The following is a 56301-nucleotide window of genomic DNA, read 5'->3' on the forward strand; positions in this document are numbered from 1 at the left end:
ACCCCGTTCTTCAAGGGCTACCGTCCGCAGTTCTACTTCCGTACCACCGACGTAACCGGTTCGTGCGAACTGCCGGAAGGCGTTGAGATGGTAATGCCGGGCGACAACATCAAAATGGTTGTCACCCTGATCAAGCCGATCGCCATGGACGACGGCCTGCGTTTCGCAATTCGCGAAGGCGGCCGTACCGTTGGTGCCGGCGTGGTTGCCAAGGTCATCGAGTAATCGGTTGATCTGTCTCGGTAAGGTCGGCATAATGGTCGGCCTTACTTCGATTTTAGGCCAGTAGCTCAATTGGCAGAGCGGCGGTCTCCAAAACCGCAGGTTGGGGGTTCGATTCCCTCCTGGCCTGCCAGATTCCTGGATAAAAGTGGATCTGGCGTTTCTTTCGACAGGGTTTTCTCATGAATGCCAAAGCTGAAGCTAAAGACTCCCGCTTTGACGCCCTGAAGTGGCTCGTAGTGGCTGCTCTGGTCGTCGCAGGTGTTGTCGGCAATCAGTATTTCTCGGCTGAACCGCTTCTGTATCGCGTATTGGCTCTGCTGGCGCTGGCCGTAGTGGTCGGTTTCGTCGCGCTGCAGACTGCGAAAGGTCAGGCGTTCTTTGCTCTGGCAAAAGAAGCGCGTATCGAGATTCGCAAGGTTGTCTGGCCGACCCGCCAGGAAACCACACAAACCACGCTGATCGTGGTCGCTGTGGTTCTGGTGATGTCGTTGGTCCTGTGGGGCTTGGATAGCCTGCTGGGCTGGCTTGTTTCGTTGATTGTCGGTTAAGGGTGTCCCGTGGCTAAGCGTTGGTACGTTGTGCATGCTTACTCGGGTTACGAGAAGCATGTCATGCGCTCGCTGATCGAGCGCGTCAAGCTGGCTGGCATGGAAGACGAGTTCGGCGAAATTCTGGTCCCCACCGAAGAAGTGGTGGAGATGCGTAATGGCCAGAAGCGCAAGAGCGAGCGGAAGTTCTTCCCTGGCTATGTGCTGGTTCAGATGGAAATGAACGAGGCGACTTGGCACCTGATCAAGGACACGCCTCGCGTGATGGGCTTCATTGGTGGCACTGCCGACAAGCCGGCGCCGATCACCGAGAAAGAAGCCGACGCCATCCTGCGTCGTGTTGCCGATAGCGGCGACAAGCCGAAGCCGAAGACTCTGTTCGAGCCGGGCGAGACCGTTCGTGTTATCGATGGTCCGTTTGCCGACTTCAATGGTGTCGTCGAAGAAGTTAACTACGAGAAGAGCCGGATCCAAGTGGCCGTGCTTATTTTCGGTCGCTCCACGCCGGTGGAGCTGGAGTTCAGTCAGGTCGAGAAGGCATAACTGGACAATGCATCCCGAACCCCGCAGCCGCTGGCTGTGGGGTTTTGTCGTCACTGGGATAAATGCGTACTAACCGGGGAGCCTCAGTGAGGCGTCTGACCCGATATTGGAGTAGCTCATGGCTAAGAAGATTCAGGCTTACATCAAGCTGCAAGTAAAGGCCGGCCAGGCCAACCCGTCGCCACCCGTCGGCCCCGCTCTGGGTCAGCACGGCGTGAACATCATGGAATTCTGCAAGGCGTTCAACGCCAAGACCCAGGGCATGGAGCCTGGTCTGCCGACTCCTGTGATCATCACCGTTTACAGCGACCGCAGCTTCACCTTTGAAACCAAAAGCACCCCGGCTTCGGTTCTGCTGAAGAAGGCTGCCGGCCTGACCAGCGGTTCCGCTCGTCCGAACACCGTCAAAGTTGGCACCGTTACCCGTGCTCAGCTGGAAGAGATCGCCAAGACCAAGCAGGCCGATCTGACCGCCGCTGACCTGGATGCGGCCGTGCGTACCATCGCCGGCTCCGCTCGTAGCATGGGCCTGAACGTGGAGGGTGTGTAATGGCTAAGGTAACCAAGCGTCAGAAGGCTATCGCCGAGAAGATCGAAGCCGGCAAGGCTTACAACTTCGAAGAGGCCGCCAAGCTGCTGGCCGAGCTGTCCACCGTCAAGTTCACCGAGTCCTTCGACGTCTCCGTGAACCTGGGCGTAGACCCGCGTAAATCCGACCAGGTCGTGCGTGGCGCCACCGTGCTGCCGAACGGCACTGGCAAGACCGTCCGCGTTGCCGTGTTCACCCAGGGCCCGGGCGCTGAGGCTGCTCTGGCTGCCGGCGCTGACAAGGTCGGTATGGACGAACTGGCTGCCGAAATGAAAGCCGGCGACCTGAACTACGACGTGGTCATCGCTTCCCCGGACGCCATGCGCGTTGTTGGTCAGCTGGGCCAGGTCCTCGGTCCGCGCGGTCTGATGCCGAACCCGAAAGTCGGCACCGTGACTCCGGACGTGGCTACCGCCGTGAAGAACGCCAAGGCCGGTCAGGTGCGTTTCCGTACCGACAAGAACGGCATCATCCACACCTCTGTTGGCAAGGTCGGCTTCGAAGCCGCCGCGCTGAAGCAGAACGTGGAAGCCCTGCTGTCCGACCTGAAGCGTCTGAAGCCGTCCACCTCCAAAGGTGTGTACGTCAAGCGCGTGACCCTGAGCACCACCATGGGTCCGGGTCTGGTCATCGATCAGGCTTCCCTGGAAGCGTAAGTGATTTGGCCGACGGACTTGTCCGTCGGCCTGAAAGATTGGGGTCCCTGCCTGGCGGGGGCTATCCAAGACCGTAGGCGGCGCAAGCCTTAAACCCGGAGAGCGATCTCCACAAGCCTACGCAGATGGTGCTCCCGGTTCCTTACCGAATCAGACACCAAAACGACACCTGGTTTCGATCAGGTGAAACGGTAACAAGCAGGAGTTTTACCCGTGGCAATTAAACTCGAAGACAAGAAGGCCATCGTCGCTGAAGTCAACGAGGCTGCCAAAGTCGCCCTGTCCGCTGTTGTGGCTGATGCCCGCGGTGTGACTGTTGGCGCTATGACCGGACTCCGTAAAGAGGCTCGTGAAGCTGGTGTGTACGTGAAAGTCGTACGTAACACCCTGCTCAAGCGTGCAGTTGCTGATACTGAGTACAGTATCCTCAACGACGTCTTCGCCGGCCCGACCTTGATCGCTTTCTCCAACGAGCACCCGGGCGCTGCTGCCCGTCTGTTCAAAGAGTTCGCTAAAGGTAACGACAAGTTCGAGATCAAGGCAGCTGCGTTCGAGGGCAAGTTCCTCGCAGCAAACCAGATCGACGTACTGGCAACTCTGCCGACCTACGACGAAGCCATTTCGCAGCTGATGAGCGTGATTCAAGGCGCTACCAGCAAGCTGGCTCGTACTCTGGCGGCCGTTCGCGACCAGAAAGAAGCTGCCGCCGCCTGAGGCGCGGAAGTACCTTTCAAATCATATGTTTAATTTGATGGCTGCGTAGGCTGTCACCCCAATACAGGATTTAAGTCATGTCTCTGACTAACGAGCAAATCATCGAAGCCATCGGCCAGAAAACCGTTCTGGAAGTTGTTGAGCTGATCAAGGCAATGGAAGAGAAGTTCGGCGTTACCGCCGCTGCTGCCACCGTTGCTGCTGCTGGCCCGGCTGCTGCCGCTGCTGAAGAGCAGACCGAGTTCAACGTTGTTCTGGCCGAAGCCGGCGACAAGAAAGTCAACGTGATCAAGGCTGTTCGCGAGCTGACCGGTCTGGGTCTGAAAGAAGCCAAAGAGAAAGTCGACACCGCTCCGCAAGTCATCGCCGAAGGCCTGACCAAGGAAGCTGCTGAAGACGCCAAGAAGAAGCTGGAAGAAGCTGGCGCCAAAGTCGAGCTCAAGTAAGCGACGACCTTGCGTCTACAGCCCGAGCGTTAAGCGAAAGGCTGATGGCTGGTGGCTAATGCCACCGGCCTTTTTCCGTTATGGGCGGAGTTCGAATGAGCTCTGTCCATGGCGTGAAAACCCCGCCCGAGGGCGGCGCAAACCAAGGGTTTGCACGATTTTCTGGTCGTTGCCGTCGGCAGCGGCCAAACAAGCAGGTGACCAAGCTGGGGAACGCTGATGGCTTACTCATACACTGAGAAAAAACGTATCCGCAAGGACTTTAGCAAGTTGCCGGATGTGATGGATGTGCCGTATCTCCTGGCCATCCAGCTGGATTCGTATCGCGAATTCCTGCAGCAAGGAGTGAGCAAGGAGCAGTTCCGCGACGTTGGCCTGCATGCGGCCTTCAAGTCCGTATTCCCGATCATCAGCTACTCCGGCAACGCCGCTCTCGAGTACGTTGGCTACCGCCTGGGCGAGCCCGCGTTCGACGTCAAAGAGTGCGTGCTGCGTGGCGTGACCTTCGCCGTGCCGCTGCGGGTCAAAGTCCGTCTGATCATCTTCGACAAAGAATCGTCGAACAAAGCGATCAAGGACATCAAAGAGCAAGAAGTGTACATGGGCGAAATTCCGCTCATGACCGAGAACGGTACCTTCATCATCAACGGTACCGAGCGTGTGATCGTCTCCCAGCTGCACCGCTCCCCGGGTGTGTTCTTCGACCACGACCGTGGCAAGACCCACAGCTCCGGCAAGCTGCTGTACTCCGCGCGTATCATCCCCTACCGCGGTTCCTGGCTGGACTTCGAGTTCGATCCGAAGGACGCCGTGTTCGTCCGTATCGACCGTCGCCGCAAGCTGCCGGCTTCCGTCCTGCTGCGCGCCTTGGGCTACAGCACCGAGGAAGTGCTGGACACCTTCTATGACACCAACGTCTTCCATGTGAAGGGCGAGACCCTGAACCTGGAACTGGTGCCGCAGCGTCTGCGTGGCGAGATCGCCGCGTTCGACATCAAGGACGAGAAGGGCAAGGTCATCGTTGAGCAGGGCCGCCGTATCACCGCGCGCCACATCAACCAGATCGACAAGGCCGGCATCAAAGAGCTGGAAGTTCCGCTCGACTACCTGCTGGGCCGCACCACCGCCAAGGCCATCGTGCACCCGGCCACCGGCGAGATCGTTGCCGAGTGCAACACCGAGATGACCACCGACCTGCTGGCCAAGATCGTCAAGGCCCAGGTGGTCCGCATCGAGACCCTGTACACCAACGACATCGATTGCGGTCCGTTCATCTCCGACACGCTGAAGATCGACTCCACCGGCAACCAGCTGGAAGCCCTGGTCGAGATCTACCGCATGATGCGTCCTGGCGAGCCGCCAACCAAGGATGCCGCCGAGACCCTGTTCAACAACCTGTTCTTCAGCGCCGAGCGTTACGATCTGTCCGCCGTCGGCCGCATGAAGTTCAACCGTCGTATCGGTCGCACCGAGATCGAAGGCTCCGGCGTTCTCTCCAAGGAAGACATCGTCGACGTTCTGAAGACCCTGGTCGACATCCGTAACGGCAAGGGCATCGTCGACGACATCGATCACCTGGGTAACCGTCGCGTACGTTGCGTCGGCGAGATGGCCGAGAACCAGTTCCGCGTTGGCCTGGTCCGCGTCGAGCGCGCGGTCAAAGAGCGTCTGTCGATGGCCGAAAGCGAAGGCCTGATGCCGCAGGACCTGATCAACGCCAAGCCGGTTGCGGCGGCGGTGAAGGAGTTCTTCGGTTCCAGCCAGCTCTCCCAGTTCATGGACCAGAACAACCCGCTCTCCGAGATCACCCACAAGCGCCGCGTCTCCGCACTCGGCCCGGGCGGTCTGACCCGTGAGCGCGCCGGCTTTGAAGTCCGCGACGTACACCCGACCCACTACGGCCGCGTGTGCCCGATCGAGACCCCTGAAGGTCCGAACATCGGTCTGATCAACTCCCTGGCCGCCTATGCCCGCACCAACCAGTACGGCTTCCTGGAAAGCCCGTACCGCGTGGTGAAGGACACCAAGGTCACCGACGAGATCGTGTTCCTGTCCGCCATCGAAGAGGCCGATCACGTGATCGCCCAGGCTTCGGCGACCATGAACGCCAAGGGCCAGTTGGTCGATGAGCTGGTGGCTGTGCGTCACCTCAACGAGTTCACCGTCAAGGCGCCGGAAGACGTGACCCTGATGGACGTTTCGCCGAAGCAGGTTGTTTCCGTCGCTGCCTCGCTGATTCCGTTCCTCGAGCACGACGACGCCAACCGTGCACTCATGGGCTCTAACATGCAGCGTCAGGCTGTACCGACCCTGCGCGCCGACAAGCCGCTGGTAGGTACCGGTATGGAGCGCAACGTCGCCCGTGACTCCGGCGTCTGCGTCGTGGCCCGTCGCGGTGGTGTGATCGACTCCGTCGACGCCAGCCGCATCGTGGTACGTGTTGCCGATGACGAAGTGGAAACCGGTGAAGCCGGTGTCGACATCTACAACCTGACCAAGTACACCCGCTCCAACCAGAACACCTGCATCAACCAGCGTCCGCTGGTCAGCAAGGGTGACGTGGTGGCGCGTGGCGACATCATGGCCGACGGCCCGTCCACCGACATGGGTGAACTGGCGCTGGGTCAGAACATGCGCGTCGCGTTCATGCCGTGGAACGGCTTCAACTTCGAAGACTCCATCTGCCTGTCCGAGCGCGTGGTCCAGGAAGACCGCTTCACCACGATCCACATCCAGGAACTGACCTGCGTGGCGCGTGACACCAAGCTCGGCCCAGAGGAAATCACCGCGGACATCCCGAACGTGGGTGAGGCTGCGCTGAACAAGCTGGACGAAGCCGGTATCGTTTACGTCGGCGCCGAAGTCATGGCCGGCGACATCCTGGTCGGCAAGGTCACCCCGAAAGGCGAGACCCAGCTGACTCCGGAAGAAAAACTGCTGCGTGCGATCTTCGGTGAGAAGGCCAGCGACGTTAAGGACACCTCCCTGCGCGTGCCGACCGGCACCAAGGGCACCGTCATCGACGTCCAGGTCTTCACCCGTGACGGCGTGGAGCGCGACAGCCGCGCCCTGGCCATCGAGAAGCAGCAGCTCGACGAGATCCGCAAGGACCTCAACGAAGAGTTCCGCATCGTCGAAGGCGCCACCTTCGAGCGTCTGCGTTCCGCCCTGGTCGGTGCCAAGGCCGAAGGCGGCGCTGGCCTGAAGAAAGGCACCGCGATCACCGACGAGTACCTCGACGGTCTGGAGCGTGGCCAGTGGTTCAAGCTGCGCATGGCTGACGACGCTCTGAACGAGCAGCTGGAGAAGGCCCAGGCCTACATCAGCGATCGTCGCCAGATGCTCGACGACAAGTTCGAAGACAAGAAGCGCAAGCTGCAGCAGGGCGACGACCTGGCGCCGGGCGTACTGAAGATCGTCAAGGTCTACCTGGCCATCAAGCGCCGCATCCAGCCGGGCGACAAGATGGCCGGTCGTCACGGTAACAAGGGTGTGGTCTCGGTGATCATGCCGGTCGAAGACATGCCGCACGATGCCAATGGCACCCCGGTCGACATCGTCCTCAACCCGCTGGGCGTACCTTCGCGTATGAACGTCGGTCAGATCCTCGAAACCCACCTGGGCTTGGCGGCCAAGGGCCTGGGCGAGAAGATCAACCGCATGCTCGAAGAGCAGCGCAAGATCGCCGAACTGCGCAAGTTCCTCAACGAGATCTACAACGAGATCGGCGGTCGCCAGGAAAGCCTGAACGAGTTCTCGGACACCGAGATCCTCGAGCTGGCGAAGAACCTGAAGGGCGGCGTTCCGATGGCTACCGCCGTGTTCGACGGTGCCAAGGAAACCGAGATCAAGGCCATGCTGAAGCTGGCCGATCTGCCGGAAAGCGGTCAGATGCGTCTGTTCGACGGTCGTACCGGTAACCAGTTCGAGCGTCCGACCACCGTCGGCTACATGTACATGCTCAAGCTGAACCACCTGGTCGACGACAAGATGCACGCTCGTTCCACCGGTTCCTACAGCCTGGTTACCCAGCAGCCGCTGGGTGGTAAGGCGCAGTTCGGTGGTCAGCGCTTCGGTGAGATGGAGGTCTGGGCACTGGAAGCCTACGGCGCCGCCTACACCCTGCAGGAAATGCTGACCGTGAAGTCGGACGACGTGAACGGCCGAACCAAGATGTACAAGAACATCGTGGACGGCGATCACCGCATGGAGGCCGGCATGCCCGAGTCCTTCAACGTGTTGATCAAAGAGATCCGCTCGCTCGGTATCGACATCGAACTGGAAACCGAATAACACGCCTTGCTGCGGCCGCACCGTCGGCCGCAGCAGGTCCGTGAGGAGGAAAGGCCTTGAAAGACTTGCTGAATCTGTTGAAAAACCAGGGTCAGGTTGAAGAGTTCGATGCGATCCGTATCGGTCTGGCTTCGCCTGAGATGATCCGTTCCTGGTCTTTCGGTGAAGTGAAAAAACCGGAAACCATCAACTACCGTACCTTCAAGCCCGAGCGTGACGGCCTGTTCTGCGCCAAGATCTTTGGCCCGGTCAAGGACTACGAGTGCCTGTGCGGTAAGTACAAGCGCCTCAAGCACCGCGGCGTGATCTGCGAGAAGTGCGGCGTGGAAGTGGCCCTGGCCAAGGTCCGTCGTGAGCGCATGGCGCACATCGAACTGGCCTCGCCGGTCGCCCACATCTGGTTCCTGAAGTCCCTGCCGTCCCGTATCGGCCTGCTGCTGGACATGACCCTGCGTGACATCGAACGCGTGCTCTATTTCGAGAGCTACGTGGTGATCGATCCGGGCATGACCACCCTGGAGAAGGGTCAGCTGCTGAACGACGAGCAGTACTTCGAAGCCCTCGAAGAGTTCGGTGACGACTTCGACGCGCGCATGGGCGCCGAGGCCGTTCGCGAGCTGCTCAACGCCATCGACCTGGATCATGAGATCGGCCGCCTGCGCGAAGAGATTCCGCAGACCAACTCCGAGACCAAGATCAAGAAGCTGTCCAAGCGCCTGAAGCTGATGGAAGCCTTCAAGGACTCCGGCAACCACCCGGAGTGGATGGTCCTGACCGTTCTGCCGGTACTGCCGCCGGACCTGCGTCCGCTGGTCCCGCTGGATGGTGGCCGCTTCGCGACTTCCGATCTCAACGATCTGTATCGCCGCGTGATCAACCGTAACAACCGTCTGAAGCGCCTGCTCGACCTGGCCGCTCCGGACATCATCGTGCGCAACGAAAAGCGCATGCTGCAGGAAGCGGTCGACGCCCTGCTGGACAACGGCCGTCGCGGTCGCGCCATCACCGGCTCGAACAAGCGTCCGCTGAAGTCCCTGGCCGACATGATCAAAGGTAAGCAAGGTCGCTTCCGTCAGAACCTGCTCGGTAAGCGCGTGGACTACTCCGGTCGTTCCGTGATCACCGTGGGCCCGACCCTGCGTCTGCACCAGTGCGGTCTGCCGAAGAAGATGGCCCTCGAGCTGTTCAAGCCGTTCATCTTCGGCAAGCTCGAAGCCCGCGGCATGGCCACCACCATCAAGGCGGCCAAGAAGATGGTCGAGCGCGAACTGCCCGAGGTCTGGGACGTTCTCGCCGAAGTCATCCGCGAACATCCCGTGCTGCTCAACCGCGCACCGACCCTGCACCGTCTGGGCATCCAGGCGTTCGAGCCGGTTCTGATCGAAGGTAAAGCCATCCAGCTGCACCCGCTGGTCTGTGCCGCGTACAACGCTGACTTCGACGGTGACCAGATGGCCGTGCACGTTCCGCTGACCCTCGAGGCCCAGCTGGAAGCCCGCGCGCTGATGATGTCCACCAACAACGTGTTGTCGCCCGCCAACGGCGAGCCGATCATCGTGCCGTCCCAGGACGTGGTTCTGGGTCTGTACTACATGACCCGCGAAGCCGTTAACGCCAAAGGCGAAGGTCGCGTATTCGCCGACCTGCAGGAAGTCGACCGCGTGTTCCGCGCCGGCGAGGCCTCCCTGCACGCCAAGGTCAAGGTGCGCATCAACGAGACCGTCAAGCAGAAGGACGGCAGCCTGGTCAAGAACACCCGCATCGTCGACACCACCGTCGGCCGCGCGCTGCTGTTCCAGATCGTACCGGCCGGCCTGTCCTATGACGTGGTCAACCAGTCGATGAAGAAGAAGGCGATCTCCCGTCTGATCAACCAGTGCTACCGCACCGTGGGTCTGAAGGACACCGTGATCTTCGCCGACCAGCTGATGTACACCGGTTTCGCCTACTCGACCATCTCCGGTGTGTCGATCGGCGTGAACGACTTCGTCATCCCGGACGAGAAGGCGCGCATCATCGACGCCGCCACCGAGGAAGTGAAGGAAATCGAATCGCAGTACGCCTCCGGCCTGGTTACCCAGGGCGAGAAGTACAACAAGGTGATCGACCTCTGGTCCAAGGCCAACGACGAAGTGTCCAAGGCGATGATGGCCAACCTCTCGAAAGAGAAGGTCGTCGACCGCGAAGGCAAGGAAGTCGACCAGGAGTCCTTCAACTCCATGTACATGATGGCGGACTCCGGTGCTCGTGGTAGCGCTGCCCAGATCCGTCAGCTGGCCGGTATGCGTGGTCTGATGGCCAAGCCGGACGGCTCCATCATCGAGACCCCGATCACCGCGAACTTCCGTGAAGGCCTGAACGTACTGCAGTACTTCATCTCCACTCACGGTGCTCGTAAAGGTCTGGCGGATACCGCACTGAAGACCGCGAACTCCGGTTACCTGACCCGTCGCCTGGTCGACGTGGCCCAGGACCTGGTGGTGACCGAAGTCGACTGCGGCACCGAACACGGTCTGCTGATGACTCCGCACATCGAAGGCGGCGACGTGGTCGAGCCGCTCGGTGAGCGCGTACTCGGCCGTGTGATCGCCAAGGACGTGCCTAAGCCGGGCAGCGATGAAATCATCGTTCCGGCCGGTACCCTGGTCGACGAGCAGTGGGTCGAGTTCATCGAGCGCAACAGCATCGACGAAGTGATCGTGCGTTCGCCGATCACCTGCGAAACCCGCTATGGCATCTGCGCCAAGTGCTACGGCCGCGATCTGGCCCGTGGTCACCAGGTCAACATCGGTGAAGCGGTCGGCGTCATCGCCGCCCAGTCCATCGGTGAGCCGGGTACCCAGCTGACCATGCGTACGTTCCACATCGGTGGTGCTGCCAGCCGTACTTCGGCTGCCGACAACGTCCAGGTGAAGAACGGTGGTGCGATCCGCCTGCACAACCTGAAGCACGTCGAGCGTGCCGACGGCAACCTGGTGGCCGTGTCCCGTTCCGGCGAGCTGGCCGTGGCCGACGAATTCGGTCGCGAGCGCGAGCGCTACAAGCTGCCGTACGGTGCCGTGATTTCCGTGAAGGAAGGCGACAAGGTCGACGCTGGCGCCATCGTCGCCAAGTGGGACCCGCATACCCACCCGATCGTGACCGAAATGAAGGGTACCGTGACCTTCGTCGGCATGGAGGAAGGCATCACCATCAAGCGCCAGACCGACGAACTGACCGGTCTGACCAACATCGAAGTCCTCGATCCGAAGGATCGTCCGGCTGCTGGCAAGGACATTCGTCCGGCGATCAAGATGGTCGACGCCAATGGCAAGGAACTGCTGCTGCCGGGTACCGACGTACCGGCCCAGTACTTCCTGCCGGCCAACGCCCTGGTCGGCGTGGCTGACGGTGCGCAGATCGGTGTCGGTGACGTTATCGCCCGTATCCCGCAGGAAACCTCGAAGACCCGCGACATCACCGGTGGTCTGCCGCGCGTTGCCGACCTGTTCGAAGCCCGTCGTCCGAAAGAGGCTTCGATCCTTGCGGAAATCAGCGGCACCATCTCGTTCGGCAAGGAGACCAAGGGCAAGCGCCGTCTGGTCATCACCCCGACCGATGGCAGCGATCCGTACGAGGAGCTGATTCCGAAGTGGCGTCACCTGAACGTCTTCGAAGGCGAACAAGTGAACCGCGGCGAAGTCATCTCCGACGGCCCGAGCGATCCGCACGACATCCTGCGTCTGCTGGGTGTCAGCGCGCTGGCCAAGTACATCGTCAACGAGATCCAGGACGTTTACCGTCTGCAGGGCGTGAAGATCAACGACAAGCACATCGAGACCATTCTGCGTCAGATGCTGCGCAAGGTTGAGATCAGCGAATCCGGCGACTCCAGCTTCATCAAGGGCGACCAGATGGAACTGACCCACGTCCTGGGCGAGAACGAAGTGCTGGCCGGCGAAGACAAGTTCATCGCCAAGTTCGAGCGCGTTCTGCTGGGTATCACCAAGGCTTCGCTGTCCACCGAATCGTTCATCTCCGCGGCTTCCTTCCAGGAAACCACCCGCGTGCTGACCGAAGCGGCCGTGACCGGCAAGCGCGACTACCTGCGCGGCCTGAAGGAGAACGTTGTTGTGGGTCGTCTGATCCCGGCCGGTACCGGCCTGGCCTACCACAGCGAGCGTAAGCGTCGTCGTGACGCCGACAAGCCTCAGCGCGTGAGCGCTAGCGAGGTCGAAGCGGCTCTGACCGAAGCGCTGAACTCCAGCGGCAACTGATCGGATAAGGCCCCGGGCGAGCAATCGCCCGGGGCCTTGTCTTGACTGGGGGCGTGTGTCTCTTTAGACTCATGCACCCCTAAATTTGGCAGGGCGACTAGCTCTGCCATTTTGCTTTAGGGCAATAGCGTCGAAAGACAACAGTGGAGCTTATAGATGGCAACTATCAACCAGCTGGTACGCCAGCCGCGCAAGCGTATCGTCGAGAAGAGCGACGTGCCTGCGCTGCAGAACTGCCCGCAGCGCCGTGGCGTGTGCACTCGCGTGTACACCACCACGCCGAAGAAACCGAACTCCGCACTGCGTAAAGTGTGCCGTGTTCGTCTGACCAACGGTTTTGAAGTCACCTCCTACATCGGCGGTGAAGGTCACAACCTGCAAGAGCACAGCGTCGTGCTGATCCGTGGCGGTCGTGTAAAAGACCTTCCGGGTGTGCGCTACCACACTGTTCGCGGTTCGCTGGACACCACCGGTGTCAAAGACCGTAAGCAGGGTCGCTCGAAGTACGGTACCAAGCGTCCGAAGTAATTCGGTCTGCCATTTTTCTATTTATTGAGTCGATAAGAGTAAGGTCGGGCGTAACCCAATGGTTATTGGTCCCGGGCTAACCTGAAGACCGTTTGAGGGCTTATCATGCCAAGACGTCGTGTAGCAGCTAAGCGTGAGATTTTGGACGATCCGAAATACGGAAGCCTGATTCTCGCCAAGTTCATGAACCACGTGATGGAAAGCGGTAAAAAGGCCGTGGCCGAGCGCATCGTTTACGGTGCTCTGGAAACCGTCAAAACCCGCAAGAACAGCGATCCCCTGGAGATCTTCGAGAAAGCTCTCGACGCCATCGCTCCGCTGGTCGAAGTAAAGTCCCGCCGTGTAGGCGGTGCTACCTACCAGGTTCCGGTCGAAGTTCGTCCGTCCCGTCGTAATGCTCTGGCCATGCGTTGGCTGGTAGAAAGCGCGCGCAAGCGTGGTGAGAAGTCCATGGCCCTGCGCCTGGCTGGTGAGCTGCTGGATGCCTTCGAAGGCAAAGGCGCTGCTGTCAAGAAGCGTGAAGACGTGCACCGTATGGCCGAGGCCAACAAAGCGTTCTCGCACTACCGCTTCTAATTACGGCTTCCATTCTTTTGCGAGGGCTTTATGGCTCGTAACACAGCAATTAACCGCTACCGGAACATTGGTATCTGCGCCCACGTTGACGCGGGCAAGACCACCACTACCGAGCGGATCCTGTTCTACACAGGTCTCAGCCACAAGATGGGTGAGGTGCATGACGGCGCTGCCACTACCGACTGGATGGTGCAGGAGCAGGAGCGTGGTATCACCATTACCTCCGCTGCCATCACCACCTTCTGGGAAGGTTCGCGTGGTCAGTACGACAAGTACCGCGTAAACGTCATCGATACCCCCGGCCACGTAGACTTCACCATTGAAGTTGAGCGCTCTCTGCGCGTGCTGGACGGTGCTGTCGTGGTGTTCTGCGGCACTTCTGGCGTTGAGCCGCAGTCCGAAACCGTATGGCGTCAGGCCAACAAGTACGGCGTTCCGCGTATCGTCTACGTAAACAAGATGGACCGCGCCGGTGCCAACTTCCTGCGCGTCGTCGGTCAGATCAAGCAGCGTCTGGGCCACACTCCGGTCCCGGTTCAGCTGGCCATCGGCGCGGAAGACGACTTCCAGGGCCAGATCGACCTGCTGAAGATGAAGGCGATCTACTGGAACGAAGACGACAAGGGCACCAGCTACCGCGAGGAAGAGATTCCTGCCGAGCTGCTTGACCTGGCCAACGAGTGGCGCTCGAACATGGTTGAGGCTGCCGCCGAAGCCAGCGAAGAGCTGATGAACAAGTACCTGGAGGAGGGCGAGCTGTCGATCGAAGAGATCAAGGCCGGCCTGCGTCAGCGTACCATCGCCTGCGAAATCGTTCCGGCCGTTTGCGGTTCCTCGTTCAAGAACAAGGGCGTGCCCCTGGTTCTCGACGCCGTGATCGACTTCCTGCCTGCTCCGACCGAGATCCCGGCGATCAAGGGTATCCACCCTGACCTGGTCGACACTCCGAAGGAAGAGATCACTGACGCGCAGTACGACGAGCGTCATGCTGACGATGCGGAGCCGTTCTCCGCTCTGGCGTTCAAGATCGCTACCGACCCGTTCGTAGGTACTCTGACCTTCGTTCGCGTCTACTCGGGCGTGCTGAACTCCGGTGACTCGGTGATCAACTCGGTCAAGGGCAAGAAAGAGCGCGTTGGTCGTATGGTGCAGATGCACGCCAACCAGCGTGACGAGATCAAAGAAGTGCGCGCTGGTGACATCGCTGCTCTGATCGGCATGAAGGACGTCACCACTGGTGAAACCCTGTGCGATCCGGACAAGCCGATCATCCTCGAGCGTATGGACTTCCCGGAGCCGGTAATCTCGGTAGCTGTAGAGCCGAAGACCAAGGCTGACCAGGAGAAGATGGGTATCGCTCTGGGCAAGCTGGCCCAGGAAGACCCGTCGTTCCGCGTCAAGACCGACGAAGAAACCGGCCAGACCATCATCTCCGGTATGGGTGAACTGCACCTGGACATCCTGGTCGACCGTATGCGTCGCGAATTCAACGTCGAGGCCAACATCGGTAAGCCGCAGGTTTCCTACCGCGAGAAGATCACCAAGAACTGTGAGATCGAAGGCAAGTTCGTTCGCCAGTCCGGTGGTCGCGGTCAGTTCGGTCACTGCTGGATTCGCTTCGCGCCGGCTGACGAAGGTCAGGAAGGTCTGGTATTCGTCAACGAAGTCGTGGGCGGTGTGGTTCCGAAGGAATACATCCCGGCCATCCAGAAGGGCATCGAAGAGCAGATGAAGAACGGCGTTGTTGCCGGCTATCCGCTGATCGGCCTGAAGGCGACCGTGTTCGATGGTTCCTACCATGACGTCGACTCCAACGAGATGGCGTTCAAGGTGGCCGCCTCCATGGCGACCAAGCAGCTCGCTCAGAAGGGCGGCGGTGTTGTGCTTGAGCCGATCATGAAGGTCGAAGTGGTAACCCCTGAGGACTACATGGGTGACGTGATGGGTGACCTGAACCGTCGTCGTGGTCTGATCCAGGGTATGGAAGACACGGTTTCCGGCAAGGTGATCCGTGCTGAGGTTCCGCTGGGCGAGATGTTCGGTTACGCGACCGACGTGCGTTCCATGTCCCAGGGTCGCGCAAGCTACTCCATGGAATTCTCCAAATACTCCGAAGCTCCGTCGAACATCGTCGAAGCACTGGTTAAAAAACAAGGCTGATTCAGCCCTTTAGGCAAGAGGTTCACTGTCGTGGCTAAAGAAAAATTCGAACGTAACAAACCGCACGTCAACGTTGGCACCATCGGTCACGTTGACCACGGTAAAACCACTCTGACCGCTGCTCTGACCCGCGTCTGCTCCGAAGTATTCGGTTCGGCCAAGGTCGACTTCGACAAGATCGACTCCGCTCCGGAAGAGAAAGCTCGCGGTATCACCATCAACACCGCTCACGTTGAGTACGACTCGGCCGTTCGCCACTACGCGCACGTTGACTGCCCGGGCCACGCCGACTACGTGAAGAACATGATCACCGGTGCTGCCCAGATGGACGGCGCGATCCTGGTTTGCTCGGCCGCCGATGGCCCGATGCCGCAGACCCGCGAGCACATCCTGCTGTCCCGTCAGGTGGGTGTTCCTTACATCGTTGTCTTCCTGAACAAGGCTGACATGGTGGACGACGCCGAGCTGCTGGAGCTGGTCGAGATGGAAGTTCGTGACCTGCTGTCCACCTACGACTTCCCGGGCGACGACACTCCGATCATCATCGGTTCCGCTCTGATGGCTCTGAACGGCCAAGACGACAACGAAATGGGTACCAGCGCTGTTAAGAAGCTGGTCGAGACTCTGGATGCCTACATCCCTGAGCCGGTTCGTGCCATCGACATGCCGTTCCTGATGCCGATCGAAGACGTGTTCTCCATCTCCGGCCGCGGTACCGTGGTAACCGGTCGTGTTGAGCGCGGCATCGTCAAGATCCAGGAAGAAATCGAGATCGTTGGTCTGCGTGACACCACCAAGACCACCTGCACCGGCGTTGAAATGTTCCGCAAGCTGCTCGACGAAGGTCGTGCTGGCGAGAACTGCGGCGTTCTGCTGCGCGGCACCAAGCGTGACGACGTAGAGCGTGGTCAGGTTCTGGCCAAGCCGGGCACCATCAAGCCGCACACCAAGTTCGAAGCTGAAGTGTACGTTCTGTCCAAAGAAGAAGGTGGTCGTCACACCCCGTTCTTCAAGGGCTACCGTCCGCAGTTCTACTTCCGTACCACCGACGTAACCGGTTCGTGCGAACTGCCGGAAGGCGTTGAGATGGTAATGCCGGGCGACAACATCAAGATGGTTGTCACCCTGATCAAGCCGATCGCCATGGACGACGGCCTGCGTTTCGCAATTCGCGAAGGCGGCCGTACCGTTGGTGCCGGCGTGGTTGCCAAAGTCATCGAGTAATCGACGGCTGTTGAGGAAAAGGGCCCTTCGGGGCCCTTTTTTCTTTGTGATTGGTTAAAAGTTGACACCCCCAGGGGGCATCCGTACAATCACGCCTCCTTTTAACGGGCGTAGTCCGTCCGTTGGGGAAAGCAGAGATAGAGTCTGAGGTCAAAATGCAAAACCAACAAATCCGTATTCGGTTGAAGGCTTTTGACCATCGCCTGATCGATCAATCCACCCAGGAAATCGTGGAAACCGCGAAACGTACTGGTGCTCAGGTGCGTGGTCCTATTCCGCTGCCCACTCGCAAGGAGCGTTTCACCGTTCTGATCTCCCCGCACGTCAACAAAGACGCGCGTGATCAGTACGAGATTCGCACTCATAAGCGTGTTCTGGACATCGTCCAGCCGACGGATAAAACCGTCGATGCGCTGATGAAGCTTGACCTTGCTGCTGGCGTGGAAGTGCAGATCAGCCTCGGCTAAAACCTGGCGGTTTTAGTCGTGTAACGCTCTGAAATGGGCGGCCATAGCGGGTGAAAGCCCCGTACACTCATGAGGTTTACAACATGACTATTGGTGTAGTCGGTCGAAAGGCGGGTATGACCCGTATTTTCACCGAAGAAGGTGTCTCCATTCCGGTTACGGTCATTGAGATCGAGCCGAATCGTGTCACTCAGTTCAAATCCGAAGATAGCGATGGCTACCGCGCTGTGCAGGTAACCGTGGGTGAGCGTCGTGCTTCCCGCGTGACCAAGGCTCAGGCTGGTCATTTCGCCAAGGCTAATGTCGCTGCTGGTCGTGGCGTCTGGGAATTCCGTCTGCAGGACGGCGAATACCAGGCTGGCGATCAGATCACTGCCGAACTGTTCCAAGCTGGCCAACTGGTAGACGTTACCGGTGAGTCCAAAGGTAAAGGCTACGCCGGTACCATCAAGCGCTGGAACTTCCGCGGTCAGGACAATACCCACGGTAACTCCGTTTCCCACCGTGCTCCGGGCTCCATCGGCCAGTGCCAGACTCCTGGTCGTGTCTTCAAGGGCAAGAAAATGTCCGGTCATATGGGCGCTGAGCGCGTGACCGTGCAGTCCCTGGAAGTGGTCCGTGTCGACGCCGAGCGTAATCTGCTGCTGGTCAAGGGTGCCGTTCCTGGCGCTACCGGTGGCGACGTGCTGGTTCGTCCGGCTGTCAAAGCTCGCGGTTAATAGGGGAAGCTGAGATGCAACTGAATGTAAATGGCGCTCAGGCTATCGAAGTCAGCGAGCGCACGTTCGGCGGTGAGTTCAACGAGACTCTGGTGCACCAGGCAGTCGTCGCCTACATGGCTGGCGGTCGTCAGGGCTCCCGTGCTCAGAAAACTCGCGCTGAAGTCACCGGTGGTGGCAAAAAGCCGTGGCGTCAGAAGGGCACCGGTCGTGCTCGTTCCGGCTCCAGTGTTGGTCCGATCTGGCGTGGCGGTGGTGTGACCTTCGCGGCCAAGCCGCAGGATCACAGCCAAAAGCTGAACAAGAAGATGTACCGCGCTGCTCTGCGCTCCATCCTCTCCGAGCTGGTCCGTCTGGATCGCCTGGTCGTGGTTGAAGACTTCGCCGTCGACGCCCCGAAGACCAAGGCTCTGCTGGGCAAGCTGGATGGCATGGGTCTGACCGATGTGCTGATCGTTACCGAAGCCGTTGACCAGAATCTGTACCTGGCTGCGCGCAACCTGCCGCACGTTGATGTTCGTGACGTTCAAGGCACCGATCCGGTCAGCCTGATCGCCTTCGACAAAGTGCTGGTAACCGTGTCGGCCGTGAAGAAATTCGAGGAGCTGCTGGCATGAACCAGGAACGCGTATTCAAAGTGCTGGTTGGCCCGCACATCTCCGAGAAAGCCTCCGTGCTGGCAGATGGTAAGAGCCAATTCGTTTTCAAGGTTGCCGTTGATGCAACCAAGCTGGAAATCAAGAAGGCCGTTGAAAGCCTGTTCAGCGTGAAAGTGGACGAGGTCCGCACTGTCAATGTACAGGGCAAGACCAAGCGTACCGCTCGCGGTCTGGGCAAGCGCAACGACTGGAAGAAGGCTTATGTCTCCCTCCAGGCTGGCCAAGATCTCGATTTCACCAGCAGTGCTGAGTAAGGTAGGGGCGCATCATGGCAATCGTTAAATGCAAACCGACTTCCGCTGGCCGCCGTTTCGTGGTCAAAGTGGTCAATCAGGAGCTGCACAAAGGCGCTCCTTATGCTCCGCTGCTCGAGAAGAAGTCGAAAACTGGCGGCCGTAACAACAACGGTCGTATCACCACTCGCCACATCGGCGGTGGCCACAAGCAGCACTACCGTCTGGTCGACTTCCGTCGCAACAAGGATGGCATCCCAGCCGTCGTTGAGCGCGTGGAATACGATCCGAACCGTACCGCCCACATCGCTCTGCTGAAATACGCCGACGGTGAGCGTCGCTACATCATCGCTCCGAAAGGTGTGAGTGCTGGCGATCAACTGGTATCCGGTGCTGCTGCTCCGATCAAGGCCGGTAACAGCCTGCCGCTGCGCAATATCCCTGTTGGTTCGACCATTCATGCGATCGAACTGAAGCCGGGTAAAGGCGCACAGCTGGTTCGCTCCGCTGGTGCTTCCGCCCAGCTGGTAGCTCGTGAAGGTGCCTACGTCACCCTGCGTCTGCGCTCCGGCGAGATGCGCAAGGTTCTCTCCGAGTGCCGTGCGACCCTGGGTGAAGTATCCAACTCCGAGCACAGTCTGCGTTCCCTGGGTAAAGCCGGTGCCACTCGCTGGCGCGGTGTTCGCCCGACCGTTCGTGGTGTTGCCATGAACCCGGTCGACCACCCGCATGGTGGTGGTGAGGGTCGTACCTCTGGTGGTCGTCACCCTGTTTCGCCGTGGGGCTTCCCGACCAAGGGTGCGAAGACCCGTGCGAACAAGCGTACCGACAACATGATCGTTCGCCGCCGTAAGTAATTAGAGGGATACGACAGTGCCGCGTTCTCTGAAAAAAGGTCCTTTTATCGATCTTCACCTACTGAAGAAGATCGAAGTGGCGGTGGAAAAGAACGATCGCAAGCCGGTTAAAACCTGGTCGCGTCGCTCCATCATTCTGCCGCAAATGGTCGGTCTGACCATTGCTGTGCATAACGGTCGTCAACATGTCCCGGTCCTCGTGAACGAAGACATGGTCGGCCACAAACTCGGCGAGTTCGCTGGTACCCGCACTTATCGTGGGCACGCTGCGGACAAGAAAGCCAAGCGTTAAGGGGTAAGGAACGATGGAAGTAGCCGCTAAGCTGTCGGGCGCTCGAATCTCCGCCCAGAAAGCCCGCTTGGTCGCCGACCAGATCCGCGGGAAGAAGGTGGGCGAAGCGCTCAACCTGCTGGCTTTCAGCTCGAAGAAAGCCGCCGAGATCATCAAGAAAGTGCTGGAGTCGGCCGTAGCCAACGCCGAGCACAACGAAGGCGCAGACGTTGATGACCTGAAGGTCAGCACCGTTTTCGTCAACGAGGGGCGTTCGCTGAAGCGCATCATGCCGCGTGCCAAAGGCCGTGCTGATCGCATCGTCAAGCGGTCTTGCCATATCACTGTCAAGGTTGCGGACAAGTAACGGAGTCGATCAGATGGGTCAGAAAGTACATCCCGTTGGCATCCGCCTGGGAATCGTCAAGGAGCACACCTCCGTCTGGTACGCAGACAAGCGTCAATACGCTGATTATCTGTTTGCCGACCTGAAGGTTCGTGAGTACCTCCAAGACAAACTAAAAAGCGCGTCCGTAAGCCGTATCGACATCGCTCGTCCGGCTCAAACCGCACGCATCACCATCCACACCGCTCGTCCCGGCATCGTGATCGGCAAGAAAGGTGAAGATGTTGAGAAGCTGCGTCAGGACCTGACCAAGCAAATGGGTGTGCCTGTGCACATCAACATCGAAGAGATCCGCAAGCCGGAGCTCGACGGTATGCTGGTAGCACAAAGCGTTGCTCAGCAGCTGGAGCGTCGTGTGATGTTCCGCCGCGCCATGAAACGTGCCGTACAAAACGCCATGCGTATTGGTGCCAAGGGCATCAAGATCCAGGTGAGCGGTCGTCTTGGCGGTGCAGAAATCGCCCGTACCGAATGGTATCGCGAAGGTCGTGTGCCTCTGCACACCCTGCGTGCCGATATCGACTACGCCACTTACGAAGCGCACACCACCTACGGTGTGATCGGTGTGAAGGTGTGGATCTTCAAAGGCGAGGTCATCGGTGGCCAGCTGGAAGAGTCCAAACCTGCCGCCCCGGCGCCGCGTAAGAAAGCTGCTAAGTAAGGAGTACGCAACATGCTGCAACCCAAGCGTACAAAATTCCGCAAGCAGATGACCGGCCACAACCGTGGTCTGGCCCATCGCGGTAGCAAGGTCAGCTTCGGCGAGTTCGCCCTGAAAGCTGTTTCCCGTGGTCGCCTGACTGCTCGTCAGATCGAATCGGCCCGTCGTGCTCTGACTCGTCACGTTAAGCGTGGCGGTAAGATCTGGATCCGTGTGTTCCCGGACAAGCCAGTTACCAAAAAGCCCCTCGAAGTTCGTATGGGTAAAGGTAAGGGCGGCGTCGAGTACTGGGTAGCCCAGATCCAGCCGGGCAAGGTGCTGTACGAGATTGAAGGTGTTCCAGAAGAGCTGGCGCGTGAGGCATTCGCCCTGGCTGCTGCAAAGCTGCCCCTCGCCACCTCCTTTGTTAAGCGGACGGTGATGTGATGAAAGCGAATGAACTTCGTGAAAAATCGGTTCAGCAGCTGAACGAGCAACTGCTCGGTCTGCTGCGCGACCAGTTCAATCTGCGTATGCAGAAGGCAACTGGTCAGTTGGGGCAGTCTCACCTGCTCTCGCAAGTGAAGCGCGACATTGCTCGCGTGAAGACTGTGCTCAACCAGCAGGCAGGTAAGTAATCATGGCTGAAGCTGAGAAAACCGTCCGCACGCTGACTGGCCGCGTCGTCAGCGACAAAATGGACAAGACCATCACCGTTCTGATCGAGCGTCGCGTTAAGCACCCGATCTACGGTAAGTACGTTAAGCGCTCGACCAAGCTGCACGCTCACGACGAAACCAACCAGTGCAAGATCGGCGACAAGGTCTCCATTCGCGAGACCCGTCCGCTGGCCAAGACCAAGTGCTGGGCCCTGGTGGAAGTCCTCGAACGTGCCGTGGAAGTCTAAGGACTAAGGGTCGGAGAAAGATATGATTCAGACTCAATCCATGCTCGACGTCGCTGACAACAGCGGTGCTCGTCGCGTTATGTGCATCAAGGTCCTTGGTGGTTCGCACCGTCGTTACGCCGGTATCGGCGACATCATCAAGGTCACCGTGAAGGAAGCGATTCCGCGCGGCAAGGTGAAGAAAGGCCAGGTAATGACCGCTGTTGTGGTCCGTACCCGTCACGGCGTACGCCGTGCCGATGGCTCGATCATCCGCTTCGACGGCAACGCTGCTGTTCTGCTGAACAACAAGCAAGAGCCGATCGGCACCCGTATCTTCGGGCCGGTGACTCGTGAACTGCGTTCCGAGAAGTTCATGAAGATCGTCTCGCTCGCCCCCGAAGTGCTGTAAGGAGAAGCCGTCATGCAAAAGATTCGTCGTGACGACGAGATCATCGTCATCGCCGGCAAAGACAAGGGCAAGCGTGGCAAGGTGCTGAAAGTGCTGGCTGACGATCGTCTGATCGTCGGCGGCATCAACCTCGTCAAGCGTCATACCAAACCGAACCCGATGGCTGGTGTTCAGGGCGGTATTGTCGAGAAAGAGGCGCCCCTGCACGTTTCCAACGTCGCCATCTTCAACAGCGAAACCAGCAAGGCTGACCGCGTTGGTTTCAAGGTCGAAGACGGTAAGAAAATTCGTGTCTTCAAGTCCACCCAAAAGCCGGTTGGCGCTTGAGAATCATAGGTAAAACACCATGGCACGACTGAAAGAGATTTACCGGAAGGAAATCGCGCCCAAGCTGAAGGAAGAACTGAAGCTGGCCAACGTGATGGAAGTTCCGCGCGTTACCAAAATCACCCTGAACATGGGTCTTGGCGAAGCGATCGGTGACAAGAAGATCATCGAAAACGCCGTTGCCGACCTGGAAAAGATCACCGGTCAAAAGCCCGTCGTGACCTTCGCCCGCAAATCCATTGCAGGCTTCAAGGTTCGTGAAGGTTGGCCGATCGGTGTCAAGGTGACTCTGCGTCGCGATCGTATGTACGAATTCCTGGATCGCCTGCTCGCGATCTCCCTGCCGCGCGTGCGTGACTTCCGCGGCCTGAATGCCAAGTCCTTCGATGGCCGTGGCAACTACAGCATGGGCGTCAAAGAGCAGATCATCTTCCCGGAAATCGATTACGACAAGATCGATGCGCTGCGTGGTCTGGACATCACCCTGACCACCACTGCCCGTACGGACGATGAAGGCCGCGCTCTGCTGCGTGCTTTCAAGTTCCCGTTCCGCAACTGATTGGAGTTTGGATCATGGCCAAAACGAGCATGAAGAACCGTGAGCTGAAGCGTCAGCAAACGGTAGCCAAGTACGCCAAGAAGCGTGCCGAGCTGAAAGCTGTCATCGCCAACCCGAACTCCACTCCGGAGCAGCGTTGGGAAGCCCAGGTCGCCCTGCAAAAGCAACCGCGTGACGCCAGCGCCAGCCGCCTGCGTAACCGTTGCCGCATCACTGGTCGTCCGCACGGCGTGTACCGCAAGTTCGGCCTCGGCCGTAACAAGCTGCGCGAAGCTGCGATGCGCGGTGATGTACCGGGTCTGGTGAAAGCCAGCTGGTAACAATAGCGAAGCCGGCCTAGCGCCGGCTTTGTTTTATCGATCAAGCCCCTTTTGGGGCTTGATTCATTTTTGATCGATCTCTAGAATGTCCGGCTCTCCTGAGCCTGGCATTTGCCGAGCTCGTGGATGGTTCCAGCCGAAAGGCTGTTCTTTTTGTATCAGGAGCATCTAGCCCATGAGTATGCAGGACCCGTTAGCGGACATGCTAACTCGTATCCGTAATGCCCAGATGGCTGAAAAGTCGGTAGTAAGCATGCCGTCTTCCAAGCTGAAGGTGGCAGTAGCCAACGTTCTGAAGAATGAAGGTTACATCGCGGGATACCAGGTCAGCAGCGACGCCAAGCCGCAGCTGTCCATCGAGCTGAAGTACTTCGAAGGCCGTCCGGTCATCGAGGAGGTGAAACGTATCAGCCGTCCTGGCCTGCGCCAGTACAAGCCTGCTGATCAGCTGCCGAAAGTTCGCGGCGGTCTGGGCGTTTCCATCGTCTCCACCAACAAAGGTGTGATGACTGATCGCGCTGCACGCGCTGCCGGTGTCGGCGGTGAAGTGCTTTGCACCGTGTTCTAAGGGGGGATAAGCATGTCTCGCGTTGCTAAGAACCCCGTTAAGCTGCCGGCTGGTGTCGAGGTCAAACTCGCAGGCCAACAGCTTTCGATCAAGGGCGCCAAGGGCTCCCTCGAACTGAACGTGCACTCGTCCGTGGAGGTCATCCAGGACGCCGGTGAGCTGCGTTTCGCTGCCCGCAATGGCGATCAGCAGAACCGTGCCATGGCCGGTACCACTCGTGCACTGGTCAACAACATGGTCATTGGCGTGAGCCAAGGCTTCGAGCGCAAGCTGCAACTGGTAGGTGTGGGTTACAAAGCCCAGGCCAAAGGCCAGGTGCTGAACCTCGCTCTGGGCTTCTCCCATCCGATCGACTACGAACTGCCGCAGGGCGTTACTGCCGAGACCCCGAGCCAGACCGATATCCTGATCAAGGGCATCGACAAGCAACTGGTTGGTCAGGTAGCTGCGGAGATCCGCGACTTCCGTCGTCCTGAGCCGTACAAAGGCAAAGGTGTGCGTTATTCCGACGAAGTCGTACGTCGCAAAGAAGCTAAGAAGAAGTAGGGCATAGCAAATGAGCGAAAAGAAAGAAACTCGTCTGCGTCGCGCTCGCAAGGCACGCCTGAAAATGCGCGAGCTGGAAACCGTACGCCTCAGCGTGTACCGCTCTTCCCAGCACATCTACGCCCAGGTCATTTCGGCCGACGGCGCCAAGGTTCTGGCCAGCGCCTCGACCCTGGACAAAGAACTGCGTGACGGCGCCACCGGCAACGTCGACGCGGCCAAGAAAGTCGGCCAACTGGTTGCCGAGCGCGCGAAAGCCGCTGGCGTTACCCAGGTAGCGTTCGATCGTTCTGGCTTCAAGTACCACGGCCGCGTGAAAGCGCTGGCTGATGCTGCTCGTGAAGGCGGGCTGGAGTTCTAAGTTATGGCAAATAACGAGCAAAAGCGCGATCGCGGCAACCGTGACGATGCCCAGAGCGATGGCTACACCGAGAAACTGGTCCAGGTTAACCGTGTTGCCAAGACCGTAAAGGGTGGCCGTATCTTCACCTTCACCGCGCTGACCGTGGTGGGTGATGGCAACGGTCGCGTCGGTTTCGGTCGCGGCAAGTCCCGCGAAGTGCCGGCCGCCATCCAGAAGGCGATGGAAGCTGCACGTCGCAACATGATTCAGGTCGACCTGAACGGCACCACTCTGCAATACCCGATGAAGTCCGTGCATGGCGCGTCCCACGTGTTCATGCAGCCCGCTTCCGAAGGTACCGGCATCATCGCCGGCGGCGCCATGCGTGCTGTTCTGGAAGTGGCTGGCGTGCAGAACGTCCTGGCCAAGTGCTACGGCTCTACCAACCCGGTGAACGTGGTGTACGCCACCTTCAAGGGTCTGAAGGCCATGCAGTCCCCGGCTTCCGTGGCTGCCAAGCGTGGCAAGAGCGTCGAGGAGATTCTCTGATCATGGCTACCGTCAAAGTTACTCTGATCAAGAGCACCAACGGCCGTCTGGCCAACCACAAAGCTTGCGTCAAGGGCCTCGGCCTGCGTCGCATTGGTCACTCCGTGGAAGTTCAGGACACTCCTGAAAACCGCGGCATGATCAACAAGGCTTACTACCTGCTGCGTGTAGAGGGTTAATCCATGCAACTGAACGATCTGCGTTCCGCGCCGGGTGCCCGTCGCGAGAAGCACCGTCCGGGCCGTGGCATCGGTAGCGGCCTGGGCAAGACCGGTGGCCGCGGCCACAAAGGTCAGACCTCCCGTACCGGCGGCTCCATCGCCCCCGGCTTCGAGGGTGGCCAACAGCCCCTGCACCGCCGTCTGCCGAAGTTCGGCTTCGTTTCCCTGAAGGCCATGGATCGCGCAGAAGTGCGTACCTCCGAGTTGGCCAAAGTGGAAGGCGATGTCGTCTCCCTGCAGTCGCTGAAGGATGCCAATCTGATTAACCAGCACGTACAGCGCGTAAAAGTCATGCTGTCCGGCGAGGTTACTCGTGCGGTTACCCTGAAAGGTATCGCCGTCACCAAAGGTGCGCGTGCGGCTATCGAAGCAGCTGGCGGCAAGTTCGAGGACTAAATGGCTAAGCAAGGTGCTCTCTCCGCGCTCAGCAATGGCGGGTTGTCCGAGCTGTGGGCTCGGCTGCGTTTTCTGTTCCTGGCGATCATCGTCTATCGGATCGGTGCGCACATTCCGGTTCCCGGAATAAACCCTGACCGGCTGGCCGACCTGTTCCGACAGAACGAGGGGACCATTCTTAGCCTGTTCAACATGTTTTCCGGCGGCGCGCTGGAGCGGATGAGCATCTTTGCACTGGGGATCATGCCGTACATCTCGGCCTCGATCATCATGCAGCTGATGACCGCCGTCAGCCCGCAGCTGGAGCAGTTGAAGAAGGAAGGGGAAGCTGGCCGTCGCAAGATCAGCCAGTACACCCGCTACGGCACTCTCGTCCTGGCAGTGGTTCAAGCCGTCGGCATGTCCGTCGGTCTGGCCAGTCAGGGCGTGGCCTTCTCGGTTGATTTCGGCTTCCACTTCGTGGCGGTGACGACCTTCGTGGCCGGCGCCATGTTCATGATGTGGCTGGGCGAGCAAATCACCGAGCGGGGTGTCGGCAACGGTATTTCGATGCTGATCTTTGCAGGCATCGTGGCCGGTCTGCCGTCGGCAATCGGGCAGTCTTTCGAGTCTGCTCGCCAGGGTGATATCAACATCTTCGCCCTGATTGCCATCGGCCTGCTGGCGGTAGCGATCATCGGTTTCGTGGTGTTCATCGAGCGTGGTCAGCGTCGCATTGCGGTGCACTACGCCAAGCGTCAGCAGGGCCGCAAGGTCTTCGCTGCGCAGACCAGCCACCTGCCGCTGAAGGTGAACATGGCCGGCGTCATTCCGGCTATCTTCGCCAGCAGCATCCTGCTGTTCCCGGCCTCGCTGGGTACCTGGTTCGGCCAGTCTTCTGGCATGAGCTGGCTGCAGGATCTGTCTCAGGCGATCGCTCCCGGTCAGCCGTTGAACATTCTGCTGTTTAGTGCAGGGATCATCTTCTTCTGCTTCTTCTATACGGCGCTGATGTTCAACCCGAAAGACGTAGCGGAAAACCTGAAGAAGTCCGGTGCCTTTATTCCGGGCATCCGTCCGGGCGAGCAGTCCGCGCGCTATATCGATGGCGTGTTGACCCGCTTGACCATGTTCGGTGCTCTGTACATGACGGCCGTATGTCTGCTCCCGCAGTTCCTGCAGGTGGCAGCCAACGTTCCGTTCTACCTTGGCGGGACCTCGTTGCTGATCGTGGTCGTGGTTGTGATGGATTTTATGTCCCAAGTACAATCGCACCTCGTTTCGCACCAGTACGAATCCCTGATGAAGAAAGCCAACCTGAAGGGCTATGGCGGCGGCATGCTCCGCTGACATGGTTTCCGTAAGGTTCTAGGAGTTACTGATGAAAGTTCGTGCATCGGTCAAGAAGCTGTGCCGCAACTGCAAGATCATCCGCCGCGACGGTGTCGTGCGCGTGATCTGCAGCGCGGAGCCGCGTCACAAACAGCGCCAAGGCTGAGTGTGATTCACGCGTAATGAGCCCGGCAGCTAGTGCGCTGCCGGGTTGATTCTTTGTTATTACAGCGCTAATATCGCGCGCCCTATTTCTTGGCTTCCAGGGCGTGGGTAGCTGTCAATTGGAGTTCCACTGAATGGCCCGTATTGCAGGCGTCAACATTCCGGATAACAAGCACACTGTTATCTCGCTGACCTACATCTACGGTGTTGGTCGCACCACTGCGCAGAAAATCTGTGCAACCACCGGTGTCAATCCGGCGGCAAAGATCAAAGATCTCTCTGACGAGCAGATCGAGCAGCTGCGTGGCGAAGTCGCCAAACTCACCACTGAAGGTGACCTGCGCCGCGAAATCAACATGAAGATCAAGCGTCTGATGGACCTGGGCTGCTATCGCGGTCTGCGTCACCGCCGTGGCCTGCCGGTCCGCGGTCAGCGCACCAAGACCAACGCGCGCACCCGTAAGGGCCCGCGTAAGCCGATCCGCAAGTAATTGCGCCCGCGAATCGACAGGAAATAAGTCATGGCTAAGCCTGCTGCTCGTACTCGTAAGAAAGTCAAAAAGACAGTGGTTGATGGGATCGCCCACATTCACGCGTCTTTCAACAACACCATCGTGACCATTACCGACCGTCAAGGTAACGCCCTGTCCTGGGCTACCTCCGGTGGTTCCGGTTTCCGCGGCTCCCGTAAGTCCACCCCGTTCGCTGCCCAGGTGGCTGCCGAGCGTGCTGGTCAAGCAGCCCTGGAATACGGCCTGAAGAACCTCGACGTGAACGTCAAGGGTCCAGGTCCTGGTCGCGAATCCGCTGTGCGCGCTCTGAACGCCTGCGGCTACAAAATCGCCAGCATCACCGACGTGACGCCAATCCCGCACAACGGGTGCCGTCCGCCGAAGAAGCGTCGCGTGTAATAGGAGACAGTGAAGAATGGCTCGTTACATTGGTCCCAAGTGCAAACTGTCTCGCCGTGAAGGCACCGATCTCTTCCTGAAGAGTGGTGCGCGCGCGCTCGAATCCAAGTGCAACATCGAAGCGGCTCCTGGCCAGCACGGCGCTCGCCGTGGTCGTCAGTCCGACTACGGTACCCAGCTGCGTGAGAAGCAGAAAGTCCGTCGTATCTACGGCGTGCTGGAGCGTCAGTTCAGCAGTTACTACAAGGAAGCTGCCCGTCGCAAGGGCGCTACCGGCGAGAACCTGCTGCAGCTGCTGGAATGCCGTCTGGACAACGTGGTTTACCGCATGGGCTTTGGTGCTACCCGCGCCGAATCTCGTCAGCTGGTATCGCACAAAGCCATCACCGTGAACGGTTCGACCGTGAACGTCCCGTCCTACCAGATCAAAGCTGGTGACGTCGTGGCCGTTCGCGAAAAGGCCAAGAACCAGCTGCGCGTTGCCCAGGCTCTTGACCTGTGCGCCCAGCGTGGTCGCGTTGAGTGGGTCGAAGTAGATGCTGAGAAGAAATCCGGCGTGTTCAAAAGCGTTCCGGTTCGCGGCGATCTGTCCTCCGACATCAACGAAAGCCTGATTGTCGAGCTCTACTCCAAGTAAGGGCTAGAAAATAGGTGCATCCATGCAGATTTCGGTAAATGAGTTCCTGACCCCCCGTCATATCGACGTTCAGGCGGTCAGTTCGACCCGCGCCAAGATCACCCTCGAGCCCCTCGAGCGTGGTTTTGGCCATACCCTGGGCAACGCGCTGCGTCGCATCCTGTTGTCCTCCATGCCTGGCTGTGCAGTGGTCGAGGCCGAGATTGACGGCGTACTCCACGAGTACTCCGCCATCGAAGGTGTGCAGGAAGATGTGATTGAGATCCTGCTCAACCTGAAAGGCCTGGCCATCAAGCTGCACGGCCGTGACGAAGTCACCCTGACTCTGGCCAAAAAAGGCTCGGGTGTGGTCACTGCTGCCGATATCCAGCTGGATCACGACGTCGAGATCGTCAACGGCGATCACGTAATCGCCAACCTGGCGGACAACGGCGCTCTGAACATGAAACTCACCGTGCGTCGTGGCCGTGGCTACGAGCCGGCTGATGCCCGTCAGAGCGATGAAGACGAAAGCCGTAGCATCGGCCGTCTGCAACTGGACTCCTCGTTCAGCCCGGTCCGTCGTGTTGCCTACGTGGTGGAAAACGCCCGCGTCGAGCAGCGTACCAACCTGGACAAGCTGGTCATTGACCTGGAAACCAACGGCACCCTGGATCCTGAAGAGGCCATCCGCCGTGCCGCGACTATCCTCCAGCACCAACTGGCGGCCTTCGTTGATCTGAAGGGCGACAGTGAGCCGGTAGTGGTCGAGCAGGAAGACGAGATCGATCCGATCCTCCTGCGTCCAGTCGACGACCTCGAGCTGACCGTACGTTCGGCCAACTGCCTGAAGGCGGAGAACATCTACTACATCGGTGACCTGATTCAGCGCACCGAAGTAGAGCTGCTCAAGACTCCGAACCTGGGCAAGAAGTCCCTGACCGAGATCAAGGACGTTCTGGCCTCCCGCGGTCTGTCCCTCGGTATGCGCCTCGACAACTGGCCGCCGGCAAGTCTGAAGAAGGACGATAAGGCTACTGCCTGATCGTCCGTAATCACCGAACCGAAAGTTTGGTAAGGAATTAATCATGCGTCATCGTAAAAGTGGCCGTCACCTGAGCCGCACCAGCGCACACCGCAAGGCTATGTTCCAGAACATGGCGGTGTCGCTGTTCGAACACGAACTGATCAAAACCACCCTGCCGAAAGCCAAGGAACTGCGCCGCGTTGCCGAGCCGCTGATCACCCTGGCCAAGGTAGACAGCGTTGCCAACCGTCGTCTGGCCTTCGACCGTACTCGTTCGAAAGCCATCGTCGGCAAGCTGTTCAACGACCTGGGCAAGCGCTACGCCACCCGTCAGGGCGGCTACCTGCGCATCCTGAAGTGCGGCTTCCGTGCTGGCGACAACGCTCCTATGGCGTACGTCGAGCTGGTTGACCGTCAGGTCGCTGGCGAAGCCGTAGAAGCTGCCGAATAAGCTGCTTCTGCTGCACAAAGAACCGGGCCTAGGCCCGGTTTTTTGCTTTCTGGGTGAAGGTTTTTGGGCTCTTTTCTCGCCTCGAGGACTTGGCGATCAGCCGTCTCGTTTTAAGAGATAAAAGCTATCGACTCGTTGTCTTTCATAAATTGGTCCGCCAGGCGAAGCGGGTCTAGTCTCCTTCCATCGTCGGCCGCAATCGCAGGGACCGACCTGATGAGGAGAAGGAGAGAACCATGTCTACTCAAGGTAAATGCCCGTTTCATCATGCTGCGGGCGGGACTACCAACAAGGATTGGTGGCCGAACCAGCTACGCGTCGATCTGCTGAACCAGCACTCGGAAAAATCCAACCCGCTCGGCGAGCAGTTCAACTACGCCGAAGAATTCAAGAAGCTCGACTACAAGGCCCTCAAGGCCGACCTGGTCAAGCTCATGACCGACAGCCAGGATTGGTGGCCGGCGGACTTCGGTCACTATGGCCCGCAGATGATCCGCATGGCCTGGCACTCCGCCGGTACCTATCGCACCACCGACGGCCGCGGCGGTGGCGGACGTGGCCAGCAGCGCTTCGCGCCGCTCAACTCCTGGCCGGACAACGTCAACATCGACAAGTCGCGCCGTCTGCTGTGGCCGATCAAACAGAAGTACGGCCAGCAGATCTCCTGGGCCGACCTGTACATTCTGGCCGGCAACGTGGCGCTGGAATCCATGGGCTTCCGTACCTTCGGCTTCGCCGGCGGTCGCGAGGACGTCTGGGAACCGGACATGGACGTGGCCTGGGGCGCCGAGACCAAGTGGCTGGCTGACGACCAGCGCTTCGAAGGCGACCGCGAGCTGATCAATGGCCTGGGCGCCACCCATATGGGGCTGATCTACGTGAACCCGGAAGGCCCGAATGCCAGCGGTGACTATATGGCCGCAGCCAAGGACATCCGTGCCACCTTCAGTCGCATGGCCATGGACGACGAGGAAACCGTCGCCCTGATCGCCGGGGGCCACACCTTCGGCAAGGCCCACGGTGCCGCGCCCGAGTCGCACAAGGGGCCGGAGCCCGAGGGCGGCACCATCGAGGACCAGGGCCTCGGCTGGACCAGCAGCTTCGGCGGTGGGCACGGCAAGGACACCGTCTCCAGCGGCCTGGAGGTGACCTGGACCAAGACCCCGACCCTGTGGAGCAACAACTTCTTCGAGAACCTGTTCAAGTACGAGTGGGTGCTCACCAAGTCGCCCGCCGGCGCCAAGCAGTGGGAGGCCAAGGACGCACCGGAGATCATTCCGGACGCCCATGTGCCGGGCAAGTTCAACAAGCCGACCATGCTGACCACCGACCTGACCCTGCGCTTCGATCCGGAGTTCGGCAAGATCTCCAAGCGCTTCCTCGAAGATCCTCAGGCCTTCGCCGAGGCCTTCGCCCGCGCCTGGTTCAAGCTGACCCACCGCGACATGGGGCCGAAGGCCCGCTATCTCGGCCCTGAAGTGCCGAAGGAAGACCTGATCTGGCAGGACCCTCTGCCGGCTGCCACGCACAACCCCTCGGCGGCGGATATTGCCGATCTCAAGGCCAAGATCGCGGCGTCGGGTTTGCCGGTCGGCGACCTGGTCTCGGTGGCCTGGGCCTCGGCCTCCACCTACCGCGGTGGCGATAAGCGCGGCGGTGCCAACGGCGCCCGTCTGGCCCTGGCGCCGCAGAAGGACTGGGAGGTCAACCAGCGGGCCGTCAAGGCGCTGCCCAAGCTGGTCGAGATCCAGAAGGCTTCCGGCAAGGCATCGCTGGCCGACGTGATAGTCCTGGCCGGTAACGTCGGCATCGAGCTGGCTGCCAAGGCCGCCGGCGTCAGCGTGGAGGTGCCGTTCGCTGCTGGCCGGGTCGACGCGGCGCAAGACCAGACCGATGTGGAATCCTTCGCCGTGCTCGAGCCTACTGCTGATGGCTTCCGCAACTACCGCAAGGGCAAGGTCGGCGCCACCACCGAGGCCTTGCTGGTCGATCGAGCGCAGCTGCTGACCCTTACCGCACCGGAGCTGACCGCGCTGATTGGCGGCTTGCGTGTGCTCGGCGCCAACCACGATGGCAGCAAACAAGGCGTGCTCACCGACAAGGTCGGCGTGCTCAGCAACGACTTCTTCGTCAACCTGCTGGACATGAACACCCAGTGGAAAGCCGTGGATGCCGACGCCGAAGTGTTCGAGGGCAAGGACCGCAAGACCGGCGCCGTGAAGTACAGCGGCACCCGCAGCGATCTGATCTTCGGCTCCAACTCGATCCTGCGAGCCTACGCCGAGGTCTATGCCAGCACCGACGGCAAGGCGAAGTTCATCAAGGACTTCGTCGCCGCCTGGACCAAGGTGATGAACCTGGATCGTTTCGACCTGGCGGCCTGAGTCGCCCGCAACAAGAAAAAGCCCCGCAGTAGCGGGGCTTTTTCATTCAGGCGCGATCTCTTTCCAGCAAGGGTTTGAGGAAGTGCCCGGTGTGCGACGCCTTGTTCGCCGCCACGTCTTCCGGGGTGCCGGTGGCGATGATCATGCCGCCCTTGGAGCCGCCCTCGGGGCCGAGGTCGACCAGCCAGTCGGCGGTCTTGATCACGTCCAGGTTGTGCTCGATCACCACCACGGTGTTGCCGTGGTCGCGTAGGCGGTGCAGCACGTCGAGCAGTTGCTGGATATCGGCGAAGTGCAGGCCGGTGGTTGGTTCGTCCAGGATGTACAGGGTCTTGCCGGTGTCGCGCTTGCTCAGCTCACGGCTCAGCTTGACCCGCTGGGCCTCGCCACCGGACAGCGTCGTCGCACTCTGGCCCAGCTTGATGTAGGACAGGCCGACATCGACCAGGGTCTGCAGCTTGCGCGCCAGGGCCGGTACGGCATCGAAGAACTCACGCGCCTCCTCGATGGTCATGTCGAGCACCTCGGTGATGCTCTTGCCCTTGTACTTCACTTCCAGGGTTTCGCGGTTGTAGCGCTTGCCCTTGCACACGTCGCACGGCACGTAGATGTCTGGCAGGAAGTGCATCTCCACCTTGATCACGCCGTCGCCCTGGCAGGCCTCGCAGCGGCCGCCCTTGACGTTGAAGCTGAAACGGCCCGGGCCGTAGCCGCGCGAGCGGGCCTCCGGCACGCCGGCGAACAGTTCGCGGATCGGGGTGAACAGGCCGGTGTAGGTCGCCGGGTTGGAGCGCGGCGTGCGGCCGATTGGGCTCTGGTCGATGTCGACCACCTTGTCCAGGTGCTGCAGGCCGTCGAACGAGTCGTGGGCGGCGGCTTCCAGGGTGGTGGCGCCGTTCAGCGCGGTGGCGGCCAGGGGGAACAGTGTGTTGTTGATCAGCGTCGACTTGCCCGAGCCGGACACGCCGGTGACGCAGGTGAGCAGACCGACCGGAATCTCCAGGTCGACATTGCGCAGGTTGTTGCCGCGGGCGCCCTTGAGCTTCAGCGATTTCTTCTTGTCGCGGGCGGTGCGCTGCGCCGGGTAGCGGATCTTCTCGCGGCCGGAGAGGTATTTGCCGGTCAGCGAGTCGGGGTGGTTCATCACCTCGTCCGGGGTGCCTTCCGCGACCACGCGGCCACCATGTACCCCTGCTCCTGGGCCGATATCGACCACGTAGTCGGCCAGACGGATGGCGTCCTCGTCGTGCTCGACCACGATCACCGTGTTGCCCAGGTTGCGCAGGTGGGTGAGGGTGCCCAGCAGGCGCTCGTTGTCGCGCTGGTGCAGGCCGATGGAGGGCTCGTCGAGGATGTACATCACACCCACCAGGCCTGCGCCGATCTGGCTGGCCAGGCGGATGCGCTGGGCCTCGCCGCCGGACAGGGTGTCGGCGCTGCGGTCCAGGGTCAGGTAGTCGAGGCCGACGTTGACCAGGAACTGCAGGCGCTCGCGGATCTCCTTGAGGATCTTCTCGGCGATCTCGCCGCGGCGGCCGGTCAGGTGCATGCCGCCGAAGTAGTCGCAGGCCTCGCCGACCGGCAGGCCGGTGACGGCCGGCAGGGTGCGGTCGCCCACCCACACGTGGCGCGACTCGCGCCGCAGGCGGGTGCCGCGGCAGTCCGGGCAGGGCTGGGTGCTGAGGAACTTGGCCAGCTCCTCGCGCACGGCGGCCGACTCGGTCTCGCGGTAGCGCCGCTCCAGGTTGGGAATGATGCCTTCGAACGGGTGCGAGCGTTTGACGATGTCGCCACGGTCGTTGAGGTACTTGAAGTCGACGTTCTGCGAGCCGCTGCCGAACAGGATGAACTTCTGGTGCTCGGCGGCCAGGTCGTCGAACGGCTCGTCCAGGCTGAAGCCGTAGTGCGCGGCCAGCGAGCCGAGCATCTGGAAGTAGTAGACGTTGCGCCGGTCCCAGCCGCGGATGGCGCCCTCGGCCAGGGTCAGCTCGCCGTTGACCAGGCGCTTGCCGTCGAAGAACTGCTTCACGCCCAGGCCGTCGCAGGTTGGGCAGGCGCCGGCCGGGTTGTTGAAGGAGAACAGCTTGGGTTCCAGCTCGCTGATCGAGTGGCCGCAGTGCGGGCAGGCGAAGCGGGCGGAGAAGATGATCTCGTCGCCGACTTCATCGTCCATGGGCGCGACCAGGGCGATGCCGTCGGCCAGGTTGATGGCGGTCTCGAAGGATTCGGCCAGGCGCTGCTGCAGGTCCTCGCGGACCTTGAAGCGGTCCACCACCACGTCGATGGAGTGTTTCTTCTGCTTGTCCAGCTTGGGCAGCTCGTCCATCTCGTAGATGCGACCGTTGACCCGGGCACGCACAAAGCCCTGGGCGCGCAGTTCGTCGAACACCGCCAGGTGCTCGCCCTTGCGCTCGCGGATCACCGGGGCCAGCAGCATCAGCTTGCGGCCCTCGGGCAGGGCCAGCACCTGGTCGACCATCTGGCTGACGGTCTGCGCCTCCAGCGGCACGTCGTGGTCCGGGCAACGCGGGATGCCGACGCGGGCATAGAGCAGGCGCAGGTAGTCGTAGATCTCGGTAATGGTGCCGACGGTCGAGCGCGGGTTGTGCGAGGTCGACTTCTGTTCGATGGAAATGGCCGGGGAGAGGCCCTCGATGGTGTCGACGTCCGGCTTCTCCATCATCGACAGGAACTGCCGGGCGTAGGCCGACAGGGACTCGACGTAGCGGCGCTGACCCTCGGCATAGAGCGTGTCGAAGGCCAGCGACGACTTGCCGGAGCCGGACAGGCCGGTGATCACGATCAGCTTGTCGCGCGGCAGGGTCAGGTCGACGTTTTTCAGGTTATGAGTGCGGGCGCCACGAATCAGAATCTTGTCCACTTAGGGAACCTCTAAAAGCTACCTGCGTTGCCATCGCTGCGTTAAAAGCACGCTCAGAATGCTCATTTACTACTCGTAAACTGCGCTTCTTCGCCTGCTTTGCCTTGCGCTGGCTGCCTCGCCAACGCTTCTAGAGGCTCCCGACTGCAGCCTCGCAGGTGGCGGGCGGAAACGGCAAAGTATACGGCCGCTGGCTGGCACGCGGCAAAGCACAGCGAAGGTGAAATGGCAGGCCCGCTGCGACGTTTTGCACCTGCACGGTGTGCCGACAAAACGTCTACAGGCCCTGTCATGACTGATAGAATCGCCGGCCTCTTTGTTCAGGGTTTTTCCATGCACGATCCGCACAGCGAACGCATGAGCGCCAGGGAAACGCGCGCCGCCGGTGGTCTGGCCCTGGTGTTCGCCTTCCGCATGCTGGGCATGTTCATGGTCCTGCCGGTACTGGCCACCTACGGCACCGATCTGGCCGGCGCCACCCCGGCGCTGATCGGCCTGGCCATCGGCGCCTACGGCCTGACCCAGGCGGTGCTGCAGATTCCCTTCGGCATCATCTCCGACCGCATCGGCCGTTTGCCGGTGATCTATATCGGCCTGCTGATCTTCGCCGCCGGCGCCGCGCTGGCGGCCTCTGCAGACTCCATCTGGGGCGTGATCGCCGGGCGCGTGCTGCAGGGCGCCGGCGCCATCTCGGCGGCGGTGATGGCGCTGCTCTCCGACCTGACCCGCGAACAACACCGCACCAAGGCCATGGCCATGATCGGCATGAGCATCGGCCTGTCGTTTGCCGTGGCCATGGTGGTCGGTCCGCTGCTGACCCGCGCCTTCGGTCTGTCCGGGCTGTTCTGGGCCACCGCCGGCATGGCCCTGGTCGGTATGCTGATCATCGCCGTCTTCGTACCGCGCGCCTCCAGCGCGTTGCAGCATCGCGAGTCCGGGGTGGCGCGCCAGGCGCTGCTGCCGACCCTGCGCAATGGCGAGCTGCTGCGCCTGAACCTGGGCATCGGCGTGCTGCACGCGATCCTCATGGCCAGCTTCGTGGTGCTGCCGCTGGCGCTGGTGGAGCAGGGCGGGCTGGCCAAGGAAGAACACTGGTGGGTCTACCTCAGTGCGTTGCTGATCGGCTTCTTCGGCATGGTGCCGTTCATCATCTATGGCGAGAAGAAACGCCAGATGAAGCGCGTGCTGAGCGGTGCGGTGCTGGTGCTGGTGCTCTGCGAGCTGTACTTCTGGGCCTTTGGCCACGGGCTCAAGGCGCTGGTGTTCGGCTTCATCCTGTTCTTCACCGCCTTCAACCTGCTGGAGGCCTCGCTGCCCTCGCTGGTGAGCAAGGTGGCGCCGGCCGGCGGCAAGGGCACGGCCATGGGTGTTTACTCCACCAGCCAGTTCCTCGGCGCCGCCGTGGGCGGCATTCTCGGTGGCTGGTTGTACCAGCATGGCGGGCTTGGCCTGGTTTTCGTCGGCTGCGCTGTTCTGGGGCTCCTCTGGCTGGCGGCAGCTGCTACTATGCGCGAGCCGCCTTATGTGACCAGCCTGCGCCGGCCGCTCACGGCCCATGCCGTGGCCGATAGCGCACTGGTGGGGCGACTCCTCGCGATACCCGGCGTCAGCGACGCCATCGTGGTGGCCGAGGAGGCCGCGTTGTACATCAAAGTGGACACCCAACAATTGGACCGCGTGTTGCTCGAGCGAGTGCTCGAAGAGGCCGCGGAGACGCATTCAGCTTAGGAGAACGAAATGGCCCGTGGGGTTAACAAAGTCATTCTGATCGGCAACGTCGGCGGCGACCCGGAAACTCGCTATCTGCCCAATGGCAACGCGGTGACCAACATCACCCTCGCCACCACCGACAGCTGGAAGGACAAGCAGACCGGCCAGCAGCAGGACCGTACCGAATGGCACCGCGTGGTGTTCTTCGGCAAGCTCGCCGAGATCGCTGGCGAATACCTGCGCAAGGGCGGACAGTGCTACGTCGAAGGCCGCCTGCAGACCCGCGAGTGGGAGAAGGACGGCGTCAAGCGCTACACCACCGAGATCGTGGTCGACATGAACGGCACTCTGCAACTGCTCGGCGGCCGCGGTAACAACAGCGAAGGCGGCGGTGAATACGCCCCGCGTCAGCAGCAGTCGCGCCCGGCCCCGCAGCAGGCCGCACCGCGTCCGGCACCGCAACCGGCAGCCCAGCAGCCGGCCCCGGACTACGACAGCTTCGACGACGACATCCCGTTCTGATCGAGCTGCGTCAGCAAGAGCCCGCCTTATGGCGGGCTCTTGCATTTCAGGGGAGAAAATAGTCCGAACCGCCGTTGCGGCTGCCGGGTCGATATTTCTGTAGGGCCGGGGATGGCCTGGCTAGATGGGCGTCGCCCGTTGGCGCGCGCATGACCACGACTGCGAGGAAATCGTCATGACCTTGGGAACCATACTGCTGATCGTCCTGATCCTGCTGTTGATCGGTGCCATTCCGGCCTGGCCACACAGCCGCTCCTGGGGCTACGGCCCGTCCGGCGGCCTCGGCCTGGTGGTGGTGATCCTGCTGATATTGCTGTTGCTGGGATACGTCTAGCCCCGGCGGTGAGCGCCGCCCCGCCCGGGGCGGCGCGCCGCGCAGATACTGATGACGTCGAGGATGGCGCCGACCCCGCACTCGGGATTGCGCTAGAAGCTGCTGGAAATCCTGCAAGCGGCGCCGCTGTTCAGCCTGCCGGGCCGACCAGCTCACGGACCTTGGCGATCACGTAATCCACTTCGAAAGGCTTGTCGAACACATCGGCGAACAGGTCGGGCGTGGCCCGGCCGATGCTGCCGTGGGCGCCGCTCATCAGCAGGATCGGCAGATGCGCCGTACCCGGGCGGCTGCGGATGGCCCGGGCGAATTCGACCCCGTCCATCATCGGCATCATGAAATCGGTGATGACCAGTGAAGGGCGTTCGCGATCGAGTACTTCCAGACCGCGCCGGCCATTGGCGGCCTTGACCACCATGTAGCCTTCATCCTCCAGCGCGTAGCCGAGAATATCCGCAATCAGATATTCGTCATCGACTATCAGGATGGTCGTCATGCTCTGCTCATCTAATCGCGTTCGGTATCGCAGTGCCGGACAGCACCGCAGTCGCATTCCTGAAAGTCTTCTCGAGTCGCAGGCCGCGCTCGCTGATCACCGCCTCCAGCAGGGCCGGGTCGTAGGTGCTGTCTCTCATCTTCAGGGTAGAGAGAACCCGTTTAAGTTCGGAATTGATTTCCACGAAGCGCATCAGCATCAGGTTGTCGACCAGACTGGACAGCTCCGACGCCGGCGCGTTGATCTCGGAACCGAACAGGTCGCGCATCTCCCAGGTGGCCATCACGGTCACGCCACGGCCGCGCAGTTCGTTCATCAGCGCGCTGAAGAACTCGACCAGGCGCGCCTGGTTGGTCGCCACGCGAGCCATGCCGCCCAGGCTGTCGAGCAGCACGCGCTTGATACCCAGGCGCTCGACCGTGTCGAGCAGCTTCAGGCCCAGGCCGTCGAGCAGGCCGGACGTGGTCGGCTGCCAGAGGATGTGCAGGGCGCCACTGTCTTCCAGGGCCTGCAGGTCATGGCCCAGCGCCTGGGCCTTCAGGCGCAGGCGCTGCGGTGTCTCGTAGAAGCCGAAATGCAGGCCTGGCTCCTGCGGCGTGCTCTGGGCCAGGAAGCTCAGGCCGGCGCAGGTCTTGCCGACGCCGGACGGCCCTATCAACAGGGTCACCGAGGATTCCGGCAGGCCGCCGCCGATCAGCGGGTCGAAGCCGCCGATGCCGCTGGATATGCGACGCATGTCGGCGCTGTCCGGCTGCGAAGAGCGCGCGTAGAGGCTCTCCAAACGCGGGTAGATGACCATGCCGTCGTTGGTGATCTCGCACTCGTGCAGGCCGGAGAGGGCGCCACTGCCACGCGTCTTGCGCAGCTGGATGCGGCGCACCGAGCGGCTGCCGTGCAGCTCGTCGCCGACTTCGATCACGCCGTCGACCATGGTGTGTTCCGGGCTGCCGTCGTCCAGGCGAGCGCTAGTGATCAGCAGCACGGTGCAGCCGGCAAAGGCCGCGTGGCCCTGCAGCTCGGAGATGAACTTCTTGGTGTCCAGCTGCGATTCGGCGCGCGAGCGGGCATTGAGCACGCCGTCGACGATCAGCAGGGTGGCCTTCTGCCGGTTGATCTCGCGGCGCAGCAGACGCACCACTTCATCGAGGCCCTCGTTCTGCATGGTGTCGAAGGCGCTGACGAACTGGATCTCGCTGCCGATGCGCTGCGGCTCGAAGAAGCTCAGGGTGGAGAGGAACTGGAACAGTCGATCATGGGATTCGGCCAGCAGCGTGGCCACCAGCACGCGGCCGCCTTCGCGCACATGGTTGAAGGCGATCTGATTGGCCAGGATGGTTTTGCCCGAGCCCGGACGACCTTGAACGATGTAGGACGCGCCGGACACCAGGCCTCCTTTCAACAAGACGTCGAGACCGTCGATGCCGGTTTGAAGGCGTTTTAGCTGTTCCAAGATCCGTCCATCTCTCTGCGAGGAGCGGCGCCAGGATGCGCCGCGAATGCCCTGTACTTTACCGCCAAGGCCGGGTGCCGAACAGGCCGGATTAGAGCGCGGCCGGCAGGCAGATGGTCATGCGGGTGCCTTTGCCCGGCGTGCTTTCCACCCGGACCGCGCCGCCGGCGTTGCGGGCGAATCCGTACACCTGACTGAGACCGAGGCCGGTGCCTTTGCCGAATTGCTTGGTAGTGAAGAATGGCTCGAAGATGCGCTCCTGCAACTCGGGTGCAATGCCGGGGCCGTCGTCACTGACCGAGATCAGCACGAAGTCGCCGTGCAGGTCTTCCCACTCGCCCGCCAGCCGCTGATTCTCGGCGCGCAACAGGATGCGCCCGCCCTGTTGCTCCATGGCATCGCGGGCATTGAACACCAGGTTGAGCAGGGCCATTTCCAGCTGGTTGGCGTCCACCCGCGCCGGGTGCAGGGCGGGGGCTATTTCCAGCTCCAGGCTGAGGCCCTTTGGCAGGGCCTGGGCGAACAGGGCCGAGGAGGCCTGCAGGGTGCTGGCCAGGTCGAGCGCCCAGTCCTGCGGCGTTCGGCGACGAGCGAAGGTCAGCAGGTTCTGGGTCAGTTCGCGCCCACGAACACCGGCCTCGTGGATGTTCTCCAGCAGCAGCTGGATGCGTTCCAGATTGTTGCTGCGCCGGGCCAGATCGCTGGAGCCGATGATCACCGTGAGCAGGTTGTTGAAGTCATGCGCCATGCCGCCGGTGAGCTGGCCGAGCGCCTCCATCTTCTGCGCCTGGAACAGCTGCGCGCGCACCTCGTCCAGGTGCAGTTGCGCCTCGTGACGTTCGGTCATATCGCGGGTGATCTTGGCCAGACCGATCAGGCAGCCGGCCTCGTCGTGGATGGCATCGAGCACGGTCAGCGCCCAAAGGCGCGAGCCGTCCTTGCGCACCCGCCAGCCTTCGTCGTGGGCGCGGCCCTCGCGCAGGGCGGTGGCGATCAGCCGTTGCGCCTTGCCCTGGAGGCGATCTTCCTCCGGAAAGAACATCTCCAGATGCTGGCCGATCACTTCGCTGGCCTTGTAGCCCTTGATCCGTTCGGCGCCGACGTTCCAGGTCATTATCCGGCCTTGCGGATCGAGCATGTAGATCGCGTAGTCGACCACTGCCTGAACCAGCAACTCATAGCTGCGCTCGGTCAGGCCGCTGGGAATCAGTGGTGGTTCATCGGCCATGGCGTTTTTCGATCCGATCCCGAGTGAGCTGGTATGGCTATGCAGTGTAGAAGGATGCCCCACCTGCATCCGCTCAGCCACAACTTCCGCGACAAGCTCTACGCCTTTGCCCCGGTGGGAGCCGCCGCGCACCAGTTGCCTTGCTCCGGCGTGTTCTCGCTCAGCGGCGCCTCCCGCATCAGCGCCAATCTCAAGCTCAGCGCCGGCGTCGACAGCCTGTTCGAATGGTGGGCCAAGTCGACTCTCGACTCCTGAATCAACGGCCCGCCGCGGGGGCGGGGTTCTGTTTGCGGTGTCGTGCATTTTGCACGTCGCTAACAGCATGCCGTGCATTCTGCATCGGGCACGGTGCTATCTGGGTTTTTTAACCTGTTGATTTGTATGTGTATTTTAGTTTGGTTCAAGTTGGCACAGGCGCTGCACTGGCTGGGTACCCGGAACACGACAATAGGGAGTAGAGAGATGCAAATCGCGATCAAGGAATTCTTCGACGCCTTTCCCGAGCACAACGTTTCGATCAAGCCGCGCCCGGACGGCATGCTGTTGCTGACTCTGCGCAAGCCGAACGAAGTGCCGCTGAGCAAGGCCATCGACAGCGCCGCGATCTTCAATCCGGCCAGCGTACGTGAGCTGATCTTCGACGTGACCCTGAGCCTCAAGCTGGCCAACGGCCAGGCCATCGACAAGGACGACGGTGACCGCTGGGGCCTGCGCAATCTGCCTACTTTCACCGGCGGGCCGATTCACGTCACCGCTTCGCGCATGCTGGTGCACAAGCGCAAGCTGGAACTGATGAAGAAGCAGCGCCGCGAGGCGATTGCGGTCTAGCTGCGGCAGGGCGGCCGCCGCTATGGACGGCCGCCTTGGCGCAAGCGCGATGCCATTGAACCACTCTGCCAAGTCAACCGATCTGCCGCCGAGCGTAGTGCTGAAGGAAACTGCTCATACGCTGCAAGCAGGCTCAGGATCGTTGCGAGCCTGACGATCAAATGGCGGTTCAGCGGCCGGTGCGCCCACCGCCATGGCTGTGCTGGCCACCGGTACGGGCGCGCTCGGCACGGTCTCGTTTCACATCGATGCCGGTCGTCTGACCGCCACCTTTGCCGCCCGCCTCGGATACTTTCTGCGGATCGTCGGCGAAGCTGTGTTTGCCGTCTTTACGGGCTGTCATGGTCTGTCTCCTCAATGCCGCTGGCCGCGTTGATCGCTGCTTTCCGCGCGCTGCCGGGTGCGGTTGCCAAGCACGTTGCCGCCGCCCTGGCCGGCGTTCTTGATGCCGGACCTGGGCAGGCTCTCGGGGCCGTGGTGGGCTGTCTGTCTGCCGCCTTTGGATGTGTGCATGCTGCCTCTCGCTCTCGTGGCTCTCTTGAAGGTACGAGTGGGCGCTAAGGGGATGGTTCAGTGTTTGGTGCTCAGTGAAGACGTCGATCGAATTGCAATCGGCAATTCGCTGAAAATGATCATTTAGTGGAGCGATTCGCAATTAGATCCACGTAAGCGTGGTTCTCCAAGGCAGGTAATGGTTAAATGCCACTACCAGATGGCAAGGGAATGCCCTCGTTGCACGCTTTAGGTAGCTGTTTCCCTTGCCCGTCACGAAATGGCGTGCAAAGGACTGCAGATGTTGGACAACCCCCAAGGATCGGGTACCTCGCCCGAGGTCGATACGGGCCTGGCGTGCCTGGTGATGCTGGCGCGCTTTCACAATGTGGCCGCTTCGCCTGAGCAGCTGGCTCATGAGTTCGCCGAGGACGGCCGCCGTTTCGGCCGCGCCGAACTCCTCCTCTCCGCCAAGAAGCTGGGCCTCAAGGCCAAGTCCACGCGCAGCTCCCTTAGTCGTTTAGATACCACGCCGCTGCCGGCCATCGCCGCCGATCACGAAGGCCGCTACTTCATCATCGCCCGCCTAGACGACGGCAAGGCGCTGATCCACGACCCGCGCGCACAGCGCCCGGAGGTATTGACCTTCGAGCAGCTGGAGCAGCGCTGGACCGGCGAGCTGCTGCTGATCCGTTCCGAGGCGTCGCTTGCCGGCGAGCTGTCCAAGTTCGACTTCACCTGGTTCATTCCGGCCATCGTCAAGTATCGCAAGCTGCTCGGCGAAGTGCTGCTGGTGTCCTTCGTGCTGCAGATTTTCGCGTTGCTGACACCGCTGTTCTTCCAGGTGGTGATGGACAAGGTGCTGGTGCACCGCGGCCTGTCGACCCTGGACGTGATCGCCATCGGCCTGCTCGGCATCATGCTCTTCGAGACCCTGCTCAGCGGCCTGCGCAGCTATGTGTTCGCCCACACCGCCAGCCGCATCGACGTGGAGCTGGGCTCACGGCTGTTCCGCCATCTGGTGACCTTGCCGCTGGCCTACTTCCAGGCGCGGCGGGTGGGGGACTCGGTGGCGCGGGTGCGCGAGCTGGAGAACATCCGCAGCTTCCTCACCGGCAACGCCATCACGCTGATCCTCGACGTGCTGTTCTCGGTGGTGTTCATCGCCGTGATGTTCTACTACAGCGGCTGGCTGACCCTGGTGGTGATCCTCTCGCTGCCGCTGTACTTCCTGATCTCCCTGCTGATCACCCCGGTGCTGCGCGCGCGGCTCAACGAGAGTTTCGCGCGCGGTGCGGAGAACCAGGCGTTCCTGGTCGAGACGGTCAACGGCATCGACACCCTTAAGGCCATGGCGGTGGAGCCGCAGATCAACCGCAAGTGGGACAACCAGCTGGCCGGCTATGTGGCTGCCAGCTTCAAGACCCAGACCCTGTCGACCATCGCCAACGAAGGCGTGGGCCTGGTCGGCAAGCTGGTCACCGTGGCCACCCTGTGGCTGGGCGCGCGCCTGGTGATCGAGGGCGATCTCAGCGTCGGTCAACTGATCGCCTTCAATATGCTGGCCGGCCGGGTGTCGCAGCCGATCATGCGCCTGGCCCAGCTGTGGACCAACTTCCAACAGACCGGGGTGTCGGTACAGCGCCTGGGCGACATTCTCAACGCCCGCACTGAGCTATCCCAGGCCACCCGCAGCGCCTTGCCGCCGCTCAAGGGACAGATCGAATTCGACCAGGTGCACTTCCGCTACCGCCCGGACGGCTCGGAGGTGCTGCGTGGAGTCAGTCTGCAGATCAACGCTGGCGAAGTGATCGGTGTGGTCGGTCGCTCCGGCTCCGGCAAGAGCACCCTGACCCGTCTGCTGCAGCGCCTGTATACCCCCGAACGGGGCAGGGTGCTGGTGGACGGCATGGACCTGGCCCTGGCCGACGTGTCCTCGCTGCGCCGGCAGATCGGCGTGGTGCTGCAGGACAACATGCTGTTCGCCCGCAGCATCCGCGAGAACATCGCTCTGACCGATCCCGGTGCACCGCTGGAAGCAGTGATCCAGGCGGCCAAGCTGGCCGGCGCCCACGAGTTCATCCTCGAGCTGCCGGAAGGCTATGACACCGTGGTCGGCGAGCACGGCGCCTCGCTTTCCGGTGGCCAGCGCCAGCGCATCGCCATCGCCCGTGCGCTGATCGGCAACCCACGGGTGCTGATCTTCGACGAGGCCACCAGTGCCCTGGACTACGAGTCAGAGCGGGTGATCCAGCAGAACATGCAGGCCATCTGCAAGGGCCGCACGGTGATCATCATCGCTCACCGCCTTTCCGCCGTGCGCGATGCCAACCGCATCGTGGTCATGGACCGCGGGCAGATCGTCGAGCAAGGCAGCCACGCCGAACTCCTTTCCCACCAGGCCGGCCATTATTCGCGCCTGCACCGACTGCAGCAGGGCTGAGCCATGGGCGCGAAACGTGAATTACTCGATCGCTACCGCAGTGCCTGGCGCCATTCCTGGCAACGGCGCAAGGCCATGGACGCCCCCGCGCGGCTGAACCACGAAGTGCAGTTCCTGCCCGCCGCCCTGGCGTTGCAGGAAGCGCCGGTGCACCCGGCGCCGCGGATCATCCAGTGGACCATCATCGCCTTCGCCGTGCTGGCGCTGATCTGGGCCTGCGTCGGCGAGATCGACGTGGTCGCCACCGCCAGCGGCAAGATCGTGCCCAGCGGTAAGAGCAAGATCATCCAGCCCAGCGAAGTGGCGGTGGTGAAGGCCATCCACGTCTACGACGGCCAGACCGTCAAAGCCGGCGAACTGCTGGTGGAGTTGGATGCGCAGATCACTGGCGCCGATGTCGAGCGCCTGAAGAGCGACCTGCTCGCCGCTCAGGTCGACAGCGCGCGCGCCAGCGCCTTGCTCGAAGCCATCCACAGCAACCAGCCACCGGCCTCGTTGGCCAGCCGCATCCCCCAGGCCACCGCACAACAGCAGGCCTCGGCGCAGACCTGGCTGCAAGGCCAGTACCTCGAGCTCAGAGCCGCCCTGGAGCAGGGCGACGCCGAGATCGCCCAGCGCATGGCCGAGATCCAGGCCGCCCAAGCCTGGGTGGCCAAGCTGCAGGAATCCCTACCCATCACCCGCCAACTGGCCGAGGACTATAAGCGGCTGCTGGACAAGGCCATCATCGGCAAGCACGCCTTCCTCGAACGGGAACAGCGGCGCCTGGACCAAGAGCGCGAACTGGCCATCCAGCAGGCCCGCGTCCTTGAACTCAATGCCGCCAAGCTGGAGGCCGAGCGCCGTCGCCAGGGCGTGATCGCCCAGACCCGCCGCACCATGCTCGATTTGCAGCATGAGTCCGAACAGCGCAGCGCCGCCCTGCAACAGGAGCTGGCCAAGGCCGAGCAGCGCGACCGCCTGACCCGCCTCACCGCCCCGGTGGAGGGCACCGTGCAGCAGCTGGCCATCCACACCCCAGGCGGGGTGGTCACCGAAGCCCAGCCGCTGATGGTCATCGTGCCCAAGGACCAGCCGGTGGAAGTGGAGGCGATGCTGGAGAACAAGGACATCGGCTTTGTGCGCGCCGGGCAGGAAGTCGAGATCAAGGTCGAGACCTTCACCTTCACCAAGTACGGCGTGGTGCACGGCACCGTGCTGAACATCTCCAACGACGCCATCGAGGACGAGAAGCTGGGGCTGGTGTACAGCACGCGCATTCAGCTGAAAGAGAACAGCATCCAGGTCGGCGAGAACAGGATCGAACTGTCGCCGGGCATGGCCGTGCGGGCGGAAGTGAAGACGGATAAGAGAAAAGTGATCGATTACTTCCTTAGTCCGCTCAGGGAGTACCAAGATGAAAGTCTGATGGAACGTTAACTCGATAAAAGGAGCATATATGAGTGTCAATGTAGGTGCAGACGGTTCTATTTCTTTTGAAGATGCCAGCGGTGGAACTGTAGAAATAGGTGCAGATGGCCAACTTTCAATGAAGGATGCATCAGGAAGGAGCGTGGAGATTCCTGTAAATGGCCAAGGTAATTACTCCATAGAAATTGAGACAAAGGCTGGTTCGGCGAGTATTTCTGGGAAGATTGATGCCAACGGAAATGCATCTGTGGATAAGCTAAAAATGACCACGCCAGAGGTGGGTGGTAATTTTGGACCTTTCGGGCTGCTCCACCTTGGCGCTAATGGCTATATGCAATGGACTCCTGCTAAGGGAGTGGAGTTTGGGCTGGAAGGTAATGTTGAAATAGCAGGAAAGTCTCTTGAGGATATCGCCGATGACGCATATGGGTTTGTCGAGGACTCTATGGTCGGTCAAATGATGGGGCGACGTGGTGAATATATTGATGCAGTCGTGAATGGTGAAACTAACCTTTCTTACCTGCAGTGGTTAATGCAGCAAAATGCCCAAATTGACGATGATGTTAATAGTGGATTCGATGCTGCTTTTCGGGCTGTGTATGACCCCTTTGTCTTGGATCTGGATGGCGATGGAATTGAAACCTTCGGAGCCGAAGGGCAGGTATTGTTCGATCACGACGGCGATGGCAGTAAAAGTGGTTCCGGCTGGGTGAAGTCCGACGATGGCCTGCTGGTGATGGACCGCAACGGAAATGGCTCTATCGATAACGGTCGAGAGCTATTTGGCGATAGCACTCTGTTGGCGGATGGCAGCAAAGCTAAAGATGGTTTTGAAGCCATACAAGAGTTGGATGTTAATGCCGATGGCAAGTTGGACGCAGGTGATGCTGCATGGGCCGATTTGCGTGTATGGCGAGACTTGAATGGTGATGGTGTTAGCCAGTCTGGAGAGCTCTTTACCCTGCAAGAAATAGGTATAGAGAGCATCGGCACCACCTCCGATGGAAAGATCAAGAATCTTGGCAACGACAACCATATTGAAGGGTTTGGTACCTTCCAATGGGATACAGTCCATGGTGGTGGTGCTGGTGTCACTGGAAATGTGGGGGTAACGGGTGATGTGTATTTCGAAGACAACCCCTTCTATCGCGAATTTGCAGATCGCATAGAGATTCCCGCGGAACTGGCTGGTGTTGCTGATATGCGGGGCTCCGGCGCAGTGCGTGATCTGCGCGAAGCCGCCGTGACAAGCAGTGAGCTACAAGGTTCTTTGGCTGCATATTCCGCTGCCGGGACTCGTTTGGAGCAGCAGGCACTGTTGAACGGGCTGGTTCGCGCCTGGGCTGATAGCGCTAACTTCCGTACCTTCGATGAGCGCGTTTCCGATCTGGCCGAGGGCAAGGTGTATGACATCGAGTTCTCCTATTCTTGGGAGATCGATAGGCGCCCAGAACTTGCGGGGGGCTCTAATGGCGGTGGAGGCGGCACCGGCGGCGGGTACATAGGAATTCCGGAAGGTGGCCAGCAGGACCCCTCGCCCACCGCTGAACAGCTTAAGAAGAAAGAGTTGTTGGAGATGGTCCGCGTACTGGAAGTCTTCAATGGCCGATACTTCTTCGATTTCAAACCCACGACTGACGATGGCGCTGACGGAGAGGTTGGCATTTCCTTTATTGCCGGCTCGCAAAGGCGCACCGGCAGTGCAGGTGGCGGCTCACTTGCCTTGGGCGCGACTTTCTACCTGACGGAGGAAGATTTCACATTTGCTCCGAACCAAGAGCGCTCCATTCGTGCGGCATATCAGAGCCTGATGGATTCAGTTTACAACGCTCTATTGTTGCAAACCCGCCTCAAACCCTACCTTGATGAGGTGTCTCTTGTTTTGGGCTCGGCTGGTGTGACCCTGCAGTTTGACGGTGTGTTAGACAAGCTGGCTCAGGCACATGGCAGTAGCCCCGTTAACTCAGTGGTGGATGCGCTTGAGCTTGGTTCTGCTATGGCAGGCACTACCGGCTGGGCAGCTAATGACTTTGCGTTTATAGGCGATTGGGTTCGCCAGCTTGATGCAGAGCAGCTTCAGGCTCTTAAGCAACAGCTTGGAGCCGCTAGTAGTGTCATTGTCGACTCGGCGGCCAATGGCAGCCTTGTTGGCGGCGCGCTCTCCGATTTCCTGTTCGGCGAGGGAGGTAACGACTCCCTGACAGGCAATGACGGCGCGGACTTCCTGAGTGGCGGTACGGGAACGGACACTCTCTGGGCGGGCAATGGCAATGACATATTGCTGGGGGGAGAGGGTAACGACAACCTGTACGGCGGCAACGGCAACGATGTGCTGGACGGTGGCCTTGGCAACGACATCCTGAGCGGTGATGTCGGTAGCGATGTATATCGTTTTGCTCGTGGCTGGGGTCAGGACACAATCAGCAACTACGACACCAGTACCGGCAAGGTGGATGCGATCGAGTTCGCGGCGGACATTGCCCCGAGCGATATCATCATCACCCGCTCTGGTAGCAATCTGGTTCTGTCGTTGATGGGTTCGACCGACAAGGTGACGGTGAACAACTACTTCCATCTCGACGGAATCAGCCCTTACAAACTGGAAGAAATTCGCTTCGTCGATGGCACGAGCTGGAGCGTCGACAAGGTCAAGGAGCTGGCGGTGCGTAGCACTGGCGGCGACGACAACCTGACCGGATATGCCAGCGATGATCAGCTCAATGGTGGTGCCGGCAACGACTATCTGTCTGGTGCGGCAGGCAACGACGTGTTGGGTGGTGATGCCGGCAACGACAACCTGAATGGCGAAGAAGGTGACGACAGCCTCAACGGTGGTGATGGCACCGACAGCCTGAGCGGCGGTAACGGTAACGATGTGCTCAATGGTGGTGCGGGCACTGACAACCTGTACGGCGGCAATGGCAACGATGTGCTGGATGGAGGCGTCGGCAATGACACTCTGAGTGGCGATGCCGGCAACGATGTGTATCGCTTCAGCCGCGGTTTGGGCCAGGACACAATCAGCAACTACGACACCAGCGCCGGCAAGGTGGATGCGATCGAGTTCGCGGCGGACATTGCCCCGAGCGATATCATCATCACCCGCTCGGGTAGCAATCTGATCCTGTCGCTGGTGGGTTCGACCGACAAGGTGACGGTGAACAACTACTTCTACCTTGACGGAACCAGCCCTTACAAACTGGAAGAAATTCGCTTCGTCGATGGCACGAGCTGGAGCGTCGACAAGGTCAAGGAGCTGGCGGTGCGTAGCACTGGCGGCGACGACAACCTGACCGGATATGCCAGCGATGATCAGCTCAATGGTGGTGCCGGCAACGACTATCTGTCTGGTGCGGCAGGCAACGACGTGTTGGGTGGTGATGCCGGCAACGACAATTTGTCCGGCGATGACGGCAACGACAGCCTCAACGGTGGTGATGGCACCGACAGCCTGAGCGGCGGCAACGGCAACGACGCACTCAATGGCGGTGCTGGCACCGACAGTCTCAACGGCGGCAACGGCGATGATGTGCTGGATGGTGGTGTTGGCAATGACAGCCTGAACGGCGATGCCGGCAACGACGTGTATCGCTTCAGCCGCGGTTGGGGCCAGGACACGATCAGCAACTACGACACCAGCACCGGCAAGGTGGATGCGATCGAGTTCGCCGCGGACATCGCGCCGAGCGACATCATCATCACCCGCTCGGGTAGCAATCTGATCCTGTCGCTGGTGGGTTCGACCGACAAGGTGACGGTGAGCAACTACTTCCATCTCGACGGAGTCAGCCCTTACAAACTGGAAGAAATTCGCTTCGTCGATGGCACGAGCTGGAGCGTCGACAAGGTCAAGGAGCTGGCGGTGCGTAGCACTGGCGGCGACGACAACCTGACCGGTTATGCCGGAAACGACCAGCTCAATGGTGGTGCGGGTAATGACACGCTATCCGGTGCAGCGGGTAACGATGTCCTGAACGGCGATGCCGGCAACGACAACCTGAACGGCGAAGAAGGTGACGACAGCCTCAATGGTGGTGAGGGCAACGACAACCTGAGCGGTGGCAATGGCAACGACGTGCTCAATGGTGGCGCTGGCACCGACAGTCTCAACGGCGGCAACGGCAATGATGTGCTGGATGGCGGGATCGGCAATGACAGCCTGAACGGCGATGCCGGCAACGATGTGTATCGTTTCAGCCGCGGTTGGGGCCAGGACACGATCATCAACTACGACACCAGCACCGGCAAGGTGGATGCAATCGAGTTCGCCCCAGACATCGCGCCGAGCGACATCATCATCACCCGCTCGGGTAACAACCTGATCCTGTCGCTGGTGGGTTCGACCGACAAGGTGACGGTGAACAACTACTTCTACCTTGACGGAACCAGCGCTTACAAACTGGAAGAAATTCGCTTCGTCGATGGCACCAGCTGGAGCATCGACAAGGTCAAGGAGCTGGCGGTGCGTAGCACTGGCGGCGACGACAACCTGACGGGTTATGTCGGAAACGATCAGCTCAATGGCGGTGCGGGTAATGACACGCTGTCCGGTGCGGCGGGTAACGATGTCCTGAACGGCGATGCCGGCAACGACAACCTGAACGGCGAAGAAGGTGACGACAGCCTCAATGGTGGTGAGGGCAACGACAACCTGAGCGGCGGCAACGGCAACGACGTGCTCAATGGTGGTGCTGGCACCGACAGTCTCAACGGCGGCAACGGCGATGATGTGCTGGACGGTGGCATCGGCAATGACAGCCTGAACGGCGATGCCGGCAACGATGTGTATCGTTTCAGCCGCGGCTGGGGCCAGGACACGGTCAACAACTACGACACCAGCGCTGGCAAGGTGGATGCGATCGAGTTTGCCGCAGACATCGCGCCGAGTGACATCCAGATCACTCGTTCGGGTGACAACTTGATCTTGTCGCTGGTGGGTTCGACCGACAAGGTGACGGTGAGCAACTACTTCAACAATGGAGGTGTGAGCGCTTACAAGCTGGAGGAAATTCGATTCGCCAACGGCACCAGCTGGAGCATCGACAAGGTCAAGGAGCTGGGGGTACGTAGCACTGGCGGCGACGACAACCTGACCGGTTATGCCAGCGATGATCAGCTCAATGGTGGTGCTGGTAACGACTATCTGTCTGGTGCGGCGGGTAACGATGTCCTGAACGGCGATGCCGGCAACGACAACCTGAACGGCGAAGAAGGTGACGACAGCCTGAACGGCGGTGACGGCAACGACAATCTGAGCGGTGGCAACGGCAACGACGTGCTCAATGGTGGTGCTGGCACCGACAGCCTCAACGGCGGCAACGGCGATGATGTGCTGGATGGTGGCGCTGGTAACGACAGCCTGAGCGGTGATGCCGGCAACGACGTGTATCGCTTCAGCCGCGGCTGGGGCCAGGACACAGTCAGCAGCTACGACACCAGCACTGGCAAGGTGGATGCGATCGAGTTCGCCGCAGACATCGCGCCGAGCGACATCATCATCACCCGCACGGGCGACAACCTGATCCTGTCGCTGGTGGGCTCGACTGACAAGGTAACGGTGAGCAACTACTTCAACAACGATGGAGTAAGTGCCTACAAGCTGGAGGAGATCCGCTTCGCTGACGGTACGACCTGGAGTTACTCCCAAATCAAACAGGTAACTGTCTTCGGTACAGACAAAGATGACACCTTGACGGATTGGGGGAATTTGGACGAGCTGCGCGGTGGTGCCGGCAACGACACTCTCGATGGTGGTCGAGGCAGCAATCGCCTATACGGCGAAGCTGGCGATGACGTGCTGAGAACGGACGTCAACTACTCCGATGCCAACCTGCTGGCCGGTGGCACCGGTAACGACACCCTGTATGGCAGTTACAAGAACGACACCTATCTGTTCAATCTGGGAGATGGTGTAGACACCATCGTCGAGACGAGCAGTGTGGCTGGTGCGGTGGATACTCTGCGCTTCGGCGAGGGCATCAAGCTGGAGGACCTGCAGTTCCAGCGCGCCGGTGCTGATCTGGTGCTGGCCCATGCCAATGGTGTCGACAAGGTGGTGTTCAAGAATGCCTTGTCATCCAGCACTGTCTCTGCCAGCTGGAACAGCTCGATGCTCATCGAGAAAATCGAGTTCGCTGATGGCACGAGCGTGACGTGGGCGCAACTGTTCGCGAACGGCTGGCTGCAACAGGGCGGCTCCGGCAATGACACCCTGCTGGGCCATAACGGTATCGACGACCTTCGTGGTGGTGCCGGCAACGACACCCTCGATGGTGGCAACGGTAGCAACCGTCTGTACGGCGAGGCTGGCGATGACGTGCTGAGAACGGACGTCAACTACTCCGATGCCAACCTGCTGGCCGGTGGCACCGGTAACGACACCCTGTATGGCAGTTACAAGAACGACACCTATCTGTTCAATCTGGGAGATGGTGTGGACACCATCGTCGAGACGAGCAGTGTGGCAGGCGCAGTGGATACTCTTCGTTTCGGTAGCGATATCGATGCAGAAGAGCTCTGGCTGAGCCGCTCGGGGAATGACCTCAAGCTCCAGGTGGTTGGTACTGACGATAGTGTCAGCATCAAGAACTGGTATTCGAGCACTTCCTATCAGGTCGAGCAGCTCCAGGTAGCGGATGGGCGTGCTCTGACTGCTAGCCAGGTGCAAAACCTGGTGAACGCCATGGCCAGCTTTGGCGTACCGGCTGGTGGCGAGGGCAACCTGACTGCCGATCAACGTCAGCAACTGGATGTAGTCATCGCCGCCAACTGGCAGTGATAGCTATCTGGTGAAACAGAAGGCCCGGCATCTGCCGGGCCTTCTGCATTCTTGGCTACTGCCTCAGTTGACAGCGGCTATCCAACCGCCGCTCACACGGCCTGCTGCGGCTGCAGCGGGGCGGTGGGGAAGCCGGCGTGCTTGCGCAGGCCGGCGTAGTAGCCCTCGTCCAACTCGCCCCAACCCATCTGCTGGCGCAGCTTGCGCAGGTGGGTCTTCAGCGCGTGTACCTCCAGGTATACCTCGTGGCGCTGGGACTTAATGAAGTCGATGCCGCCGGACAGGTCTGGGTCATCCGTGGCGATCAGCTGCTCGAACTGCCGCGCCTGCTCCGGGCGCTGCAGCTGGTCGCCCAGGTAGCTGGCGATGGCGTGGGCCTCGTTGTCGAACAGCTTGTAGGCGCTGGAGTTGGTTTCCAGGTAGCCGATGCCGAACAGGTTGTGGTGCTGGCGGCTGAAAATCGACAGGTACAGCTGCGGGCGCCCGCCCTTCCATTCGAAGTAGTCGGCGGCGTATTTGCAGCTCCACCTGTAGCCGGTGGCGTACAGCGCCAGGTCGATCTGCTCGCGGCTGCCGTCCTTGAACACTGCATGGTCGCCGTCGAAGTGGTCGAGGTCGGGCTTGGCCTGGATATCGCCGTGCTGCAGGTAATGCAGCAGCTGGGTGTTCAGCAGCGGGTGGCTCTCGAACAGCTTGTGGTCCGGTTTGGGCAGGCCGAAGCGGGTCAGGTCGCCGTTGATTAGGCGCAGGATCAGGCCGAACACCGGTCGCACCAGCCAGATCGGCAGCTGCGGGCCCTTCTCGCTGACCTCGTCGGCGGGCAGGCCGAACAGGTGCTTGGGGATGAAGTGGTAGCCGCGGCGCAGGCTGATAAAGGCCTTCTCCGCATGCGTCGCGGCATCGCAGGCGATGTCCGCGCCGGAGTTGCCGGCGCCGATGATCAGCACGCGCTTGCCGCTGAATTCGGCGGCCTGCTTGAAGGTCACCGAGTGGCGAATCTCGCCGTTGAACTGGCCCTTGATGGCCGGCATGTTCGGGTCCCAGTTGCAGCCGGTGGCGCAGACCACGGCGCGATAGCTGCGTCGTTCGCCGTTGCCGAGGGTGACCAGCCAGCGCCCGTCGTCACGCTTCTGCACCTTGCTCACCGCAGTGCCCAGGCGGATGCCGGCATACAGGTCGAAGGCCTGGGCGAAGGCGCGCACGTACTCGAGGATCTGCCGATGGCTCGGGTAGTCGGGGAAGTGTTTGGGCATCGGAAAGTCGAGGAAGCCGGAGAGCTCGCGCGAGGAGATGAAGTGCGCGGACTCGTACATCGGCGTGCCCGGATTGCTTATGTCCCAGACGCCGCCGACAGCGCTGTGGCGTTCGAACTGCTCGTAGGCCAGGCCCTGGCGCTTCAGCGCGCGGGCCATGCACAGGCCGCCGGGGCCGGCGCCAATGATGCACACGGCATCGCCGCAATCCTGGATGTCGTTGTTCTCTGTGCTCACGGAGGCTGCGCTCATGTGGGGGCGATGCGTTCACGTTAGCAAGGGCTGCGAAGGTCCGCAGGGGCGCGGCGGCCGCAAAAGGGGGCGGAAACGGACAGCCGAAAGGCGCCTTGCATGGCCGTGGGTTTGGCCGTTCTCGTGTTCCTGGCTGGCCGTTTGAGACCTCATACGCCGCGCGACGCTGCTTTAGTGTGATGGCATTGAGATGAACAGTTTGGAGGTAACTATGCAGGCAGGGCAGGGCGGGAGTCTGAGGGCGGCCAATGGCTGGCGCGGTCGGACCGTTGCGCTGGGGCTGTGCGCACTGCTGGGTGGCTGTGGCGAGGAGGCTGGGCCGCAGGCTCCTGCGGGCGCTGCGCAGGCCGTGCCGGCGGACGCGGCGCTGGCGCAGCTGTACGGCGCCAGCTGCCGGCAGTGCCATGCCAACCCTGCCGCCGGCGCGCCGTTGACTGGCGATGCCGTGGCCTGGGCGCCGCGCCTGGCGAAGGGCATGGATGCCCTGCTGGAGCACAGCATCAATGGCTTCCAGGGCATGCCGCCGATGGGCTTGTGCATGCAGTGCACGGAAGCGGAATTCCAAGCGCTGATCGAGTTCATGTCGGCCACGTCGAAGCCGGCAGAGGATCTCTGACATGGGCCAACCGTTCTCCCGCCGTCAACTACTGCAGCGCGCCAGCCTGCTTGGCGCCTGCCTGGCACTGCCGGCCCGATCGCTCTGGGCCGAACCGGCGCGTACGCCGCGCCCCATGCCCTGGCGCAACTGGTCCGGTGCGCAGAGCTGTCTGCCGCTGGAGCGGCTGGCACCGAAGAGCCTTGACGAGCTGGTGCAGGTCATTCGCCAGGCTCCGGGCAAGATCCGCCCAGTCGGCTCGGGGCATTCCTTCAGCGCGCTGGTGCCCACCGACGGCACCCTGCTGTCGCTCAGCCACTTTTCCGGACTGCTGGAGCATGACGCTCAGACCCTGCAGGCCGAGTTCGCCGGTGGCACGCCGATGTCGCTGATGGGCGCGCCGCTCCAGGAGGCCGGCCAGGCGCTGATCAACATGGCCGACATCGATTACCAGACACTGGCCGGGGCGATCGCCACCTCGACCCATGGCACCGGTATCGGTTTCGGCTCCTATTCCTCCCAGGTCTGCGGCCTGCAACTGGTCAGCGCCGCCGGCGATGTGCTCGACTGTAGCCGCGAGAACAATCCCGAGCTTTTCGCCGCCGCGCGTGTGTCGCTTGGCGCGTT

General features: G+C 60.9%; 58 protein-coding genes, 1 tRNA gene and 1 pseudogene (1 of these 60 only partly in view). 53 read left to right on the plus strand and 7 right to left on the minus strand.

Annotation, left to right across the window (positions count from 1 at the left end; all coding sequences use genetic code 11):
- The 43 genes and pseudogenes from tuf (FFS62_RS22675) to katG all read left to right on the plus strand — a co-directional run.
- A pseudogene (tuf, locus tag FFS62_RS22675) lies at nt 1-225 on the plus strand (elongation factor Tu); the annotation flags it as partial.
- A 54-nt stretch (nt 226-279) separates the two neighbouring features.
- A tRNA-Trp gene (locus FFS62_RS22680) sits at nt 280-355 on the plus strand.
- A gap of 49 nt (nt 356-404) precedes the next feature.
- A complete protein-coding gene (gene secE, locus FFS62_RS22685) occupies nt 405-773 on the plus strand; it encodes a preprotein translocase subunit SecE (RefSeq protein ID WP_137975133.1) in 369 nt (122 codons plus the stop codon).
- Between the two features lie 9 nt (nt 774-782).
- Entirely contained in the window at nt 783-1316 is a 534-nt protein-coding gene (gene nusG, locus FFS62_RS22690; RefSeq protein ID WP_021702718.1) for a transcription termination/antitermination protein NusG, read from the plus strand.
- 118 nt (nt 1317-1434) lie between these two features.
- Complete coding sequence (gene rplK, locus FFS62_RS22695; protein ID WP_004373444.1) at nt 1435-1866, plus strand: 50S ribosomal protein L11; 432 nt, start codon at nt 1435-1437, stop codon at nt 1864-1866.
- Nucleotides 1866-2561 (plus strand): 50S ribosomal protein L1, encoded by a 696-nt coding sequence (rplA, locus tag FFS62_RS22700; protein ID WP_137975134.1) that lies wholly within the window; start codon nt 1866-1868, stop codon nt 2559-2561. Before rplK ends, rplA begins: the two co-directional genes overlap by 1 nt.
- Nucleotides 2562-2774: 213 nt before the next feature.
- Entirely contained in the window at nt 2775-3275 is a 501-nt protein-coding gene (gene rplJ, locus FFS62_RS22705; protein WP_137975135.1) for a 50S ribosomal protein L10, read from the plus strand.
- Between the two features lie 77 nt (nt 3276-3352).
- Nucleotides 3353-3721 carry a 50S ribosomal protein L7/L12 gene (gene rplL, locus FFS62_RS22710; RefSeq protein WP_043310286.1) on the plus strand — a complete coding sequence of 123 codons (369 nt, stop codon included), beginning with the start codon at nt 3353-3355 and terminating at the stop codon, nt 3719-3721.
- Between the two features lie 219 nt (nt 3722-3940).
- Entirely contained in the window at nt 3941-8014 is a 4074-nt protein-coding gene (gene rpoB, locus FFS62_RS22715; RefSeq protein ID WP_137975136.1) for a DNA-directed RNA polymerase subunit beta, read from the plus strand.
- A gap of 56 nt (nt 8015-8070) precedes the next feature.
- On the plus strand, nt 8071-12270 hold the full coding sequence (gene rpoC / locus FFS62_RS22720) for a DNA-directed RNA polymerase subunit beta' (protein WP_137975137.1): 4200 nt from the start codon (nt 8071-8073) through the stop codon (nt 12268-12270).
- Between the two features lie 156 nt (nt 12271-12426).
- Entirely contained in the window at nt 12427-12798 is a 372-nt protein-coding gene (gene rpsL, locus FFS62_RS22725) for a 30S ribosomal protein S12 (RefSeq protein WP_021217014.1), read from the plus strand.
- Between the two features lie 105 nt (nt 12799-12903).
- Nucleotides 12904-13374 carry a 30S ribosomal protein S7 gene (rpsG, locus tag FFS62_RS22730; RefSeq protein WP_021702712.1) on the plus strand — a complete coding sequence of 157 codons (471 nt, stop codon included), beginning with the start codon at nt 12904-12906 and terminating at the stop codon, nt 13372-13374.
- Between the two features lie 30 nt (nt 13375-13404).
- Nucleotides 13405-15534: an elongation factor G gene (gene fusA / locus FFS62_RS22735; RefSeq protein ID WP_137975138.1), complete on the plus strand. Its 2130-nt coding sequence runs from the start codon at nt 13405-13407 to the stop codon at nt 15532-15534.
- A gap of 30 nt (nt 15535-15564) precedes the next feature.
- Nucleotides 15565-16758, plus strand: a complete 1194-nt coding sequence (gene tuf / locus FFS62_RS22740; protein ID WP_137975139.1) for an elongation factor Tu — start codon at nt 15565-15567, stop codon at nt 16756-16758.
- Between the two features lie 155 nt (nt 16759-16913).
- Nucleotides 16914-17225, plus strand: a complete 312-nt coding sequence (gene rpsJ, locus FFS62_RS22745) for a 30S ribosomal protein S10 (protein WP_003103876.1) — start codon at nt 16914-16916, stop codon at nt 17223-17225.
- 83 nt (nt 17226-17308) lie between these two features.
- Nucleotides 17309-17944 (plus strand): 50S ribosomal protein L3, encoded by a 636-nt coding sequence (rplC, locus tag FFS62_RS22750; RefSeq protein ID WP_137975140.1) that lies wholly within the window; start codon nt 17309-17311, stop codon nt 17942-17944.
- A 14-nt stretch (nt 17945-17958) separates the two neighbouring features.
- Nucleotides 17959-18561 carry a 50S ribosomal protein L4 gene (gene rplD, locus FFS62_RS22755; protein ID WP_043310306.1) on the plus strand — a complete coding sequence of 201 codons (603 nt, stop codon included), beginning with the start codon at nt 17959-17961 and terminating at the stop codon, nt 18559-18561.
- The gene (gene rplW, locus FFS62_RS22760) at nt 18558-18857 is read left to right on the plus strand and encodes a 50S ribosomal protein L23 (protein WP_021702707.1); all 300 of its coding nucleotides are present in this window, start codon (nt 18558-18560) and stop codon (nt 18855-18857) included. The genes rplD and rplW overlap by 4 nt, the downstream gene beginning before the upstream one ends.
- Before the next feature lie 14 nt (nt 18858-18871).
- The gene (gene rplB / locus FFS62_RS22765; protein ID WP_137975141.1) at nt 18872-19693 is read left to right on the plus strand and encodes a 50S ribosomal protein L2; all 822 of its coding nucleotides are present in this window, start codon (nt 18872-18874) and stop codon (nt 19691-19693) included.
- A 16-nt stretch (nt 19694-19709) separates the two neighbouring features.
- Nucleotides 19710-19985, plus strand: coding sequence for a 30S ribosomal protein S19 (rpsS, locus tag FFS62_RS22770; RefSeq protein WP_003448728.1), 276 nt, complete (start codon nt 19710-19712; stop codon nt 19983-19985).
- A 13-nt stretch (nt 19986-19998) separates the two neighbouring features.
- Nucleotides 19999-20331 carry a 50S ribosomal protein L22 gene (gene rplV, locus FFS62_RS22775; RefSeq protein ID WP_003210077.1) on the plus strand — a complete coding sequence of 111 codons (333 nt, stop codon included), beginning with the start codon at nt 19999-20001 and terminating at the stop codon, nt 20329-20331.
- Nucleotides 20332-20344: 13 nt separating this feature from the next.
- Nucleotides 20345-21031: a 30S ribosomal protein S3 gene (rpsC, locus tag FFS62_RS22780; RefSeq protein WP_137975142.1), complete on the plus strand. Its 687-nt coding sequence runs from the start codon at nt 20345-20347 to the stop codon at nt 21029-21031.
- 12 nt (nt 21032-21043) lie between these two features.
- A complete protein-coding gene (gene rplP / locus FFS62_RS22785; protein WP_043310310.1) occupies nt 21044-21457 on the plus strand; it encodes a 50S ribosomal protein L16 in 414 nt (137 codons plus the stop codon).
- Nucleotides 21457-21648: a 50S ribosomal protein L29 gene (rpmC, locus tag FFS62_RS22790; protein ID WP_016490538.1), complete on the plus strand. Its 192-nt coding sequence runs from the start codon at nt 21457-21459 to the stop codon at nt 21646-21648. The genes rplP and rpmC overlap by 1 nt, the downstream gene beginning before the upstream one ends.
- Before the next feature lie 2 nt (nt 21649-21650).
- Complete coding sequence (gene rpsQ / locus FFS62_RS22795; protein ID WP_137975143.1) at nt 21651-21917, plus strand: 30S ribosomal protein S17; 267 nt, start codon at nt 21651-21653, stop codon at nt 21915-21917.
- Between the two features lie 22 nt (nt 21918-21939).
- On the plus strand, nt 21940-22308 hold the full coding sequence (gene rplN, locus FFS62_RS22800) for a 50S ribosomal protein L14 (protein ID WP_003243907.1): 369 nt from the start codon (nt 21940-21942) through the stop codon (nt 22306-22308).
- 12 nt (nt 22309-22320) lie between these two features.
- Nucleotides 22321-22635 carry a 50S ribosomal protein L24 gene (gene rplX / locus FFS62_RS22805; protein ID WP_137975144.1) on the plus strand — a complete coding sequence of 105 codons (315 nt, stop codon included), beginning with the start codon at nt 22321-22323 and terminating at the stop codon, nt 22633-22635.
- A 19-nt stretch (nt 22636-22654) separates the two neighbouring features.
- Nucleotides 22655-23194 (plus strand): 50S ribosomal protein L5, encoded by a 540-nt coding sequence (gene rplE / locus FFS62_RS22810; RefSeq protein WP_137975145.1) that lies wholly within the window; start codon nt 22655-22657, stop codon nt 23192-23194.
- A gap of 14 nt (nt 23195-23208) precedes the next feature.
- Nucleotides 23209-23514: a 30S ribosomal protein S14 gene (gene rpsN / locus FFS62_RS22815; RefSeq protein WP_137975146.1), complete on the plus strand. Its 306-nt coding sequence runs from the start codon at nt 23209-23211 to the stop codon at nt 23512-23514.
- A gap of 175 nt (nt 23515-23689) precedes the next feature.
- Nucleotides 23690-24082 (plus strand): 30S ribosomal protein S8, encoded by a 393-nt coding sequence (rpsH, locus tag FFS62_RS22820; RefSeq protein WP_137975147.1) that lies wholly within the window; start codon nt 23690-23692, stop codon nt 24080-24082.
- A 12-nt stretch (nt 24083-24094) separates the two neighbouring features.
- Nucleotides 24095-24628 (plus strand): 50S ribosomal protein L6, encoded by a 534-nt coding sequence (gene rplF, locus FFS62_RS22825; RefSeq protein ID WP_137975148.1) that lies wholly within the window; start codon nt 24095-24097, stop codon nt 24626-24628.
- Nucleotides 24629-24638: 10 nt separating this feature from the next.
- Nucleotides 24639-24989, plus strand: a complete 351-nt coding sequence (rplR, locus tag FFS62_RS22830) for a 50S ribosomal protein L18 (RefSeq protein WP_021702696.1) — start codon at nt 24639-24641, stop codon at nt 24987-24989.
- A 3-nt stretch (nt 24990-24992) separates the two neighbouring features.
- Nucleotides 24993-25520: a 30S ribosomal protein S5 gene (gene rpsE / locus FFS62_RS22835; protein WP_137975149.1), complete on the plus strand. Its 528-nt coding sequence runs from the start codon at nt 24993-24995 to the stop codon at nt 25518-25520.
- Nucleotides 25521-25522: 2 nt separating this feature from the next.
- Nucleotides 25523-25699: a 50S ribosomal protein L30 gene (gene rpmD, locus FFS62_RS22840; protein ID WP_021702694.1), complete on the plus strand. Its 177-nt coding sequence runs from the start codon at nt 25523-25525 to the stop codon at nt 25697-25699.
- Nucleotides 25700-25702: 3 nt separating this feature from the next.
- Nucleotides 25703-26137 carry a 50S ribosomal protein L15 gene (rplO, locus tag FFS62_RS22845; protein ID WP_137975150.1) on the plus strand — a complete coding sequence of 145 codons (435 nt, stop codon included), beginning with the start codon at nt 25703-25705 and terminating at the stop codon, nt 26135-26137.
- Entirely contained in the window at nt 26138-27466 is a 1329-nt protein-coding gene (secY, locus tag FFS62_RS22850) for a preprotein translocase subunit SecY (RefSeq protein WP_137975151.1), read from the plus strand.
- A 31-nt stretch (nt 27467-27497) separates the two neighbouring features.
- The gene (gene rpmJ, locus FFS62_RS22855; RefSeq protein WP_003281814.1) at nt 27498-27614 is read left to right on the plus strand and encodes a 50S ribosomal protein L36; all 117 of its coding nucleotides are present in this window, start codon (nt 27498-27500) and stop codon (nt 27612-27614) included.
- Between the two features lie 133 nt (nt 27615-27747).
- Nucleotides 27748-28104, plus strand: coding sequence for a 30S ribosomal protein S13 (rpsM, locus tag FFS62_RS22860; RefSeq protein WP_021702691.1), 357 nt, complete (start codon nt 27748-27750; stop codon nt 28102-28104).
- Nucleotides 28105-28134: 30 nt separating this feature from the next.
- A complete protein-coding gene (rpsK, locus tag FFS62_RS22865) occupies nt 28135-28524 on the plus strand; it encodes a 30S ribosomal protein S11 (RefSeq protein WP_021702690.1) in 390 nt (129 codons plus the stop codon).
- A 16-nt stretch (nt 28525-28540) separates the two neighbouring features.
- Nucleotides 28541-29161: a 30S ribosomal protein S4 gene (gene rpsD, locus FFS62_RS22870; RefSeq protein ID WP_137975152.1), complete on the plus strand. Its 621-nt coding sequence runs from the start codon at nt 28541-28543 to the stop codon at nt 29159-29161.
- A 22-nt stretch (nt 29162-29183) separates the two neighbouring features.
- On the plus strand, nt 29184-30185 hold the full coding sequence (rpoA, locus tag FFS62_RS22875; protein WP_043310325.1) for a DNA-directed RNA polymerase subunit alpha: 1002 nt from the start codon (nt 29184-29186) through the stop codon (nt 30183-30185).
- A gap of 43 nt (nt 30186-30228) precedes the next feature.
- On the plus strand, nt 30229-30618 hold the full coding sequence (gene rplQ / locus FFS62_RS22880) for a 50S ribosomal protein L17 (RefSeq protein WP_021702687.1): 390 nt from the start codon (nt 30229-30231) through the stop codon (nt 30616-30618).
- Between the two features lie 236 nt (nt 30619-30854).
- On the plus strand, nt 30855-33002 hold the full coding sequence (gene katG / locus FFS62_RS22885) for a catalase/peroxidase HPI (RefSeq protein ID WP_137975153.1): 2148 nt from the start codon (nt 30855-30857) through the stop codon (nt 33000-33002).
- A gap of 46 nt (nt 33003-33048) precedes the next feature.
- On the opposite strand, the gene uvrA is transcribed toward katG, so the two are convergent.
- On the minus strand, nt 33049-35883 hold the full coding sequence (gene uvrA, locus FFS62_RS22890; protein WP_137975154.1) for an excinuclease ABC subunit UvrA: 2835 nt from the start codon (nt 35881-35883) through the stop codon (nt 33049-33051).
- A gap of 333 nt (nt 35884-36216) precedes the next feature.
- Here uvrA and FFS62_RS22895 point away from each other — a divergent pair, with 333 nt between their 5' ends.
- The 3 genes from FFS62_RS22895 (at nt 36217) to FFS62_RS22905 (ending at nt 38449) form a co-directional block, all read left to right on the plus strand.
- Nucleotides 36217-37611, plus strand: coding sequence for an MFS transporter (locus FFS62_RS22895; protein WP_137975155.1), 1395 nt, complete (start codon nt 36217-36219; stop codon nt 37609-37611).
- Between the two features lie 9 nt (nt 37612-37620).
- Nucleotides 37621-38115, plus strand: coding sequence for a single-stranded DNA-binding protein (locus tag FFS62_RS22900; protein WP_137975156.1), 495 nt, complete (start codon nt 37621-37623; stop codon nt 38113-38115).
- A 175-nt stretch (nt 38116-38290) separates the two neighbouring features.
- The gene (locus tag FFS62_RS22905) at nt 38291-38449 is read left to right on the plus strand and encodes a DUF3309 family protein (protein ID WP_137975157.1); all 159 of its coding nucleotides are present in this window, start codon (nt 38291-38293) and stop codon (nt 38447-38449) included.
- 130 nt (nt 38450-38579) lie between these two features.
- Here the strand turns inward: FFS62_RS22905 and FFS62_RS22910 are convergent, their stop codons facing one another.
- The 3 genes from FFS62_RS22910 to FFS62_RS22920 form a co-directional block, all read right to left on the minus strand.
- Entirely contained in the window at nt 38580-38945 is a 366-nt protein-coding gene (locus FFS62_RS22910) for a two-component system response regulator (RefSeq protein ID WP_137975158.1), read from the minus strand.
- 7 nt (nt 38946-38952) lie between these two features.
- Nucleotides 38953-40395, minus strand: coding sequence for an ATPase domain-containing protein (locus FFS62_RS22915; RefSeq protein WP_371920176.1), 1443 nt, complete (start codon nt 40393-40395; stop codon nt 38953-38955).
- Nucleotides 40396-40486: 91 nt separating this feature from the next.
- The gene (locus tag FFS62_RS22920; RefSeq protein ID WP_137975160.1) at nt 40487-41623 is read right to left on the minus strand and encodes a nitrogen regulation protein NR(II); all 1137 of its coding nucleotides are present in this window, start codon (nt 41621-41623) and stop codon (nt 40487-40489) included.
- Between the two features lie 54 nt (nt 41624-41677).
- Here FFS62_RS22920 and FFS62_RS22925 point away from each other — a divergent pair, with 54 nt between their 5' ends.
- Together FFS62_RS22925 and FFS62_RS22930 are read left to right on the plus strand one after the other, a co-directional pair.
- Complete coding sequence (locus FFS62_RS22925; protein ID WP_137975161.1) at nt 41678-41878, plus strand: hypothetical protein; 201 nt, start codon at nt 41678-41680, stop codon at nt 41876-41878.
- Between the two features lie 207 nt (nt 41879-42085).
- Nucleotides 42086-42451: a DUF3509 domain-containing protein gene (locus FFS62_RS22930; RefSeq protein ID WP_171016393.1), complete on the plus strand. Its 366-nt coding sequence runs from the start codon at nt 42086-42088 to the stop codon at nt 42449-42451.
- Between the two features lie 169 nt (nt 42452-42620).
- On the opposite strand, the gene FFS62_RS22935 is transcribed toward FFS62_RS22930, so the two are convergent.
- On the minus strand, nt 42621-42794 hold the full coding sequence (locus tag FFS62_RS22935) for a general stress protein (protein ID WP_137975163.1): 174 nt from the start codon (nt 42792-42794) through the stop codon (nt 42621-42623).
- An 11-nt stretch (nt 42795-42805) separates the two neighbouring features.
- Entirely contained in the window at nt 42806-42964 is a 159-nt protein-coding gene (locus tag FFS62_RS23220; protein ID WP_171016394.1) for a hypothetical protein, read from the minus strand.
- A 280-nt stretch (nt 42965-43244) separates the two neighbouring features.
- Here FFS62_RS23220 and FFS62_RS22940 point away from each other — a divergent pair, with 280 nt between their 5' ends.
- Genes FFS62_RS22940 through FFS62_RS23510 form a run of 3 tightly spaced genes read left to right on the plus strand, consistent with a single transcriptional unit; the run spans nt 43245 to nt 53574 of the window.
- A complete protein-coding gene (locus FFS62_RS22940; protein ID WP_137975164.1) occupies nt 43245-45386 on the plus strand; it encodes a type I secretion system permease/ATPase in 2142 nt (713 codons plus the stop codon).
- A gap of 3 nt (nt 45387-45389) precedes the next feature.
- Nucleotides 45390-46805 carry an HlyD family type I secretion periplasmic adaptor subunit gene (locus FFS62_RS22945; RefSeq protein WP_137975165.1) on the plus strand — a complete coding sequence of 472 codons (1416 nt, stop codon included), beginning with the start codon at nt 45390-45392 and terminating at the stop codon, nt 46803-46805.
- Between the two features lie 19 nt (nt 46806-46824).
- The gene (locus tag FFS62_RS23510; RefSeq protein WP_137975166.1) at nt 46825-53574 is read left to right on the plus strand and encodes a calcium-binding protein; all 6750 of its coding nucleotides are present in this window, start codon (nt 46825-46827) and stop codon (nt 53572-53574) included.
- A 92-nt stretch (nt 53575-53666) separates the two neighbouring features.
- Here the strand turns inward: FFS62_RS23510 and FFS62_RS22955 are convergent, their stop codons facing one another.
- Entirely contained in the window at nt 53667-55064 is a 1398-nt protein-coding gene (locus FFS62_RS22955; RefSeq protein ID WP_256662356.1) for an NAD(P)/FAD-dependent oxidoreductase, read from the minus strand.
- Between the two features lie 214 nt (nt 55065-55278).
- Between FFS62_RS22955 and FFS62_RS22960 the strand changes: the two genes are divergently transcribed.
- Both FFS62_RS22960 and FFS62_RS22965 read left to right on the plus strand, forming a co-directional pair.
- On the plus strand, nt 55279-55695 hold the full coding sequence (locus tag FFS62_RS22960) for a cytochrome c5 family protein (RefSeq protein ID WP_371920177.1): 417 nt from the start codon (nt 55279-55281) through the stop codon (nt 55693-55695).
- Nucleotides 55696-55810: 115 nt separating this feature from the next.
- Nucleotides 55811-56301 carry the 5' portion of a D-arabinono-1,4-lactone oxidase gene (locus tag FFS62_RS22965; RefSeq protein ID WP_256662357.1) on the plus strand. It continues 790 nt past the right edge of the window, so the window shows 491 of its 1281 coding nt (coding positions 1-491); its start codon is at nt 55811-55813; its stop codon lies off the right edge, out of view.

Origin of the sequence: Pseudomonas sp. F(2018), assembly GCF_005508865.1 — a bacterium.
GTDB lineage: Bacteria > Pseudomonadota > Gammaproteobacteria > Pseudomonadales > Pseudomonadaceae > Aquipseudomonas.

Coding starts and splice junctions, on each gene's coding strand:
- rplE (WP_137975145.1), top strand. CDS start 22,655: ATGGCACGACTGAAAGAGATTTACCGGAAGGAAATCGCGCCCAAGCTG.
- rplK (WP_004373444.1), top strand. CDS start 1,435: ATGGCTAAGAAGATTCAGGCTTACATCAAGCTGCAAGTAAAGGCCGGC.
- rplV (WP_003210077.1), top strand. CDS start 19,999: ATGGAAGTAGCCGCTAAGCTGTCGGGCGCTCGAATCTCCGCCCAGAAA.
- rplF (WP_137975148.1), top strand. CDS start 24,095: ATGTCTCGCGTTGCTAAGAACCCCGTTAAGCTGCCGGCTGGTGTCGAG.
- rplO (WP_137975150.1), top strand. CDS start 25,703: ATGCAACTGAACGATCTGCGTTCCGCGCCGGGTGCCCGTCGCGAGAAG.
- rpoB (WP_137975136.1), top strand. CDS start 3,941: ATGGCTTACTCATACACTGAGAAAAAACGTATCCGCAAGGACTTTAGC.
- rpsH (WP_137975147.1), top strand. CDS start 23,690: ATGAGTATGCAGGACCCGTTAGCGGACATGCTAACTCGTATCCGTAAT.
- secE (WP_137975133.1), top strand. CDS start 405: ATGAATGCCAAAGCTGAAGCTAAAGACTCCCGCTTTGACGCCCTGAAG.
- rpsM (WP_021702691.1), top strand. CDS start 27,748: ATGGCCCGTATTGCAGGCGTCAACATTCCGGATAACAAGCACACTGTT.
- rpsE (WP_137975149.1), top strand. CDS start 24,993: ATGGCAAATAACGAGCAAAAGCGCGATCGCGGCAACCGTGACGATGCC.
- fusA (WP_137975138.1), top strand. CDS start 13,405: ATGGCTCGTAACACAGCAATTAACCGCTACCGGAACATTGGTATCTGC.
- rplB (WP_137975141.1), top strand. CDS start 18,872: ATGGCAATCGTTAAATGCAAACCGACTTCCGCTGGCCGCCGTTTCGTG.
- FFS62_RS22945 (WP_137975165.1), top strand. CDS start 45,390: ATGGGCGCGAAACGTGAATTACTCGATCGCTACCGCAGTGCCTGGCGC.
- rpsQ (WP_137975143.1), top strand. CDS start 21,651: ATGGCTGAAGCTGAGAAAACCGTCCGCACGCTGACTGGCCGCGTCGTC.
- rpsL (WP_021217014.1), top strand. CDS start 12,427: ATGGCAACTATCAACCAGCTGGTACGCCAGCCGCGCAAGCGTATCGTC.
- FFS62_RS23510 (WP_137975166.1), top strand. CDS start 46,825: ATGAGTGTCAATGTAGGTGCAGACGGTTCTATTTCTTTTGAAGATGCC.
- FFS62_RS22920 (WP_137975160.1), bottom strand. CDS start 41,623: ATGGCCGATGAACCACCACTGATTCCCAGCGGCCTGACCGAGCGCAGC.
- rplX (WP_137975144.1), top strand. CDS start 22,321: ATGCAAAAGATTCGTCGTGACGACGAGATCATCGTCATCGCCGGCAAA.
- rpsD (WP_137975152.1), top strand. CDS start 28,541: ATGGCTCGTTACATTGGTCCCAAGTGCAAACTGTCTCGCCGTGAAGGC.
- rpsN (WP_137975146.1), top strand. CDS start 23,209: ATGGCCAAAACGAGCATGAAGAACCGTGAGCTGAAGCGTCAGCAAACG.
- FFS62_RS22940 (WP_137975164.1), top strand. CDS start 43,245: ATGTTGGACAACCCCCAAGGATCGGGTACCTCGCCCGAGGTCGATACG.
- rpsC (WP_137975142.1), top strand. CDS start 20,345: ATGGGTCAGAAAGTACATCCCGTTGGCATCCGCCTGGGAATCGTCAAG.
- FFS62_RS22930 (WP_171016393.1), top strand. CDS start 42,086: ATGCAAATCGCGATCAAGGAATTCTTCGACGCCTTTCCCGAGCACAAC.
- katG (WP_137975153.1), top strand. CDS start 30,855: ATGTCTACTCAAGGTAAATGCCCGTTTCATCATGCTGCGGGCGGGACT.
- FFS62_RS22895 (WP_137975155.1), top strand. CDS start 36,217: ATGCACGATCCGCACAGCGAACGCATGAGCGCCAGGGAAACGCGCGCC.
- secY (WP_137975151.1), top strand. CDS start 26,138: ATGGCTAAGCAAGGTGCTCTCTCCGCGCTCAGCAATGGCGGGTTGTCC.
- rplP (WP_043310310.1), top strand. CDS start 21,044: ATGCTGCAACCCAAGCGTACAAAATTCCGCAAGCAGATGACCGGCCAC.
- FFS62_RS22910 (WP_137975158.1), bottom strand. CDS start 38,945: ATGACGACCATCCTGATAGTCGATGACGAATATCTGATTGCGGATATT.
- rpmD (WP_021702694.1), top strand. CDS start 25,523: ATGGCTACCGTCAAAGTTACTCTGATCAAGAGCACCAACGGCCGTCTG.
- rpsK (WP_021702690.1), top strand. CDS start 28,135: ATGGCTAAGCCTGCTGCTCGTACTCGTAAGAAAGTCAAAAAGACAGTG.
- rplL (WP_043310286.1), top strand. CDS start 3,353: ATGTCTCTGACTAACGAGCAAATCATCGAAGCCATCGGCCAGAAAACC.
- rplN (WP_003243907.1), top strand. CDS start 21,940: ATGATTCAGACTCAATCCATGCTCGACGTCGCTGACAACAGCGGTGCT.
- rplD (WP_043310306.1), top strand. CDS start 17,959: ATGCAACTGAATGTAAATGGCGCTCAGGCTATCGAAGTCAGCGAGCGC.
- FFS62_RS22925 (WP_137975161.1), top strand. CDS start 41,678: ATGCCCCACCTGCATCCGCTCAGCCACAACTTCCGCGACAAGCTCTAC.
- FFS62_RS22935 (WP_137975163.1), bottom strand. CDS start 42,794: ATGACAGCCCGTAAAGACGGCAAACACAGCTTCGCCGACGATCCGCAG.
- rpsJ (WP_003103876.1), top strand. CDS start 16,914: ATGCAAAACCAACAAATCCGTATTCGGTTGAAGGCTTTTGACCATCGC.
- rpoA (WP_043310325.1), top strand. CDS start 29,184: ATGCAGATTTCGGTAAATGAGTTCCTGACCCCCCGTCATATCGACGTT.
- FFS62_RS22905 (WP_137975157.1), top strand. CDS start 38,291: ATGACCTTGGGAACCATACTGCTGATCGTCCTGATCCTGCTGTTGATC.
- FFS62_RS23220 (WP_171016394.1), bottom strand. CDS start 42,964: ATGCACACATCCAAAGGCGGCAGACAGACAGCCCACCACGGCCCCGAG.
- rplR (WP_021702696.1), top strand. CDS start 24,639: ATGAGCGAAAAGAAAGAAACTCGTCTGCGTCGCGCTCGCAAGGCACGC.
- rpsG (WP_021702712.1), top strand. CDS start 12,904: ATGCCAAGACGTCGTGTAGCAGCTAAGCGTGAGATTTTGGACGATCCG.
- rpmJ (WP_003281814.1), top strand. CDS start 27,498: ATGAAAGTTCGTGCATCGGTCAAGAAGCTGTGCCGCAACTGCAAGATC.
- rpmC (WP_016490538.1), top strand. CDS start 21,457: ATGAAAGCGAATGAACTTCGTGAAAAATCGGTTCAGCAGCTGAACGAG.
- rplQ (WP_021702687.1), top strand. CDS start 30,229: ATGCGTCATCGTAAAAGTGGCCGTCACCTGAGCCGCACCAGCGCACAC.
- rplA (WP_137975134.1), top strand. CDS start 1,866: ATGGCTAAGGTAACCAAGCGTCAGAAGGCTATCGCCGAGAAGATCGAA.
- rplC (WP_137975140.1), top strand. CDS start 17,309: ATGACTATTGGTGTAGTCGGTCGAAAGGCGGGTATGACCCGTATTTTC.
- rplW (WP_021702707.1), top strand. CDS start 18,558: ATGAACCAGGAACGCGTATTCAAAGTGCTGGTTGGCCCGCACATCTCC.
- FFS62_RS22900 (WP_137975156.1), top strand. CDS start 37,621: ATGGCCCGTGGGGTTAACAAAGTCATTCTGATCGGCAACGTCGGCGGC.